General features: G+C 56.3%; 55 protein-coding genes (1 of these 55 only partly in view). 16 read left to right on the top strand and 39 right to left on the bottom strand.

Annotated features, from left to right (window positions below; genetic code table 11):
- The 9 genes from C3451_RS15000 to fkpA all read right to left on the bottom strand — a co-directional run.
- Nucleotides 1-271 (bottom strand): GTP-binding protein (locus C3451_RS15000; protein WP_000031677.1); only part of this gene is annotated, 271 nt, incomplete at its 3' end.
- Nucleotides 272-340: 69 nt separating this feature from the next.
- Nucleotides 341-2,455, bottom strand: coding sequence for an elongation factor G (gene fusA, locus C3451_RS14995; RefSeq protein ID WP_022649591.1), 2,115 nt, complete (start codon nt 2,453-2,455; stop codon nt 341-343).
- Nucleotides 2,456-2,551: 96 nt separating this feature from the next.
- Complete coding sequence (rpsG, locus tag C3451_RS14990) at nt 2,552-3,022, bottom strand: 30S ribosomal protein S7 (protein WP_003861706.1); 471 nt, start codon at nt 3,020-3,022, stop codon at nt 2,552-2,554.
- 96 nt (nt 3,023-3,118) lie between these two features.
- On the bottom strand, nt 3,119-3,493 hold the full coding sequence (rpsL, locus tag C3451_RS14985; protein WP_000246815.1) for a 30S ribosomal protein S12: 375 nt from the start codon (nt 3,491-3,493) through the stop codon (nt 3,119-3,121).
- A 124-nt stretch (nt 3,494-3,617) separates the two neighbouring features.
- Nucleotides 3,618-3,905, bottom strand: a complete 288-nt coding sequence (tusB, locus tag C3451_RS14980) for a sulfurtransferase complex subunit TusB (RefSeq protein WP_022649592.1) — start codon at nt 3,903-3,905, stop codon at nt 3,618-3,620.
- Nucleotides 3,906-3,912: 7 nt separating this feature from the next.
- Nucleotides 3,913-4,272, bottom strand: coding sequence for a sulfurtransferase complex subunit TusC (tusC, locus tag C3451_RS14975; RefSeq protein ID WP_023298759.1), 360 nt, complete (start codon nt 4,270-4,272; stop codon nt 3,913-3,915).
- Nucleotides 4,272-4,658 carry a sulfurtransferase complex subunit TusD gene (gene tusD, locus C3451_RS14970; protein WP_003861699.1) on the bottom strand — a complete coding sequence of 129 codons (387 nt, stop codon included), beginning with the start codon at nt 4,656-4,658 and terminating at the stop codon, nt 4,272-4,274. The genes tusC and tusD overlap by 1 nt, the downstream gene beginning before the upstream one ends.
- On the bottom strand, nt 4,658-5,380 hold the full coding sequence (locus C3451_RS14965; protein WP_003861697.1) for a transcriptional regulator: 723 nt from the start codon (nt 5,378-5,380) through the stop codon (nt 4,658-4,660). The genes tusD and C3451_RS14965 overlap by 1 nt, the downstream gene beginning before the upstream one ends.
- 167 nt (nt 5,381-5,547) lie before the next feature.
- Entirely contained in the window at nt 5,548-6,366 is an 819-nt protein-coding gene (fkpA, locus tag C3451_RS14960) for an FKBP-type peptidyl-prolyl cis-trans isomerase (protein WP_003861695.1), read from the bottom strand.
- Between the two features lie 238 nt (nt 6,367-6,604).
- On the opposite strand from fkpA, the gene C3451_RS14955 reads away from it, so the two are divergent.
- Entirely contained in the window at nt 6,605-6,823 is a 219-nt protein-coding gene (locus tag C3451_RS14955) for a protein SlyX (RefSeq protein ID WP_023298761.1), read from the top strand.
- A gap of 51 nt (nt 6,824-6,874) precedes the next feature.
- On the opposite strand, the gene slyD is transcribed toward C3451_RS14955, so the two are convergent.
- The 4 genes from slyD to kefG all read right to left on the bottom strand — a co-directional run bounded on the left by slyD (nt 6,875) and on the right by kefG (nt 10,130).
- A complete protein-coding gene (gene slyD / locus C3451_RS14950; RefSeq protein WP_003861691.1) occupies nt 6,875-7,465 on the bottom strand; it encodes a peptidylprolyl isomerase in 591 nt (196 codons plus the stop codon).
- Nucleotides 7,466-7,559: 94 nt separating this feature from the next.
- Nucleotides 7,560-7,760 (bottom strand): YheV family putative zinc ribbon protein, encoded by a 201-nt coding sequence (locus tag C3451_RS14945; protein ID WP_003861689.1) that lies wholly within the window; start codon nt 7,758-7,760, stop codon nt 7,560-7,562.
- Nucleotides 7,761-7,773: 13 nt separating this feature from the next.
- Nucleotides 7,774-9,579, bottom strand: a complete 1,806-nt coding sequence (kefB, locus tag C3451_RS14940; RefSeq protein WP_003861688.1) for a glutathione-regulated potassium-efflux system protein KefB — start codon at nt 9,577-9,579, stop codon at nt 7,774-7,776.
- A complete protein-coding gene (gene kefG, locus C3451_RS14935; protein ID WP_192894889.1) occupies nt 9,579-10,130 on the bottom strand; it encodes a glutathione-regulated potassium-efflux system ancillary protein KefG in 552 nt (183 codons plus the stop codon). The genes kefB and kefG overlap by 1 nt, the downstream gene beginning before the upstream one ends.
- A gap of 132 nt (nt 10,131-10,262) precedes the next feature.
- On the opposite strand from kefG, the gene C3451_RS14930 reads away from it, so the two are divergent.
- Complete coding sequence (locus tag C3451_RS14930; protein WP_023298762.1) at nt 10,263-12,167, top strand: ABC transporter ATP-binding protein; 1,905 nt, start codon at nt 10,263-10,265, stop codon at nt 12,165-12,167.
- 15 nt (nt 12,168-12,182) lie between these two features.
- Nucleotides 12,183-13,115: a LysR substrate-binding domain-containing protein gene (locus C3451_RS14925; RefSeq protein WP_022649599.1), complete on the top strand. Its 933-nt coding sequence runs from the start codon at nt 12,183-12,185 to the stop codon at nt 13,113-13,115.
- 100 nt (nt 13,116-13,215) lie between these two features.
- Here the strand turns inward: C3451_RS14925 and mdcH are convergent, their stop codons facing one another.
- The 8 genes from mdcH to mdcA form a co-directional block, all read right to left on the bottom strand.
- Nucleotides 13,216-14,112, bottom strand: a complete 897-nt coding sequence (mdcH, locus tag C3451_RS14920; RefSeq protein ID WP_045621712.1) for a malonate decarboxylase subunit epsilon — start codon at nt 14,110-14,112, stop codon at nt 13,216-13,218.
- The gene (locus C3451_RS14915) at nt 14,112-14,729 is read right to left on the bottom strand and encodes a malonate decarboxylase holo-ACP synthase (protein ID WP_045621714.1); all 618 of its coding nucleotides are present in this window, start codon (nt 14,727-14,729) and stop codon (nt 14,112-14,114) included. The genes mdcH and C3451_RS14915 overlap by 1 nt, the downstream gene beginning before the upstream one ends.
- Before the next feature lie 2 nt (nt 14,730-14,731).
- Nucleotides 14,732-15,691 carry an AEC family transporter gene (locus C3451_RS14910; RefSeq protein WP_023307100.1) on the bottom strand — a complete coding sequence of 320 codons (960 nt, stop codon included), beginning with the start codon at nt 15,689-15,691 and terminating at the stop codon, nt 14,732-14,734.
- Nucleotides 15,692-15,814: 123 nt separating this feature from the next.
- On the bottom strand, nt 15,815-16,615 hold the full coding sequence (gene mdcE / locus C3451_RS14905) for a biotin-independent malonate decarboxylase subunit gamma (protein ID WP_038417081.1): 801 nt from the start codon (nt 16,613-16,615) through the stop codon (nt 15,815-15,817).
- Nucleotides 16,615-17,448: a biotin-independent malonate decarboxylase subunit beta gene (locus C3451_RS14900; protein ID WP_003861672.1), complete on the bottom strand. Its 834-nt coding sequence runs from the start codon at nt 17,446-17,448 to the stop codon at nt 16,615-16,617. The genes mdcE and C3451_RS14900 overlap by 1 nt, the downstream gene beginning before the upstream one ends.
- Nucleotides 17,441-17,740, bottom strand: coding sequence for a malonate decarboxylase acyl carrier protein (mdcC, locus tag C3451_RS14895; protein WP_000411786.1), 300 nt, complete (start codon nt 17,738-17,740; stop codon nt 17,441-17,443). The genes C3451_RS14900 and mdcC overlap by 8 nt, the downstream gene beginning before the upstream one ends.
- Before the next feature lie 9 nt (nt 17,741-17,749).
- Nucleotides 17,750-18,607: a triphosphoribosyl-dephospho-CoA synthase gene (locus tag C3451_RS14890; RefSeq protein WP_022649605.1), complete on the bottom strand. Its 858-nt coding sequence runs from the start codon at nt 18,605-18,607 to the stop codon at nt 17,750-17,752.
- Nucleotides 18,607-20,262, bottom strand: coding sequence for a malonate decarboxylase subunit alpha (gene mdcA / locus C3451_RS14885; protein ID WP_063139319.1), 1,656 nt, complete (start codon nt 20,260-20,262; stop codon nt 18,607-18,609). The genes C3451_RS14890 and mdcA overlap by 1 nt, the downstream gene beginning before the upstream one ends.
- 228 nt (nt 20,263-20,490) lie before the next feature.
- Here mdcA and C3451_RS14880 point away from each other — a divergent pair, with 228 nt between their 5' ends.
- Genes C3451_RS14880 through C3451_RS14870 form a run of 3 tightly spaced genes read left to right on the top strand, consistent with a single transcriptional unit; the run spans nt 20,491 to nt 22,627 of the window.
- Nucleotides 20,491-21,513: a hydrolase gene (locus tag C3451_RS14880; protein ID WP_022649607.1), complete on the top strand. Its 1,023-nt coding sequence runs from the start codon at nt 20,491-20,493 to the stop codon at nt 21,511-21,513.
- Nucleotides 21,510-21,728, top strand: coding sequence for a YheU family protein (locus C3451_RS14875; protein ID WP_022649608.1), 219 nt, complete (start codon nt 21,510-21,512; stop codon nt 21,726-21,728). The genes C3451_RS14880 and C3451_RS14875 overlap by 4 nt, the downstream gene beginning before the upstream one ends.
- 29 nt (nt 21,729-21,757) lie before the next feature.
- Nucleotides 21,758-22,627: a phosphoribulokinase gene (locus C3451_RS14870; protein WP_003861663.1), complete on the top strand. Its 870-nt coding sequence runs from the start codon at nt 21,758-21,760 to the stop codon at nt 22,625-22,627.
- Nucleotides 22,628-22,712: 85 nt separating this feature from the next.
- On the opposite strand, the gene C3451_RS14865 is transcribed toward C3451_RS14870, so the two are convergent.
- Entirely contained in the window at nt 22,713-23,117 is a 405-nt protein-coding gene (locus C3451_RS14865; protein WP_022649609.1) for an OsmC family protein, read from the bottom strand.
- Nucleotides 23,118-23,427: 310 nt separating this feature from the next.
- On the opposite strand from C3451_RS14865, the gene crp reads away from it, so the two are divergent.
- Together crp and C3451_RS14855 are read left to right on the top strand one after the other, a co-directional pair.
- Complete coding sequence (gene crp / locus C3451_RS14860) at nt 23,428-24,060, top strand: cAMP-activated global transcriptional regulator CRP (protein ID WP_000242758.1); 633 nt, start codon at nt 23,428-23,430, stop codon at nt 24,058-24,060.
- Nucleotides 24,061-24,117: 57 nt separating this feature from the next.
- Nucleotides 24,118-26,205 carry a YccS/YhfK family putative transporter gene (locus tag C3451_RS14855; protein ID WP_023298768.1) on the top strand — a complete coding sequence of 696 codons (2,088 nt, stop codon included), beginning with the start codon at nt 24,118-24,120 and terminating at the stop codon, nt 26,203-26,205.
- On the opposite strand, the gene C3451_RS14850 is transcribed toward C3451_RS14855, so the two are convergent.
- From C3451_RS14850 to ppiA, 4 genes are all read right to left on the bottom strand, one after another.
- Nucleotides 26,202-27,422 carry an aspartate aminotransferase family protein gene (locus C3451_RS14850; protein WP_022649611.1) on the bottom strand — a complete coding sequence of 407 codons (1,221 nt, stop codon included), beginning with the start codon at nt 27,420-27,422 and terminating at the stop codon, nt 26,202-26,204. The two genes, C3451_RS14855 and C3451_RS14850, sit on opposite strands and share 4 nt — an antisense overlap.
- A gap of 87 nt (nt 27,423-27,509) precedes the next feature.
- On the bottom strand, nt 27,510-28,073 hold the full coding sequence (gene pabA / locus C3451_RS14845) for an aminodeoxychorismate synthase component 2 (protein WP_022649612.1): 564 nt from the start codon (nt 28,071-28,073) through the stop codon (nt 27,510-27,512).
- Between the two features lie 30 nt (nt 28,074-28,103).
- A complete protein-coding gene (locus tag C3451_RS14840; RefSeq protein ID WP_038416836.1) occupies nt 28,104-28,688 on the bottom strand; it encodes a putative adenosine monophosphate-protein transferase Fic in 585 nt (194 codons plus the stop codon).
- Between the two features lie 105 nt (nt 28,689-28,793).
- The gene (gene ppiA / locus C3451_RS14835) at nt 28,794-29,366 is read right to left on the bottom strand and encodes a peptidylprolyl isomerase A (protein ID WP_022649614.1); all 573 of its coding nucleotides are present in this window, start codon (nt 29,364-29,366) and stop codon (nt 28,794-28,796) included.
- A 278-nt stretch (nt 29,367-29,644) separates the two neighbouring features.
- Between ppiA and tsgA the strand changes: the two genes are divergently transcribed.
- The 5 genes from tsgA to C3451_RS14800 all read left to right on the top strand — a co-directional run bounded on the left by tsgA (nt 29,645) and on the right by C3451_RS14800 (nt 35,781).
- The gene (tsgA, locus tag C3451_RS14825; protein ID WP_045621719.1) at nt 29,645-30,829 is read left to right on the top strand and encodes an MFS transporter TsgA; all 1,185 of its coding nucleotides are present in this window, start codon (nt 29,645-29,647) and stop codon (nt 30,827-30,829) included.
- Between the two features lie 260 nt (nt 30,830-31,089).
- The gene (gene nirB, locus C3451_RS14815; RefSeq protein WP_022649616.1) at nt 31,090-33,633 is read left to right on the top strand and encodes a nitrite reductase large subunit NirB; all 2,544 of its coding nucleotides are present in this window, start codon (nt 31,090-31,092) and stop codon (nt 33,631-33,633) included.
- A complete protein-coding gene (nirD, locus tag C3451_RS14810; protein ID WP_022649617.1) occupies nt 33,630-33,956 on the top strand; it encodes a nitrite reductase small subunit NirD in 327 nt (108 codons plus the stop codon). The genes nirB and nirD overlap by 4 nt, the downstream gene beginning before the upstream one ends.
- Nucleotides 33,957-34,090: 134 nt before the next feature.
- Complete coding sequence (cysG, locus tag C3451_RS14805; protein WP_045621721.1) at nt 34,091-35,464, top strand: siroheme synthase CysG; 1,374 nt, start codon at nt 34,091-34,093, stop codon at nt 35,462-35,464.
- A 146-nt stretch (nt 35,465-35,610) separates the two neighbouring features.
- Nucleotides 35,611-35,781, top strand: a complete 171-nt coding sequence (locus tag C3451_RS14800; RefSeq protein ID WP_003861638.1) for a YhfL family protein — start codon at nt 35,611-35,613, stop codon at nt 35,779-35,781.
- Nucleotides 35,782-35,918: 137 nt separating this feature from the next.
- On the opposite strand, the gene trpS is transcribed toward C3451_RS14800, so the two are convergent.
- From trpS to pilM, 12 genes are all read right to left on the bottom strand, one after another.
- Nucleotides 35,919-36,923, bottom strand: coding sequence for a tryptophan--tRNA ligase (gene trpS, locus C3451_RS14795; RefSeq protein ID WP_015571430.1), 1,005 nt, complete (start codon nt 36,921-36,923; stop codon nt 35,919-35,921).
- Nucleotides 36,916-37,677 carry a phosphoglycolate phosphatase gene (gene gph / locus C3451_RS14790; RefSeq protein WP_124304339.1) on the bottom strand — a complete coding sequence of 254 codons (762 nt, stop codon included), beginning with the start codon at nt 37,675-37,677 and terminating at the stop codon, nt 36,916-36,918. Before gph ends, trpS begins: the two co-directional genes overlap by 8 nt.
- A complete protein-coding gene (gene rpe, locus C3451_RS14785; RefSeq protein ID WP_003861634.1) occupies nt 37,670-38,347 on the bottom strand; it encodes a ribulose-phosphate 3-epimerase in 678 nt (225 codons plus the stop codon). Before rpe ends, gph begins: the two co-directional genes overlap by 8 nt.
- A 39-nt stretch (nt 38,348-38,386) precedes the next feature.
- Complete coding sequence (gene dam, locus C3451_RS14780; RefSeq protein WP_022649620.1) at nt 38,387-39,199, bottom strand: adenine-specific DNA-methyltransferase; 813 nt, start codon at nt 39,197-39,199, stop codon at nt 38,387-38,389.
- 67 nt (nt 39,200-39,266) lie between these two features.
- The gene (gene damX / locus C3451_RS14775) at nt 39,267-40,565 is read right to left on the bottom strand and encodes a cell division protein DamX (RefSeq protein ID WP_022649621.1); all 1,299 of its coding nucleotides are present in this window, start codon (nt 40,563-40,565) and stop codon (nt 39,267-39,269) included.
- 92 nt (nt 40,566-40,657) lie between these two features.
- Nucleotides 40,658-41,746, bottom strand: a complete 1,089-nt coding sequence (gene aroB, locus C3451_RS14770) for a 3-dehydroquinate synthase (protein WP_022649622.1) — start codon at nt 41,744-41,746, stop codon at nt 40,658-40,660.
- A 57-nt stretch (nt 41,747-41,803) separates the two neighbouring features.
- Nucleotides 41,804-42,325, bottom strand: a complete 522-nt coding sequence (gene aroK, locus C3451_RS14765; RefSeq protein WP_003861630.1) for a shikimate kinase AroK — start codon at nt 42,323-42,325, stop codon at nt 41,804-41,806.
- 286 nt (nt 42,326-42,611) lie between these two features.
- Entirely contained in the window at nt 42,612-43,850 is a 1,239-nt protein-coding gene (gene hofQ, locus C3451_RS14755) for a DNA uptake porin HofQ (protein WP_045621722.1), read from the bottom strand.
- On the bottom strand, nt 43,762-44,166 hold the full coding sequence (locus C3451_RS14750) for a HofP DNA utilization family protein (RefSeq protein ID WP_032621951.1): 405 nt from the start codon (nt 44,164-44,166) through the stop codon (nt 43,762-43,764). Before C3451_RS14750 ends, hofQ begins: the two co-directional genes overlap by 89 nt.
- Entirely contained in the window at nt 44,156-44,608 is a 453-nt protein-coding gene (locus tag C3451_RS14745; protein WP_038416844.1) for a hypothetical protein, read from the bottom strand. Before C3451_RS14745 ends, C3451_RS14750 begins: the two co-directional genes overlap by 11 nt.
- A gap of 3 nt (nt 44,609-44,611) precedes the next feature.
- Nucleotides 44,612-45,106: a PilN domain-containing protein gene (locus C3451_RS14740; RefSeq protein ID WP_045621724.1), complete on the bottom strand. Its 495-nt coding sequence runs from the start codon at nt 45,104-45,106 to the stop codon at nt 44,612-44,614.
- Nucleotides 45,106-45,879, bottom strand: coding sequence for a pilus assembly protein PilM (pilM, locus tag C3451_RS14735; protein ID WP_045621725.1), 774 nt, complete (start codon nt 45,877-45,879; stop codon nt 45,106-45,108). Before pilM ends, C3451_RS14740 begins: the two co-directional genes overlap by 1 nt.
- A 120-nt stretch (nt 45,880-45,999) precedes the next feature.
- Between pilM and mrcA the strand changes: the two genes are divergently transcribed.
- Nucleotides 46,000-48,552 carry a peptidoglycan glycosyltransferase/peptidoglycan DD-transpeptidase MrcA gene (gene mrcA, locus C3451_RS14730; RefSeq protein ID WP_045621727.1) on the top strand — a complete coding sequence of 851 codons (2,553 nt, stop codon included), beginning with the start codon at nt 46,000-46,002 and terminating at the stop codon, nt 48,550-48,552.
- 93 nt (nt 48,553-48,645) lie between these two features.
- On the opposite strand, the gene nudE is transcribed toward mrcA, so the two are convergent.
- A complete protein-coding gene (nudE, locus tag C3451_RS14725; RefSeq protein ID WP_003861622.1) occupies nt 48,646-49,206 on the bottom strand; it encodes an ADP compounds hydrolase NudE in 561 nt (186 codons plus the stop codon).
- Between the two features lie 61 nt (nt 49,207-49,267).
- Between nudE and C3451_RS14720 the strand changes: the two genes are divergently transcribed.
- Nucleotides 49,268-49,537 carry a hypothetical protein gene (locus C3451_RS14720; RefSeq protein ID WP_124304338.1) on the top strand — a complete coding sequence of 90 codons (270 nt, stop codon included), beginning with the start codon at nt 49,268-49,270 and terminating at the stop codon, nt 49,535-49,537.
- A protein-coding gene (locus C3451_RS14715; RefSeq protein WP_045621728.1) for an intracellular growth attenuator family protein crosses the window boundary here: on the top strand, nt 49,534-50,120 show its start. 1,552 nt of this gene lie beyond the right edge of the window; the window shows 587 of its 2,139 coding nt (coding positions 1-587); its start codon is at nt 49,534-49,536; its stop codon lies beyond the right edge, outside the window. The genes C3451_RS14720 and C3451_RS14715 overlap by 4 nt, the downstream gene beginning before the upstream one ends.

Here is a 50,120-nt window from a genome sequence, read left to right as displayed (position 1 = left end):
TTTTAACATAGTCGGCGTGGCCTGGGCAGTCTACGTGTGCGTAGTGGCGAGTCGGGGTGTCATACTCAACGTGAGAGGTGTTGATGGTGATACCACGAGCTTTTTCTTCTGGTGCGTTATCGATCTGGTCGAAAGCACGAGCAGCACCGCCGTAGGTTTTAGCCAGTACGGTAGTGATTGCAGCAGTCAGGGTAGTTTTACCATGGTCAACGTGGCCGATAGTACCAACGTTGACGTGCGGTTTTGTACGTTCAAATTTTTCTTTAGACACGGCTATATTCCTTACTATAGTGCTCTCCCCTTCGGAGAGAGCACGGGACTTAGGTTTTAATCCTGTGGATTACTTACCACGGGCTTCGATAACGGCCTGAGCAACGTTGTTCGGCGCATCATCATACTTCAGGAATTCCATAGTGTATGATGCACGACCTTTGGTCAGAGAACGCAGCTGAGTTGCATATCCGAACATTTCAGACAGCGGAACTTCAGCGTGGATCTTAACGCCAGTTACTTCGGATTCCTGACCACGCAGCATACCGCGACGACGGCTCAAGTCACCGATAACGTCACCGGTGTTCTCTTCCGGAGTTTCTACTTCAACCTTCATGATTGGCTCAAGCAGAACTGGTTTTGCTTTCTTAAAGCCTTCTTTAAAGGCAATAGACGCAGCCAGTTTAAACGCCAGTTCAGAGGAGTCAACGTCGTGGTAAGAACCGAAGTGCAGACGAACACCCATGTCTACAACCGGGTAACCAGCCAGAGGACCAGCTTTCAGCTGCTCCTGGATACCTTTATCAACGGCAGGGATGTATTCGCCAGGAATTACACCACCTTTGATGTCGTTGATGAACTCGTAACCTTTAGGGTTAGAGCCCGGCTCCAGTGGGTACATGTCGATCACAACGTGACCGTACTGACCGCGACCACCAGACTGCTTAGCGTGTTTACCTTCAACATCGGTAACTTTCGCGCGAATCGCTTCGCGGTAAGCAACCTGAGGTTTACCCACGTTCGCTTCAACGTTGAATTCACGCTTCATACGGTCAACGATGATGTCCAGGTGCAGTTCACCCATACCAGCGATGATGGTCTGGTTAGATTCTTCATCAGTCCATACGCGGAATGATGGGTCTTCTTTCGCCAGACGGCCCAGAGCCAGACCCATTTTTTCCTGGTCAGCTTTGGTTTTTGGTTCAACCGCGATGGAGATTACCGGCTCAGGGAATTCCATACGCTCCAGAATGATCGGGTGATCCGGGTCACACAGGGTGTCACCAGTAGTCACGTCTTTCAGACCGATAGCAGCAGCGATGTCGCCCGCACGAACTTCTTTGATCTCTTCACGTTTGTTAGCGTGCATCTGTACGATACGGCCAAAACGTTCACGCGCCGATTTCACGGAGTTCAGGATGGTGTCACCGGAGTTAACCACACCAGAGTAAACGCGGAAGAAGGTCAGGTTACCCACGAATGGGTCGGTAGCAATTTTGAACGCCAGCGCAGAGAACGGCTCGTCATCACTTGCGTGACGCTCAGCCGGAGTATCTTTACCGTCGTCCAGGATGCCGTTGATCGCAGGAACGTCAACCGGGGATGGCAGGTAGTCAACTACCGCATCCAGCATTGCCTGAACACCTTTGTTCTTGAACGCAGAACCACAGGTTACCAGGATGATTTCGTTGTTCAGAACACGCTGACGCAGAGCAGATTTGATCTCTTGCTCAGTCAGTTCTTCACCACCCAGGTATTTCTCCATCAGCTCTTCAGAAGCTTCTGCTGCGGATTCGATCAGGTTCTGGTGCCATTCGTCAGCCAGGTCCTGCATCTCTGCCGGGATATCTTCGTATTCGAAGGTAACGCCCGCATCTGCTTCGTTCCAGTTGATGGCTTTCATTTTCACCAGGTCGATAACACCGGTGAAGCCTTCTTCAGCACCAATTGCCAACTGAAGCGGAACAGGGTTCGCGCCCAGACGGGTTTTGATCTGGCCAACAACTTTCAGGAAGTTAGCACCCATACGGTCCATTTTGTTAACGAACGCGATGCGTGGAACTTTATATTTGTTAGCCTGACGCCATACGGTTTCAGACTGTGGCTGAACACCACCAACTGCGCAATAAACCATTACCGCGCCGTCAAGAACACGCATGGAACGTTCTACTTCGATGGTGAAGTCAACGTGCCCTGGGGTGTCGATGATGTTTACGCGATGCGGTTCGTACTGCTTAGCCATACCTGACCAGAAAGCAGTAGTCGCTGCGGAGGTGATAGTAATACCACGCTCCTGCTCCTGTTCCATCCAGTCCATGGTGGCTGCGCCGTCATGAACTTCACCGATTTTATGGTTTACACCGGTGTAGAACAGAATACGTTCGGTAGTAGTGGTTTTACCGGCGTCGATGTGCGCACTGATACCGATGTTACGGTAGCGTGCGATGGGTGTTGTACGAGCCATTTGATTCCTCGTTTATATCTTTAGGCGTTCAGTTAAGTTACCCAGAGCGGGCGGCTTCTCTGAAGCGCCCGCCTGGTGACTACGACTCCGAAGGGATTACCAACGGTAGTGTGCGAACGCCTTGTTGGCTTCTGCCATACGGTGAACGTCTTCACGTTTCTTAACTGCAGTACCTTTGTTTTCTGCAGCATCAGAAAGTTCGTTCGCCAGACGCAGAGCCATGGATTTATCACCGCGTTTACGAGCAGCTTCAACGATCCAACGCATTGCCAGAGCATTACGACGAACCGGACGAACTTCAACTGGAACCTGATAAGTAGAACCACCAACGCGGCGAGACTTAACTTCTACAGTCGGGCGCACGTTGTCGAGAGCGACTTCGAAAGCTTCCAGTTCATTTTTACCAGAACGCTGAGCCAGGGTCTCCAGCGCGCTGTATACGATTGCTTCTGCAGTAGATTTTTTACCATCTACCATCAGGATATTTACAAATTTTGCCAGCAGTTCTGATCCGAATTTCGGATCTGGAAGAATTTTACGCTGACCAATGACGCGACGACGTGGCATGGGATTACTCCGTTGTTAATTCAGGATTGTCCAAAACTCTACGAGTTTAGTTTGACATTAAGATAAATCAGTTTGGCCTTACTTAACGGAGAACCATTAAGCCTTAGGACGCTTCACGCCGTACTTGGAGCGAGCCTGCTTACGGTCTTTAACACCTGAGCAGTCCAGCGCACCACGAACGGTGTGGTAACGAACACCCGGAAGGTCTTTAACACGACCGCCACGGATCAGGATCACGGAGTGCTCCTGAAGGTTGTGACCTTCACCACCGATGTAGGAAGTCACTTCGAAACCGTTAGTCAAACGCACACGGCATACTTTACGCAGTGCGGAGTTTGGTTTTTTAGGAGTGGTGGTATATACACGAGTACATACGCCACGTTTCTGCGGGCAGGCTTCCAGCGCAGGCACGTTGCTTTTTGCAACTTTGCGTGCACGTGGTTTGCGTACCAGCTGGTTAACTGTTGCCATTAAATAGCTCCTGGTTTTAGCTTTTGCTTCGTAAACACGTAATAAAACGACCTCATACAATATGAGGACACGAAATTTTAGGGCTACGTCGAAAAGGTGTCAAGAAATATACAGCGATCTCAAATCACCAGTTCATTTGACTGGCGTGCGTCACAGTAAGATTGACGAAATCAGTATAGCCAACCACGTCAATTTTGGCTGAAATTTGACCAGAAAGACCCCGCGCATCCAGATCCTCTTTAAGCGCAGAGACTGTTATGGGGGCATTAGCGAGGATTTCAACAAAACGGCTGCCATCAAGCGCCGCGAGCACGCCATCCTGAATCAGCAGCAGATCATCGCCTTCGCGCAGCATGCTCAGTAACGTGTCGATATCGCATTGCCACGGTGAACGGCTCAGGGTATGGAGCATGATAGCCTCAGAAAGTCAGAACGGTATCGTAGTGAGAAAGTTGTTCGCGCAGCGCAGAAGATGTCAGGATCGTCACGTCCAGCACGAACGGTATTTTCTCATTTAACCCACGAGCGGCCAGCGAGTCGGCGCACACATAGAAGGTTTCAATGTCATAGAGCGGCAGAACTTTAAAGGTCGCAATGTAGTCGCGCGCAAGAATAGCCTGCGGTTGTTGGCCTGCCAGAAGCTGGAATACGCCATCGCCTAAAAAGAAGACGCCAATATCTTCGGTTAAAGCCGAGGTCGCGAGCAATGCATCCAGCCCTTCCCGGCCTGAAGCGCTGCCATGCGGGGCAGAAGTAAAAACAAACGCTACGCGCTTCATCAAAATTGCACCACTCTGTCGCAGGTCAACGCCGCCTGTGCTAATGCGCCTAATCCGCTGAGCGAAAAGCCCGGTTGCAGGTTAGCCCCCGCCAGACCAAGGCGTTCGGCTTCAGTCGCATCCGTCACGCCGCGACGCAGTGCCGCCGCGACGCAGATATGCAGGTCGACGCCCTGCGTTTCGTTTAATTTTTGCCAGGCGCGCACAAGGTCAAACTCATCGCTCGCCGGGGACGTAAACTGGTTCGCGTTATAGACCCCTTCACGATAGAAGAAGACGCTTGCCAGTTCATGACCGGCATCAAGCAGCGCATGGGCAAACTGTAGCGCGCTGCTGGCCTGCTGGGTACCGTACGCCGGGCCCGTCACCATTAACGCAAAACGCATTACTTGTCTTGCCCCAGGAAGTCGCCGCTTTTGAACTGGCGAATATAGAGGTAAACCGTGTGTTTGGAGATATTCAGGCGATCGGCCACCTGGTTGATGGCATCTTTGATATCAAAAATCCCTTTCTCATAGAGGTTCAGGACGATCTGACGATTCTTGGCGTTGTTGGATACGTTGCGATCGGCATTCACCTCTTCAATGGTGAACTCCAGCGTCTGTGTCACGAGATCCTCAACAGAAGAGGCAAAGTTCACCGATGAGCCCACGTCCGGCGTTTCTGGCGGAATGAAAGTGCTCATGATTTGCGAGAATGGCACATCAAGGTTCATGTTGATGCACAGCAGACCGATCACCCGGTGTTCGCGGTTTCGAATCGCGATAGTTTCTGATTTCATCAGCACGCCGCTTTTGGCGCGGGTGAAATAGCATTTTGAGACGCTGCTGTCCGCGCCGGTCATGTCATGCAACATACGCAATGCAAGGTCGGTGATTGGCGAACCAATTTTACGGCCAGTGTGCTCACCATTCGCAATGCGGATAGCGGAACACTTAAGATCTTGCAGGGAATGCAATACGATTTCGCAGTGGGAACCAATGAGCATCGCTAACCCGTCCACTACCGCTTCGTAGGATTTCAGAATATCGAAGTCGGTCTGGTCAAATGGACGTTGATCCAGCAAATCAAGTTCACTGGTTTCGTTGGTTAAAAGCGACCTGGACATGAAAAAAACACTCCTTTTCAGGAGCCTGTCGTTAGGTTTTCAGGGCAGGCTCATTATCTACACGGACAACTAAATTAATACAGCGTGTATAACGCTTTCCAGTGTTAATTATATCTGCCCCACAATAAAAAAACCGCCGCCTGTAAAGGCGGCGGTTTTTTTCAGCATTACTTCTTAGCTGCTGCGGCTTTGTCGTCAGCCGGTGCGTCTGTTTTCGCATCCGCTTTCGGCGCCGGTTTGATGTCCAGCAGTTCTACATCAAATACCAGCGTAGAGTTAGCCGGGATACCCGGAACGCCGGTTTTGCCGTAAGCCAGATCCGGTGGGATGACCAGCTTGATTTTACCGCCTTTCTTGATGTTCTTCAGGCCTTCGGTCCAGCCCGGGATCACACCGTCCAGACGGAAGGAGAGAGGCTCACCGCGAGTATAAGAGTTATCGAACTCTTTACCGTCGATCAGCGTACCTTTGTAGTTAACTACAACGGTGTCGCTGTCTTTAGGCGCGTCGCCGGTACCTTCTTTCTCAACTTTATAGATCAGGCCAGTAGAAGACGTTTTAACGCCTTTCTCTTTAGCGAACTTATCGCGGTAGGCTTTGCCTTTCGCTTCGTTATCTTTAGCGTCTGCTTCCATCTTGGTCTGAGCGGCGCCTTTCACGCGCGCTTCAAACGCTTGCAGAGTCTGCTCGATTTCCTGGTCAGACAGTTTGCTCTTGTCTGCGAACGCATCCTGAACCCCTGCGATCAGCTGGTTTTTGTCCAGTTTGATGCCCAGTTTCTCTTGTTCTTTCAGAGAGTTTTCCATGTAACGGCCCAGAGACGCGCCAAGTGCGTAGGCGGATTTCTGGTCGTCATTCTTGAATGCCGCTTTGCTGTCTGTAGTCGCAGCAGGCTTCGCAGCAGTATCAGCAGCGAAAGACAGCGGCGCATTGAGCGCTACAGCCATAGTGGTCGCCAGCAGCGTAACTTTAAACAGTGATTTCATCCATATCTCCAGGACCTGAGGTCTCTCACCCCAGTGTTAAACGTAAATGAGTGACGTACTATAAAACGTTGTGGAAGAAATCTACAGACAGACTCCCCCGAATGTCGCTTCTTTTCAGACTATTTTTGTTTAAATAAGTTTCTTGTCAGGGAGATGGATACTGTACTTAAGGAAAAAGTCAGATAAACTTCGCCGCCGCTGGTCCATTATGGCGCATGAGAGATAAACGAGGTGAATGATGAAGGATACAACGATCGAAGCGAGACTGGCTGAGCTGGAAAGCCGCCTGGCTTTTCAGGACATCACCATCGAAGAACTGAACCAGACCGTGACGGCTCATGAGCTTGAAATGGCAAAAATGCGCGATTTGATGCGACTTCTCACTGAAAAAGTGAAGGCAACGCAGTCGTCGCACATCGCCTCTCAGGCTGAAGAGACGCCACCACCTCATTATTGAGGCGTAAAAAAAGCGGGATTATCCCGCTTTTTTATTTTCCGCAGTACGGAATCAGTGGCAGCCGCAGCCGCCGTTACCGCAACCACCTTTACCGTGGCCGTGGTCATGACCATGATCGTGGCCGTGACCACCGCAGCAGCCGTCGTGGCCGTGATCGTGGTCATGGTCGTGACCGTGCGCACCATGAACGTGGCCATGAGCCAGCTCTTCTTCGGTCGCTTCACGGATAGCAACAACTTCTACGTTGAACTTCAGGTTCTGACCAGCCAGCATGTGGTTGCCGTCAACCACAACGTGGTCGTCTTCAACTTCTGTGATTTCAACCGGAACCGGACCCTGGTCAGTTTCAGCCAGGAAGCGCATGCCAACCTGCAACTCGTCAACGCCCATGAACACGTCTTTAGGAACGCGCTGAACCAGGTTGTCATCATACTGACCGTAAGCGTCGTTCGCGCCGACAGCAACGTCGAATTTGTCGCCAACTTCATGACCTTCCAGCGCCGTTTCCAGGCCGGAAATCAGGGAACCGTGACCATGCAGGTAGTCCAGCGGCGCACTCACCGGAGACTCATCAACCAACACACCGTCTTCTGTACGTACCTGATAGGCCAGGCTGACCACCAGGTCTTTTGCTACTTTCATGATATCTCCTGAGCGTGGGAAAATTGCTGGCGCAGATTGTAGCGGAATTCTGCACCCGTGTACCCTTAAGCTTAAAAAAACTCAGAGCATATCGCTAGTCTGGATGAAAAATGCCGATCACTTGCTCTTCTTTGCGAACGTGATCGCGGGCTTCTTTGTCGGCCTCACGCATCTGGTGACCGCACTTAACACATTCAACAATATCGATATTATTCTCCCGCCACATGGCCAGCGTATCTTGCGCCTGGCAGGACGGGCATTTTGCGCCCGCGATAAAGCGTTTACGTACAGCCATCTTTCGTTACCCTTTATTCAAATTCATCCCAGCCGTCGAGCTGGCGTCGTTCCTGTTGCATCTCACGCTGGAAGATCTCCTCCAGTTCGCGACGCGCTTCCCGCACGCGGGAGATCTGCGCCGTGTCGCTGTGCACGGGCATCAGTTCACGCAGCATTCGCATATCCAGCCGGCGGAAATGCATCTGGGCGCGTTGCGCCTGGTGAGGATGCATACCCAGCGAAACCAGCGCCTTGCGCCCCAGCTCCAGCGCGCTGGAGAAGGTTTCGCGGGAGAAGTGTTTCACACCCGCCTGCAAAAGTTCGTGAGCCTCAACACGTCCGCGCGCACGCGCCAGAATATGCAGATGCGGGAAATGCTGCTGGCACAGCTCCACCAGCTTCATTGTGTCTTCCGGATCGTTACAGGTGATGACGATGGACTCCGCAGCCTCTGCGCCCGCCGAGCGCAACAGCTCAAGCTGCGTCGCATCCCCGTAGTACACCTTATAACCATATTTGCGCATCAGGTTGACGGCGCTGATATCGCGCTCCAGCACCGTAATGCGCATTTTATTTGCCATCAACAGGCGACCAATCACCTGTCCGAAGCGGCCAAAGCCCACGACGATCACCTGCGGTTTATCATCTTCCACCCACGGCGCTTCGTCTTCATCGTCTGCGGGATTCAGGCGGCGCGACAGCAGTTTGTCCACCAGCTTCATCAGCAGCGGCGTGGTCATCATCGACAGCGTGACCGTCACCAGCAGCAGCGCCATCTGGTCATCTTTGAACAGCTTCTGAGACGACGCAGTGGAAAACAGCACAAACGCAAACTCTCCGCCCTGACTTAACACGCTGGAAAACTGCATCCTTTCCGAGCTGCGCAGCCCGTAAATCCGCGCGAGGAGATACAGCACCAGCGTTTTGACCGCCACCAGCACGGCGACACTCGCAATAACCCACAGCAGATGGGTATAGAGCACGCCAAGATTAAGCGCCATACCCACCGAGATAAAGAACAGCCCTAACAGCAGCCCTTTAAACGGATCGATGGCGGTTTCCAGCTCGTGGCGGTACTCGCTTTCCGCAAGCAGCACCCCGGCGATAAACGTCCCGAGCGCCATCGACAGCCCCAGCGCATCCATAAACAGCGCTGAACCAAGCACCAGCAGCAGCGTTGCGGCGGTGAAGACCTCGCGTACGCCGGATGCGGCAATAAACCGGAACACTGGACGCAGTAAAAACCGTCCGCCGATCAGCATCCCCGCGAAGGCCAGCACCTTCATGGAGATCTTCATCCAGTCGAAATGATCGTCTCCGGAGCCTGCCAGCAGCGGCACCAGCGCCAGCGCCGGGATCACCGCTAAATCCTGGAACAGCAGCACCGAAAAGCCCAGTTGCCCCGCCTCGTTGCGGTTCATCCCTTTGTCGCGCATCAGCTGAAGCGCCATCGCCGTCGACGACATCGCAAGACCGATCCCGCCAATCACCGCGGCCTGCCAGGAAAACTGCGTCAGCATCAGCAGGCCCGCCAGAATGGCGGCGCTGAGCAACACCTGCGCCGCCCCGACGCCAAAAATAGATTGCCGCAGTTGCCACAGCTTGGACGGATTAAGCTCAAGCCCGATGATAAACATCAGGAACACCACGCCCAGCTCGGAGAAGTGGAGAATTTCATCCACATCGCTGATAAACCCAAGCCCCCAGGGACCAATGGCTATCCCCGCCAGCAAATAGCCCAGCACCGCGCCAATGCCGAGACGCGCGGCAAGGGGGACCGCGACGACGGCGGCAAACAAAAACAGCACCCCGGCGAGGAGTAAATTCGAACCGTCCATTAGCGTCCTCCCGCCGGAATCGGTGACGCCAGCCATTCGCCATAGGCCCTGGCATGGCTCGCCAGCGCTTTCGGATCCTGCCGCCGTGCCCAGTAGATAATAATCGGGCTCATCCAGTGCATACGGCACATCGCCGCCGTCAGCTCAAACGGCCGCAGAATGTCGCTCATGGGGTAACGGTTCAGCCCGTCGTGACGGTAAGCGCTTTCCGGCTCACCGGTGGTGATGACACTCCGCCAGTACTTTCCCGCCAGCTGGTTGCCCCCCCCCCCGCTGGAAAAGCCCCGGCTCAGCACGCGGTCCAGCCACTCTTTCAGCAGCGCCGGACAGCTATAGGTATAAAGCGGATGCTGGAACACAATCACGTCGTGCTGACGCAGCAGTTCCTGCTCGTAAGGAATATCAATAAAGAAATCGGGATAGTGCGCGTAGAGATCGTGCACCGTTACGTTACTGAGCTGTGTGGCCGGCTTAAGCAGCACCCGGTTTGCCACCGAGTCCTGTGATTCCGGATGGGCATACAGCAGCAGCACTTTCGCTGTCTGAGACATCACTCCCCTCCCGGTTCTGTTTTTGTGTATTGTTGTCGTTTTGGGCTACCATGGCGGCCCGGTGGGGAAATTGGCCCACACCTTACATTATCATAATGACAAATTAACATAGTCGGAACATACGGCGCTTCTATGATTGTTTTCTCCTCGTTACAAATTCGTCGCGGCGTGCGCGTCCTGCTGGATAACGCGACTGCTACCATCAACCCGGGCCAGAAAGTGGGGCTGGTCGGCAAAAACGGCTGCGGTAAATCCACCCTGCTGGCACTGCTGAAAAACGAGATAAGCGCGGATGGCGGGAACTTTACCTTCCCGGGCAACTGGCAGCTCGCCTGGGTAAACCAGGAGACCCCCGCGCTGAGCGAACCGGCGCTCGACTATGTTATCGACGGCGACCGTGAATACCGCAAGCTCGAAGCGGAGCTCAACGCCGCCAACGAACGCAACGACGGCCACGCCATCGCCACCGTCCACGGCAAGCTGGACGCCATCGACGCCTGGACCATTCGCTCCCGCGCCTCCAGCCTGCTGCACGGCCTGGGCTTCAGCAACGAACAGCTTGAACGCCCGGTGAGCGATTTCTCGGGTGGCTGGCGTATGCGCCTTAACCTGGCGCAGGCGCTGATCTGCCGCTCTGACCTCCTGCTGCTCGATGAACCGACCAACCACCTCGATCTCGATGCGGTTATTTGGCTGGAGAAGTGGCTCAAGAGCTATCAGGGCACTCTGATTCTGATCTCCCACGACCGCGACTTCCTCGACCCGGTGGTGGATAAAATCATTCATATCGAACAGCAAAGCCTGTTCGAGTACACCGGCAACTACAGCTCTTTCGAGCGCCAGCGCGCGACGCGCCTCGCCCAGCAGCAGGCGATGTATGAAAGCCAGCAACAGCGCGTGGCGCACCTGCAAAGCTTTGTGGATCGCTTCAAGGCCAAGGCGTCAAAAGCCAAGCAGGCGCAGAGCCGCGTCAAAATGCTGGAACGCATGGAGATGATCGCCCCCGCGCACGTGGATAACCCGTTCCACTTCAGCTTCCGCGAGCCGGAGAGCCTGCCGAACCCGCTGCTGAAGATGGAAAAAGTGAGCGCGGGCTATGGCGATCGCATTATTCTCGACTCTATCAAGCTCAACCTGGTGCCGGGTTCACGCATCGGTCTGCTGGGGCGTAACGGCGCCGGTAAATCGACGCTGATCAAGCTGCTGGCGGGCGAGCTTAACCCGGTCAGCGGCGAAATCGGGCTGGCGAAGGGCATCAAGCTTGGCTACTTCGCCCAGCATCAGCTGGAATTTTTACGCGCCGATGAATCGCCGATCCAGCACCTGGCGCGCCTGGCGCCGCAGGAGATGGAGCAGAAGCTGCGCGACTACCTCGGCGGCTTTGGCTTCCAGGGCGATAAGGTGACTGAAAATACAGCGCGTTTCTCCGGCGGCGAAAAAGCGCGTCTGGTGCTGGCGCTGATCGTCTGGCAGCGTCCAAACCTGCTGCTGCTCGATGAACCGACCAACCACCTCGATCTCGACATGCGTCAGGCGCTGACCGAAGCGCTGATCGAGTTCGAAGGGGCGCTGGTTGTCGTTTCGCACGATCGCCACCTGATCCGCTCCACCACCGACGATCTCTATCTGGTTCACGGCGGCAAAGTGGAACCGTTCGACGGCGACCTGGAAGATTACCAGCAGTGGCTGACGGACGTGCAGAAGCAGGAAAACCAGCCGGAAGAGTCAGCGAAAGACAATGCCAACAGCGCCCAGGCGCGTAAAGACCAGAAGCGCCGTGAAGCGGAACTGCGCACCCAGACTCAGCCGCTGCGTAAAGAGATTACCCGCCTCGAAAAAGAGATGGAAAAGCTTAACGCCACGCTTGCCGCCGTCGAAGAGAAGCTGGGCGACAGCGAACTGTACGATCAGAGCCGCAAAGCGGAGCTGACGGACTGTCTGCAAACGCAGGCGAAAACCAAATCCAGTCTCGAAGAGTGCGAAATGGCATGGCTGGACGCGCAGGAACAGCTGGAAGCGATGCTGCAAGCCGACTAACACGCCGGGAGGGTTATGGGCTTCGATACCACGAGCGAGATTACATTCCGTAAGCTCAGCATCTTCATGACGTTCATGGACAAGGGCAATATCGCACGTACCGCCGAAACGCTCGGCCTGAGCGGTGTCAGCGTGCACCGCGCGCTGCATACCCTCGAAGAGAACGTCCGCTGCCCGCTCTTTGCTCACAAAGGGCGTAACCTGATTGCCCTCCCCTCCGCGTGGACGCTGCTGGAGTATTGTCAGGAGGTGATGCAGGTGATGGAGCGCGGGCTGGAAGAGTCGCGCAAGATTGCCGGTATCGGCCAGGGACGGTTGCGCGTCGGTACGCTTTACTCGCTGACGCTGGAAACCGTACCGCGCCTGATAATGGGCATGAAGCTGCGCCGTCCGGATCTGGAGATGGATCTGACGATGGGCTCGAACGAAACCCTGCTCCATATGCTGGATGAGGGTTCGCTGGATGCGATTTTAATCTCTATCTCCGAGAGCGATATCGACCGTAACAGCCTCGAAGTGCTGCCCCTGTTCCATGACGATATTTTCCTTGCCGCACCGGCCTCTGCCACGCTGAATACCAGCGGTCCCGCCGATCTGCGTGACTATAAAGATCAGAAGTTTGTCGCCCTCGCGGAAGGGTTCGCCACTTACGCCGGGTTTCAGGAAGCGTTTCATATTGCCGGTTTCGAGCCGGAGATTGTGACGCGGGTAAACGATATTTTCTCGATGCTGAGCCTGGTACAGGCGGGGGTCGGGTTTACGCTGATGCCGGGCAGGATGAAGAAAGTGTACGAAAATTCGGTGCAGCTACTGAAGCTGGCACAGCCGTACCAGATGCAGCAGCTGATTGCGATCGTCTTTGCCCGCAACCGCGAGCAGGATCCGAGCCTGCGAGCATTGGCCGCGGAAGGGCGGATGTACGCCAGAAGTTTGCAGGACGGAGCCTGAGGCCTTGCCGGGTGGCGACGCGTTGCGTCTTACCCGGCCTACAAAATAATACAACCGAACCCGTAGGCCCGGTAAGGCGCAGCCGCCACCGGGCAAAAAGTCACCGCTGAAGTCGACCCGCCAGATGCACCGCCACGTCCACCCCGCTGCGCTCCAGCGAAATGGATTCGCCTTCCCACGCTGCCTGCCGCGTCAGGCAGGTTAATATGCCTCCCGGCGGCATCTCAATCGCCAGCCGCGCTTCACGCTCGTTAGCGGAAATCACCGCCTCCTGCCAGCGCACGGTTCGCGCCATGTTCATTGCCAGATCGTCGGCAATTTTCTCCGGCTGCCAGAGCACGCGTCCGGTACTGCCGCTCAGGTACGCGCAGCGGGGACGGGAAAGCGTGACCGATTCAAACGCCGCTGCCAGCTTCTTCGCCGGTTCCGCCAGCAGCGCGCAGTGCGATGGCACGCTCACCGCCAGCCGTTTGGCCTTGCTTGCACCCTTCGCCAGCGCGCGCTCCGCCACCTGCGCCATACCGTCATCGGTTCCGGCAATCACGATCTGCGTTTCGGCGTTCAGGTTAGCGATATAGGTTCCAGACCCCTGAATCAGGTTTTCCACCTGCGGCAGGGTCAACCCCATAATCGCCGTCAGGCCGTAGCCGTGCGGATACGCCTGCTCCATCAAATCACCGCGCAGCGCCACCAGCTTCAGCGCATCCGTAAAGTCCAGCGAGCCTGCGATAACCGCCGCAGGATAAGCGCCAATGGACAGACCGCTGACAATATCCGGCGACACGCCGCGACGTTCCAGCTCGCGCGCCCAGGCCACGCCGGCAATCAGCAGTGAAAGCTGAACCGCACGGGTGTGGGTTAACGAGGATGCGCTGTCCAGGGTATCGACTTCCGCCCCCAGCACAGCACGGGCCTGCTCCAGCTCCGTTCCCGGCAGGTTTTGCAGCATACCTTCGTGCTGTGTGCCCTGCCCCGGAAAGGTAAACAGTATTTTCATTACTCCTCCCTGTGCCATGGATCCGCTACCAGGCGCGGTCCACATTGCGTTTTTAGCAGCGTTTTGCCGTCGCGTAACCATTCTGCCAGCGCGAATCCGCCCTCGGGCGTGTCCACCTGTGTATCCGCCCGGCACAACGCACGGCTGAGCTGAGCCTGCCAGTCAGTAAACGCCTCAGGGGAAACGGTACGCGGGGCGCGGATCAGCAGATCGAGATCGCTATCGGCGTGGATCACCGGAATGCCGGTCGCCAGCGCGTAACCCGTACTGCCGGTTATCCCCCACGTCCACGGCCACGACTGCTGCGCAAGCTGAAGCGCCACCTGAACCGGCGGCTGAGTGACAAACGGCGAACGCAGCAGGTCGGCGGCAACGCTCAACTCTTCGGGCGACACCACGCGCAACACGTTCTCAGGCTTCACCCATCCGGCCGCCCGCTGGTTGCGGCGCAATCCGCGCACGCCAACGGGAATACGGCCTTCATTATCAACATCACGCCGCACCACTACCGGCAGCCCGGTATGCCAGGCCGCGTCTACCCAGGATTCGGTAATCCCTTCCAGGGCGTCGCCCGCGGTAAGCCAGATGAGGTCGTGTGGGCGTAATGTTGTGGTCATAATTACATTCCTGAAGTCAGCGAGATAAACAGCGGCAGCGACAGGATACACAGTATGGAGCTCAACAGCAGCACGGCTTCAGCATCCGGCGACTGCACGCCAAAGCGGTTACCGAACACCACGCCAAAGAAGCCCGCAGACAGCGCAATCATCAGGATGGCGGTGATCGCCACGGAGCCGTGCAGACCGAAGATTAAAACGATACCCCAGGCAATCGCTGGCTGGATCAGCAGCTTGGCGATAGTGGAAGTGATCACCATGGTGTTGATCTGAAGCTTACGCGCGGAGAGGATCACCCCGGTCAGGAACAGCGCCGCAGCGGTCGCGGACAGTCCCAGCGGTTTAATCGCCGCCAGTACCAGCTCCGGCATTTTGATGCCGATAGCGGACAGGATCACACCCAGCAGCGGGCCCATCACGATCGGTTTTTTAATGGAGCGCCACATCAGCACCGGCAGCATGGAAAGCGTTGAACCGGAGTTATTGCCTTCGGCGCGGGCTTTCTCACGCTCCAGAATAAGCAGGCAGAACGGGGTCATCAGCACCGAACCACAGGCGATGGAGACCGCCACGGAGAGTGAAGTAGAAGAACTTTCACCCAGCACGCTGCCCAGAATCGGCAGGCCGAGCGCCGCATAGTTTGGCAGAGCGACGGTCAGCGTCAGTACGGCCGCATCCTGCGGAGATTTTTTAAAGACTTTGGTGGCGAGGAAGTAGATGGCCGCATAGGTGATCCACATCGCCAGGGTGAGAACCAGGATCAGCGGCGACTGCGCCACAATGCCGGTCCACGGGGTTTGCACGGTGGCGCTGAACAGCGCGGCAGGGAGTGCAAAATCCATAACGAAGATATTCAGCAGGGAAACATTTTTGTTATCGACCATCTTTGCTTTACCGGCCCAGAATCCCAGCAGCATGATGACGAAAATCGGTGCAAGAGCATGAACAATTACGTAAGTCATAAATCACCTGTAGTAAAAAAGTTTAAGCACTGGCGCGATGTTTATTATTTTCAGGATGCAGGTTCCCGCGTGGACGCAACGGGCGCGCCCACGGGTTAATGCATCTGGCAGGTCTCTTTTTACTTACCAGCTGGCTCGCATACGTTCACGTACGAGCGCCGAGCTGCGGCGGTTGTCAGCACCCAGACGGTTTTTCAACGTGATGTCCTGACGAGCGTCGCTGATGGCCTGTTGCAGGGTAGTTTTCACCCGCGTCAGATCGCTTTCGGAAGGGGCATCCGGGTTGCTGATATCCAGCAGGTCGGAGAGCAGCCCCAGCGTGGCGTAGTTGCTGATGTCGTACGCCATTGGCGGAATGGTTGCCGCCAGTTTTTCCAGCGCCTCCACGGTACGCAGCGTAATGCGCGCCGCAGACTCTTTGCCCATGGCATGGATCAGCACGCCTTTATCGTTGAAGGCAATCAGGCGGTTGGCCTGGTAGCCGTGCGCCAGAAACGCGCCGGACATGGCCTTACCGACGATAAGACCAATCACCGGATGCCCCGCCAGCCGCGCATTGGCATAGGCGGCAGCGGCGCCGGCCAGCGCCTGGTGGATACCAAACGCCTCTTCGCGACGGCCATAGGCCTGGCTTGGGACATCGATCACCGCCACAATCGGGCGCTTCACGGCTTTATCTGCGTCAGCGGCGACGGTTTCGCTGACCACTTTTGCCAGCGTCCAGCCCTCCAGCAGCCCCACTTCCCCTTGCGCCGCGCGCGGGAAGTGGTTGTTGGCGTCCGGCACCACGGCGACAAAGCGCACCGTTTCACCGTTCAGCTCGCCGTCTGCCGCCTGCACGGACGGGCATAACCCCTCCAGACGTTTCGCGTTCGGGGCCAGAGTTTCCAGCCAGAGTTCGCCACGGCTAATTGAGTTAGTCATCATTTCACCTCCCGGGCAAAAAGCGCTTTAATCTGTTCGGCATCGGCCTGTTTGCGGGTGTCGAAATTCGTCAGACGGTTCAGGTAATCGTCGTAGTTATCGGTGCGATGTTTCGCCGGTACGCCTTTGGCGATGGCCTCGTTCATCGCGGCTTTCACCGCGTTCACGCCGTCGCCCACCAGCGCGTCCACCAGTCCGCTTTCATAGCGCACTTCGCCGCCGGTCATGCTCCAGATAAACGGACGGTCGCGGGAGTCATACTCTTCAATGCCCGCTTCCTGCTCAATAACCTGCGGGCCGTTGAGGCCAAGACGCGCTTCGCGGGTTACAATCAGGTAGCTACACAGCGCCGCGGCGATAGACATCCCGCCGAAGCAGCCCACGGTCCCGGCGACAATCCCGACAACCGGGGTATAGCGACGCAGGTCAACGATCGCGGCGTGGATATCGGCAATCGCCGCCAGGCCAAGGTTGGCTTCCTGCAAACGTACGCCGCCGGTTTCGAGGCACAGTACCGCCTGAGTCGGAATGCCGTTGCGGTTATCTTCCGCCGCCAGCTCCAGCGCCGCCGCCATTTTGGCACCGGACACTTCGCCCATGCTGCCGCCCTGGAAGGTGCCTTCAATCGCCACCACCACTGCAGGCTGGCCGTTGATGGTCCCTTTCGCGACTACCATGCCGTCATCGGCCTGAGGAACAATCCCCTGTGGCCCAAGCCACGGAGAGATAATGCCTTCAAACGGATCCAGCAGTTCGCGGTAGCTGCCGTCGTCGAGCAGCGCCTGCGCACGCTGGCGCGCTTTTAATTCGATAAAGCTGCTGTCATCACGCATGGTTCACCCCTTCAAAAACCTGTTCGATACGAATGCGTGCCACGCCCGGCGTCGCGCCGAAGTCGTGGATGGTCAGCTTACCTGCGGGCAGGCTGCTGACGGTTTGCAGGCGATTGAACAACGCCTCCCAGCGCCCACGGCTGTTGTCGACGGAGGTGGTGATATCAATGGTTAAGGTCTGGCCCGGTTCGGCGGTGAAAAGCACCTCCATATCCCCGGAACCGACTACCCCTGCCAGCGCCCTGCCGCTTACTTCGCGGCTGGCGGGCACGGTCAATGTGATTTTTTCCATAACATCCTCTTAATGCTTTGAATAGGGCGTTTCGACGCGGTCAAGAAACAGCGTGGCGGCAAGCAGGTCTGCGGCTCCGCCCGGCGAGGCGTTAAGCGTCAGCATCTGACGGTCTAACCGCGCCAGCGCCTGCTGCCCCGCAAGTGTTGCGCATCCTCCCGCGTTCAGCACCGCACGGGCGCCGTTCTGCATGGCATCCAGCCCCTCCATGCCGGCGCGCGACAGCACGCAGGTGTCGGTGAGCGAGGTCATGATCGCCATCAGCGCGTCGAGTCTGGCCTGCGTTTCGCTGCTGCCGTTGAGACGGCTGAGGTGAAGCTGCGGCAGCGCGCGCTGCATGATGTGCGGAAACGCCTGCTGAGCCTCTTCACGCGCGCCCGGTACACGGTAGCGGTGCGTGACGCGTAACCCCTTGCTGAATACTTTCGGCGCCGCGTCATCCGGCAGTTTCGCCAGCTGAGCGGCGGTGTTCGCGACGGTTTGCGCCCGGGCATCGCCGCCCAGCATCGCCACCGCGCTCACCAGCAATCCCAGCGCCCAGATCGCGCCACGGTGTGTGTTCACGCCGTCGGTAGCGGCCATCATCTGCCGTTCGCCTTCACGACCCAGGCGGCCAACGGTTTGCCTGAGGGCAATATCCGCCGGACGCTGCCAGCTCTGTTGCGCCAGCGCCTGAAACGTGGGGGTCAGGCTGTGAGCGGAGCGCTCCATCAGCGCAAGCGATAAATCGTGATGCGCGCCGTTCCCCCGGCTGTCCACCAGACCGGGCTTCGGGCTTAAACGTGCTTCGTCAATCAGACACTGCGTGGCGGTTCGCGCCAGCCATTCGGCACCGCCTTCAACCTGGATCTGGGGCAGAAGTTTCATTACCAGCTCCGGAATTTCGCAGGTGGGTTATACAGGCCGCCGGACCACTCAACGAGGTCAGCCACGCTGCCCGCAGCCAGCAGAGAGCGGGTGGCATCGGTACGACGAATGCCAATATCTTCCGGATACACAACCTTGCCGCTCTGGCGCAGTTCCGCCACGCGTTTGGCGTCAACGCCCAGACCGATATCGGTGATACCCGCCACGGCGGCGACCATGGCGCGACGCTCTTCCAGATCTTTTGCCCGGTAGAGGTAAGCAATCCCCTCTTCCGTCAGCACGTGGGTGACGTCATCGCCGTAAATCATAACCGGCGCCAGCGGCATGCCGGAGGCTTTCGCCACGTCTACGGCGTCGAGTTTCTCCACGAAGGTTGGCTTCACGCCCGCCTGGAAGGTTTCCACCATCTGCACAACCAGCTTTTTACCGCGCTGCATCGGGTCAGGCTCGGTGATCATGTTCAGCCAGGCCGGTGTGGCGTGGCGACGACCGTGCGGATCGTGGCCCATGTTTGGTGCGCCGCCGAAGCCGGAGAGACGGCCGCGGGTCACGGTTGAGGAGTTAGCGTAACCATCAACCTGTAGCGTAGAGCCGATAAACATATCGACCGCATACTGACCAGCCAGCTGACAGAAGGCGCGGTTAGAGCGCATGGAGCCGTCAGCACCGGTAAAGAACACGTCCGGACGGGCGCGGATGTACTCTTCCATCCCCAGCTCGCCGCCGAAGCAGTGGATGCTCTCCACCCAGCCGCTTTCGATGGCCGGGATCAGCGTTGGATGCGGGTTCAAAGTCCAGTGTTTACAGATTTTGCCTTTGAGTCCGAGCTGTTCGCCGTAGGTTGGCAGCAGCAGTTCGATCGCTGCGGTATTAAAGCCAATCCCGTGGTTCAGGGACTGCACCTGGTGTTCAGCGTAGATGCCTTTAATCGCCATCATCGCCATCAGGATGTGTTCCTGTTTAATCAGGCGCGGGTCGCGGGTGAAGAGCGGCTCAATAAAGAACGGCTTGTCCGCCACCACCACGTAATCGATCCACGAGCCCGGAATATCGACGCGCGGCAGGTCGCACTCGTCGTCCACCAGCTCGTTCACCTGTGCGATGACGATGCCGTCGTGGAACGCGGCGGCTTCCACCAGCGCCGGGGTATCTTCGGTACTCGCCCCGGTGTAGAGGTTACCTTTACGGTCCGCTTTAAAACCGGCAATCAGCGCCACGTTTGGCGAAAGGTCGACGTATAAACGTGAGTAGAGTTCGATGTAGGTGTGAATCGCCCCGATTTCGAGCTGACCATCCTCCAGCAGCTGCGAAATGCGCAGGCTTTGCGTACCGGAGAAGGAGAAGTCGAGCTTGCGGGCGATGCCTTTCTCAAAGATGTCCAGATGTTCGCTGCGGCCCACGCTCGGCATGATCATATGCAGATCGTGCACGATTTGCGGGTTCACTTCGGCCAGTGAACGGGAAAGGAAATCCGCCTGCTTCTGGTTGTTGCCTTCCAGAACGACTTTGTCGCCTGGTGCGATCAGTTTTTCCAGCATGGCGACAAGATCGCCGGTTGGCAGTACCTTGCCCTGCACCGGTACGGACGCCAGACGACGCGCTTTCTCGCTGCGTCGGGTGTTCCATTGCCGGGTGGGTGTTTGCCCAGATAACATTATTAACCTCCTGATTCAGCACATCATTCTGATTTGCTTAACGTTGAGTAAAGTGTGCGCTCTGGTGAGAAAGGCATCAATTAAGCGTAGGACGTAATCATTAGCCTGAGAGTAATAATCAAGGTAAAGAAATGTGATCGGGATCAGTTCATGTTTCGGAAAAACGGGCTAAACGGGGTACAATTCGGAAGGTATAGTTAATTTCTGACAAGAATCAGCATCGCCCTTATGACCCAAATCATTCCCTCAGACTTCGACATTGCAGCCGAAGAGAGCGCAGAGTTCGTGCCCATGCGCGGTGTGGCTAACCCTCACCTGCAAACCATGCTGCCGCGCCTGATCCGCCGCAAGGTGCAGTTCAACCCCCACTGGCAGCGCATTGACCTGCCGGACGGTGACTTTTTGGATCTCGCCTGGAGCGAAGATCCGGATCGGGCCAGACATAAGCCCCGTCTGGTGGTGTTTCACGGCCTGGAAGGCAGCCTGCACAGCCCTTACGCACACGGTCTCATTGAGGCGGCGAAAGCCCGCGACTGGCTTGGGGTGGTGATGCATTTTCGCGGATGCAGCGGCGAGCCTAACCGTCAGAAACGCATTTATCACTCGGGTGAAACCGAGGACGGCTCCTGGTTCCTGCGCTGGCTAAGAGACAATTTCGGCGAAGCACCAACGGCAGCGGTGGGGTATTCGCTGGGCGGGAATATGCTGGCCTGCCTGCTGGCGAAGGAGAGCGACGCGGTGCCGCTGGATGCGGCGGTGATTGTCTCTGCGCCCTTTATGCTGGAGCAGTGCAGTTATCATATGGAAAAAGGGTTTTCGCGGGTCTATCAGCGCTACCTGCTCAACCTGCTGAAAGCCAACGCCGCGCGTAAACTTAAGGCCTATCCGGATACGCTGCCTGTGACGCTGCAACAGCTCAAACGCGTGAAGCGCCTGCGCGAGTTTGATGATTTGATCACCTCTAAAATTCACGGCTTTGCCGATGCGATTGACTATTACCGTCAGTGCAGCGCCATGCCTTTACTGAATCAAATCACGAAACCCACGCTGATTATCCACGCCAAAGACGATCCGTTTATGGATCATCACTCGATCCCCGCCCCTGACTATCTGCCGGATAACGTGGAGTATCAGCTCACTGAGTTCGGCGGGCACGTCGGCTTTGTTGGCGGCACGCTGCGTCGGCCAAAAATGTGGCTTGAGACGCGTATACCCGACTGGTTAACGGCCTATCTGGACGGTAAAAAATGATTATTCCCTGGCAGGATCTCTCTCCCGACACGCTCGATAATCTGATTGAAAGCTTTGTCTTGCGCGAAGGCACCGATTATGGTGAACATGAACGTTCGCTTGAACAAAAGGTCAGCGATGTGAAGCGCCAGCTTAAAAGCGGCGACGTGGTGCTGGTATGGTCCGAACTGCATGAGACGGTGAATATCATGCCCCGCAACGCGTTTCATGGCTGATCTTACACTTTTCCAGTCAGGGAGTTGCTATGTCTGCCAGACATCCGGTTATTGCCGTTACGGGTTCGAGTGGGGCGGGAACCACTACCACCAGCCTCGCCTTCCGCAAGATTTTCGCCCAGCTTAACTTACGGGCGGCAGAGGTAGAGGGCGACAGCTTTCACCGCTACACGCGCCCGGAGATGGATATGGCCATCCGCAAGGCGCGCGATCTGGGTAAACACATCAGCTATTTTGGCCCGGAGGCCAATGACTTCGGCCTGCTGGAGCAAACCTTCCGTGAATACGGGCAGAGCGGCACCGGGCAGTCCCGCAAGTATCTCCATACCTACGATGAAGCCGTGCCCTGGAACCAGGTCCCCGGCACGTTCACGCCCTGGCAGCCGCTGCCGGAACCGACTGACGTGCTGTTTTACGAAGGATTGCACGGCGGCGTGGTGACGCCTCAGCACGACGTGGCGCGCCATGTGGATTTGCTGGTGGGGGTGGTGCCGATTGTTAACCTTGAGTGGATCCAGAAGCTGACGCGTGACATGAGCGAGCGCGGCCATTCGCGAGAGGCGGTAATGGATTCGGTGGTGCGCTCCATGGAAGATTACATCAACTTCCTGACGCCGCAGTTCTCCCGAACCCACATTAACTTCCAGCGCGTCCCCACCGTGGACACCTCCAACCCGTTCGCCGCAAAAAGCATCCCTTCCCTGGACGAGAGCTTTGTGGTGATCCACTTCCGCAACCTGGAAGGCATTGATTACCCCTGGCTGCTGGCGATGCTACAAGGTTCGTTTATTTCGCACATGAATACGTTAGTGGTACCGGGCGGAAAAATGGGGCTGGCGATGGAGCTGATCATGACGCCGCTGGTGCAGCGGCTGATGGAAGGAAAGCAAATCGCGTGAGTTGTTTTGCCCGGTGGCGCTGCGCTTACCGGGCCTACGGGCGTGCTTTTGTAGGGCGGGTAAGCGAAGCGCCACCCGCCAAAAATTAAGCCTCGATCACTTCATACGAATGGGTGATGTTTACCGCTTTCTCCAGCATTAGCGCCACAGAGCAATATTTCTCCGCAGACAGGTCAACCGCACGCGAGACCGCCGCATCCTTCAGTTCTTTGCCGGTGACGATAAAGTGCAGATTAATATGCGTGAACAGACGTGGCGCCTCTTCGCGACGTTCTGACGTCAGCTTCACTTCACAATCGGTCACGTCATGACGGCCTTTTTGCAGGATCGACACTACGTCGATCGCGCTGCATCCACCTGCCGCCATCAGCACCATTTCCATCGGGCTTGGAGCTTTATCGCCGGAGTTGCCATCCATCAAAACCTGGTGCCCGGAAGCAGACTCGCCCAGGAACGTTAACCCTTCAACCCATTTCACACGCGCTTGCATATTCACTCACTCCAACGTTGCATTTTTTATGACAGATTACGTGTACGTTACATTTCTCGCAACGGAAGGCGACCTGCGTCATGCTGAAGCGAGACACCAGGAGACACGCGGCGAAAGCTATGCTAAAACACTCTGGATGCTACAGTAATACATTGACGTTACACATGTATGCAGAGGACATCAAACTTTACTGGCTGCGAAACGTTACGACAGCCGACTTCCCAGGTATGGGTAAGAATTCGATTGCAACCCCAGAGTCCGGATGCATCTTATGACTCTGGTGACAGCTTATAACAGAGGATAACAGCGCATGGTGCTTGGCAAACCGCAAACAGACCCGACTCTCGAATGGTTCTTGTCTCATTGCCACATTCATAAGTACCCATCAAAGAGCACGCTGATTCACCAGGGTGAAAAAGCGGAAACGTTGTATTACATCGTTAAAGGCTCGGTGGCCGTGCTGATCAAAGATGAAGAAGGGAAAGAGATGATCCTTTCTTATCTGAACCAGGGCGATTTTATCGGTGAACTGGGCCTGTTTGAAGAAGGCCAGGAACGTAGCGCCTGGGTTCGTGCAAAAACAGCATGTGAAGTGGCTGAAATTTCTTACAAGAAATTCCGTCAGCTGATTCAGGTCAACCCTGACATCCTGATGCGTCTTTCTTCCCAGATGGCACGCCGTCTGCAAGTGACCTCTGAGAAGGTGGGTAACCTCGCCTTCCTGGACGTGACCGGTCGTATCGCGCAGACTCTGTTGAACCTGGCGAAACAGCCAGACGCCATGACCCACCCTGACGGTATGCAAATTAAAATTACCCGCCAGGAAATCGGTCAGATCGTCGGCTGCTCCCGTGAAACAGTGGGCCGTATCCTGAAGATGCTGGAAGATCAAAACCTGATCTCCGCCCACGGTAAAACCATCGTGGTTTACGGGACCCGTTAATTCCGGTCAGACGGCGTGCCGCCGCAGGGTGGCACGCCGTTTTTGTCTCTACTCCTTATGTGGCGCAGGCTGATCTATCACCCGGAAGTTAACTACGCACTGCGACAAACGCTGGTGTTGTGTCTTCCCGTGGCCGTGGGCCTGATCCTCGGACATCTTCAGCAAGGCCTGCTGTTTTCCCTCGTGCCCGCCTGCTGCAACATTGCCGGTCTGGACACCCCGCATAAACGCTTTTTCAAACGCCTGATTATTGGCGGCTGCCTGTTTGCCGGCTGTAGCCTTGCCGTGCAACTCTTACTGGCCCGCGACATTCCTCTGCCGCTGATCCTGACCGTGCTGGCGATGACGCTTGGCGTAACCGCTGAAATCAGCTCGCTGCACGCCCGCCTGCTTCCTGCGTCGCTGATTGCCGCCATCTTCACCTTAAGCCTTGCGGGCAATATGCCGGTGTGGGAGCCATTGCTGATCTACGCCCTCGGCACGCTGTGGTACGGGCTGTTTAACTGGTTCTGGTTCTGGTTGTGGCGGGAACAGCCGCTTCGCGAATCCCTGAGCCTGCTCTACGTGCAGCTTGCTGAATACTGTGAAGCAAAATACACCCTGCTCACGCAACATACCGACCCGGAAAAATCCCTGCCGCCGCTGCTGGCACGCCAGCAAAAAGTGGTGGATCTGATCAGCCAGTGCTATCAGCAGTTGCACATGCTTGCCGCCAACAAAAATCATGAATATAAGCGGCTGCTGCGTACCTTTCAGGTCGGGCTGGATTTGCAGGAGCATATTTCCGTCAGCCTTCATAATCCGGAAGAGGTGCAAAAGCTGGTGGAGCGCAGCCATGCGGAAGCGGTGATCCGCTGGAACGCGCAGACCGTCGCGGCGCGCCTGCGGGTGCTGGCTGAGGATATCCTCTATCACCGCTATCCGACGCGCTTTAACATGGACAAACAGCTCGGCGCGCTGGAAAAGATTGCGCGTCAGCACGCGGATAACCCGGTCGGGCAGTTTGCCGCCTGGCATTTCAGCCGCATCGCCCGGGTGTTGCGCACCCAGCGCCCGCTTTATACCCGGGACCTGATGGCCGATAAGCAAAAACGACTGCCGTTGCTGCCTGCGCTCAAAAGCTACCTGTCGCTGAAGTCTTCCGCCCTGCGCAACGCCGCAAGAATTAGCGTCATGCTCAGCATCGCCAGCCTGATGGGAATGGCCCTGCACCTGCCGAAACCCTACTGGATCTTAATGACCGTGCTGTTTGTCACCCAGAACGGCTATGGCGCCACGCGGGTGCGCATTCTGCATCGGGCGGGCGGCACGATGGCGGGGCTGATTATCGCGGGCGTAACGTTGCACTTCCACGTGCCGGAAGGGTATACGCTGGTCGGCATGCTGGCGATTACGATGGTGAGTTATCTGATCATCCGTAAAAACTACGGCTGGGCGACGGTGGGCTTTACGGTAACGGCGGTGTACACCCTGCAGTTGCTTACGCTCAACGCCGATCAGTTAATTATTGCCCGCCTGGTCGATACCCTGATTGGCTGCCTGATCGCCTTTGGCGGCATGGTCTGGCTGTGGCCGCAGTGGCAAAGTGGATTACTGAGGCAAAACGCCCACGACGCGCTGGAGGCGGATCAGCAGGCCATTCGCCTGATCCTGAGCGACGACCCGCAGCCGTCTCCGCTGGCCTACGAGCGCATGAAGGTCAACCAGGCGCATAATGCCCTGTTCAACTCCCTTAACCAGGCCATGCAGGAGCCGGGCTTCAACTCGCACTATCTGGCAGACATGAAGCTGTGGGTCACGCACAGCCAGTTTATCGTCGAACACATCAATGCCATGACCACGCTGGCGCGCGAGCACACCATGCTGACGCCGGATCTGGCGCAGCGCTATTTGCAGTCGTGTGAAATTGCCCTCCAGCGCTGTCAGCAGCGTCTGGAGTACGACGCGCCGGGCGAGTCAGGGGATTCGAACATTCTGGAAGCCCCGGAGACGCTGACCCACGGGCCGATGAGCACCCTGGAGCAGCATTTACAGCGCGTTCTCGGGCATCTCAACACCATGCACACCATTTCGTCGGTGGCATGGCGTCAGCGTCCGCATCACGGGATTTGGTTAACGCGCCGGTTAAAACGAACCGCGTATTAGCCTCTGACGATCTTCGCGACCGCCGCGGCAAAACGGGTTAACCCGTCTTCGATGTCTTTGTCTTCCACCACCAGCGACGGCGCGAAGCGCATCACGTCCGGCCCGGCGTTGAGCACCATGACGCCTTCGTGCGCGGCGGCGTGCAGGAAATCGCGCGCGCGGCCTTTGTACTGAGGTTTCAGCTCGGCGCCGATCAGCAGTCCCATCCCGCGGATTTCACTGAAGACATCAAACTGTTCGTCAATCTGCTGAAGATGTTTCACAAAAAGGGCGCGTTTCGCATTCACGCCATTCAGGACGTCCGGCGTATTAATGATGTCGAACGCCGCTCCCGCCACGGCGCACGCCAGCGGATTACCGCCGTAAGTGGAGCCGTGTGAGCCCACATGAAATGCGGAAGCGATATCCTGGGTGGTGAGCACCGCGCTGACCGGGAAACCGCCGCCGAGCGCTTTCGCGCTGGTCAGAATATCCGGCGTTACGCCGTAGTGCATATAAGCGAACAGGTCTCCGGTACGCCCCATCCCACACTGCACTTCATCAAACACCAGCAGCGCCTGGTGCTCGTCGCACAGCTCACGCAGACCTTGCAGAAATTCCGGGGTGGCCGCCGTGACGCCGCCTTCCCCCTGAATGGGTTCGACCACCACGGCACAGGTGTGATCGTCTATCACCGCTTTAACGGCGTGCAGATCGTTAAACGGCACATGGATGATATCCGCAGGTTTCGGACCAAAGCCGTCGGAATACTTCGGCTGGCCGCCAACGGAAACGGTAAAGAACGAGCGACCGTGGAAGGCGTTATGGAAGGCGATGATTTTGGTTTTGTACGGACTATGACGCGTGGTTGCGTAGTAGCGCGCAAGCTTAAAGGCGGTTTCGTTGGCTTCGGTGCCAGAGTTCATAAACAGCACGCGTTCGGCGAAGGTGGCATCGATGATCTTACGCCCCAGACGCAGCGCCGGTTCGTTAGTGAACACGTTGCTGGTGTGCCACAGCGTTTCGCCCTGCGTTTTCAGCGCGTCCACCAGCGCAGGATGGCAATGGCCCAGCGCCGTCACCGCAATACCGCCTGCGAAATCAACATACTCGTTGCCCTGCTGATCCCAGACGCGGCTGCCTCTCCCTTTCACCGGGATAAACTCAGCCGGTGCATAAATCGGCAGGATCACTTCATCGAATGTCGCGCGGGTAATTGCTGGTTGTTCAGTTGCCATGTCATGACCATCCATTTTTATGTCACAGTGATTGTGAAAATATAATCACAAAATATGCATAAAAAATCACAACAAGGCAACAGATATTCAGCGATTAAGGAAATTGGCCAGCAGTGCGTGCCCCTGTTCGCTGAGAATGCTTTCCGGGTGGAACTGCACCCCTTCCAGATCGTACTCGCGGTGGCGAATGCCCATGATTTCCCGTGTCTCACTCCAGGCGGTCACTTCAAAGTCTGCGGGCAGGGTCGGCGGATCAATCACCAGAGAATGGTAGCGCGTCACGGTTAACGGATTGTTTAGCCCCAGGAATACGCCGGTACCGGTGTGCGTGATCGGTGAGGTTTTGCCGTGCATGACTTTCGCGGCACGGACAATGCTGGCGCCAAAGACCTGCGCAATGGCCTGGTGACCCAGGCAGACGCCCAGAATCGGCAGCTTGCCCGCATAGTGGCGGATTACCTCCAGCGAGATACCGGACTCCGACGGCGTACACGGCCCGGGCGAAATCACGATTTTCTGGGGCGCCAGCGCGTCAATGTCAGCCAGCGCGATCTCATCGTTACGGCGGACAACCACCTCTGCCCCCAGCTCACAAAAATACTGGTAAAGGTTCCAGGTAAAGGAATCGTAGTTATCAATCAGCAGAATCATGGCGGCTCCTGAAAAAATGGCCGCCCTATTTTACTCAGATCCCCGCGCTTCGCTCACAACTTTGGCAAAGATAGCATTCAGGGCGGTCAGATCACCCATCGCCCCGCTCTGGTTGGCAGATGCCCAGTCGTCCGGGTCGATCCCCTGCCAGTTCAGCACGTAGCCCGCATGGATCGCCAGCTGTTCAAAGAAGATCCGCTGAGCCACGCCATTACCGCTCATAAACGGATGTAGCATGTTGATTTCACAGTAGTAATGACTGATTCTGTCTGTAAACTCTTCTTTCTGAAGGCCCACCAGATATTTATCGCTTTCCAGCGAAGCCATCAGCTCATTACCCACCTTCTCGATGTACTCGAAATGGCAAAATGGAATGTCGCCCTTGGAGATATCGGCGGTGCGCAGCTCGCCAGCGCCTTTCATTTCGTTGCGGAATAAATGGCGGTGAATAAGGCACAGATGGGGTAAACCCGGTGCAGAAGGCCCCAGTGCCAGCATCTCGATATCGGGTTCAGCGGGACCCTTGCCTTTTTCAAGGAGGCAACTGGCCTGAAGATTGACGCTACGCTGTTGCTCCCAGAGTCGGGATTTTTGCTTGTCGGTGAGTTTTTTCACTACGCCTCCCTGAATAGTCCGTTTGCCACAAGTATAAGCAGCAAAACGCGCTTTCGCAGGGAGGGCGGAAAGACACGGGCAGGATGTGCCCGTGTGAGGGAACGATTACGGCAGCACTTTCGCGGAGAGAATCACCACTGGCTTAGACGGCACATTCTGGTATGGACCGACATCGTGAGTCTGAACCTGAGAGATCTTGTCCGCCACGTCCATGCCTTTCACCACTTTACCGAACACCGCGTAGCCAAAGTCGCGCTGGCCGTGGTCCAGGAAGGCGTTATCCGCCACGTTGAGGAAGAACTGGCTGGTGGCGCTGTCTTTATCCGCCGTACGCGCCATAGAAATGGTGCCGCGCTTGTTCAGCAGGCCGTTATCCGCTTCATTTTTGATTGGCGGGTTAGGCTTTTTCTGCTGCATCTGCTCGTTGAAACCGCCGCCCTGAATCATAAAGCCCGGGATCACGCGGTGGAACGTGGTGTTGTTATAAAAACCACTGTTCACGTAGTCGAGGAAGTTTTTCACAGAAACAGGGGCTTTCTGGCTATCCAGCTCCAGCTCAATATTCCCCGCAGAGGTAGTCAGCAGGACGTGAGGGTCTCCTTTAGCTGCCAGCGCAGCAGGGGAAACGGCAGAAAGAGCAAACACAGCTGCGACAGCCGCCAGTGTTGATTTGAGCATGAGAATTCCTTAACAAAGCGCAGTATAAAAAGCGAATGGCTTGATTCTAAAGAGCAGTATGACCCCAGACCAGTCTTTTACCTAATTTTACGAAATTGAAACAATTATTACCGCGCAAACGATTGTTCACCCCGCGATTTAATGTGATCTCCATCACGTTAAAGCCTGCAATTGTGCTCAATATTTTCTGAAAAGATTTAATTAGATCACTTTCGCGACTAAAATCTGCCCGCTCAAACGCAGTCATTGCGTTTTTCTTTACTTTTAACAGGCCAGACATGACTAACAGCAATCGCATCAAGCTCACATGGATCAGCTTCTTCTCCTACGCCCTGACCGGCGCGTTGGTGATCGTCACCGGGATGGTGATGGGAAATATCGCAGACTATTTCCAGTTGCCCGTTTCCAGCATGAGCAATACCTTCACTTTCCTGAACGCGGGGATCCTGATCTCTATTTTCCTTAATGCCTGGCTGATGGAAATCGTGCCGCTGAAAACCCAGCTGCGCTTCGGCTTCGTGCTAATGGTTGCCGCCGTGGCGGGCCTGGTGCTGAGCCACAGCATCGCCCTCTTCTCTGCCGCCATGTTCGTACTGGGCCTGGTGAGCGGGATCACCATGTCGATCGGTACGTTCCTGATCACCCATATGTATGAAGGCCGCCAGCGCGGCGCGCGTCTGCTGTTCACCGACTCCTTCTTCAGCATGGCCGGGATGATTTTCCCGATGGTTGCCGCGTATCTTCTGGCGCGCAGCATTGAGTGGTACTGGGTGTACGCCTGCATTGGTCTGGTCTATGTCGCGATCTTTATTCTCACCTTCGGCTGCGAGTTCCCGGTGCTGGGCAAAAAAGCGCAGACCACGTCTGAGCCAGTTGCGAAAGAAAAATGGGGTATCGGCGTGCTGTTCCTTTCCATCGCCGCGCTGTGTTACATCCTGGGCCAGCTGGGCTTTATCTCCTGGGTTCCTGAGTATGCGAAAGGTCTGGGCATGAGTCTGAACGACGCGGGTAAACTGGTGAGCGATTTCTGGATGTCTTACATGTTCGGCATGTGGGCGTTTAGCTTTATCCTGCGCTTCTTCGACCTGCAACGGATCCTGACCGTTCTGGCGGGTCTGGCAACCGTGCTGATGTATCTGTTCATCAACGGTTCCCCGGAGCATATGCCGTGGTTCATCCTGACCCTGGGCTTCTTCTCCAGCGCGATTTATACCTCGATCATCACCCTTGGCTCTCTTCAGACCAAAGTGGCCTCGCCAAAGCTGGTGAACTTCGTGCTGACCTGCGGCACCATCGGCACCATGCTGACCTTCGTGGTCACGGGCCCAATTGTGGCGCACAGCGGCCCGCTGGCGGCGCTGCATACCGCTAACGGTCTGTACGCCGTGGTGTTCATCATGTGCTTCGTGCTGGGCTTTGTGACCCGTCACCGCCAGCACAATACAGCAACGGCTACCCACTAATCGCCGTAACCCCTTTGCGTACTGCAAAGGGGTTTTCCCCTCCTCACCCGCCCTGCCCGCCGATGGGTAAAAAACCCCACCAAAATTGTGCGAAAAACAAGCAAGCACAAAAATCAAACAATATCCGTAACTTATAAAAATCCTGACAAATCATAGATATACCCCCTAAGGGGTAGGTGAAGGCGTATTTGATTTGCATCAATAAGTGCCCCTGCTGAATCGTTAAGGTAGGCAGTAATAGAAAAGAAATCGAGGCAAAAATGAGCAAAGTCAGACTCGCTATCATCGGTAACGGCATGGTCGGCCACCGCTTTATTGAGGATCTTCTCGATAAAGCCGATGCTAACCAGTTCGATATTACCGTGTTCTGTGAAGAACCCCGCAAGGCGTACGACCGTGTGCACTTGTCTTCCTACTTCTCTCACCATACCGCCGAAGAACTCTCTCTGGTGCGTGAAGGTTTCTACGAGAAGCATGGCGTAAAAGTGCTGGTGGGCGAACGCGCTATCACCATCAACCGTCAGGAGAAAGTGATCCACTCCAGCGCCGGACGCACGGTTTTTTACGATAAGCTGATCATGGCGACAGGCTCGTATCCGTGGATCCCGCCGATTAAAGGTTCGGAAACCCAGGATTGCTTCGTTTACCGTACCATTGAAGACCTCAACGCCATTGAATCCTGCGCACGTCGAAGCAAACGTGGCGCGGTTGTCGGCGGTGGTCTGCTGGGTCTGGAAGCGGCAGGCGCACTGAAAAACCTCGGCGTTGAAACCCACGTCATCGAATTTGCCCCGATGCTGATGGCGGAACAGCTGGACCATATGGGTGGCGACCAGTTACGCCGTAAAATCGAAAGCATGGGCGTGAAGGTTCACACCAGCAAGAACACCAAAGAGATCGTGCAGGAAGGCACTGAAGCGCGTAAAACCATGCGCTTTGCCGACGGCAGCGAGCTGGAAGTGGATTTCATCGTCTTCTCCACCGGCATTCGCCCGCGCGACAAGCTGGCTACTCAGTGCGGTCTGGCCGTTGCGCAGCGCGGCGGGATCATGATCAACGATACCTGCCAGACCTCCGATCCGGACATCTACGCCATCGGCGAATGCGCCAGCTGGAATAACCGCGTATACGGTCTGGTTGCACCTGGGTACAAAATGGCGCAGGTCGCCGTTGACCATATCCTCGGCAGCGAAAATGCCTTCACCGGCGCAGACATGAGCGCGAAGCTGAAGCTGCTGGGCGTGGACGTGGGCGGTATTGGCGATGCGCATGGTCGCACCCCGAATTCCCGCAGCTATGTTTATCTGGACGAAAGCAAAGAAGTCTACAAACGTCTTATCGTCAGCCAGGATAACAAAACCCTGCTCGGGGCGGTGCTGGTGGGCGACACCAGCGACTTCGGCAACCTGCTCCAGCTGGTGCTGAACGCCATTGAGCTGCCGGAAAACCCGGACGCGCTGATCCTCCCGGCGCACGCCTCCAGCGGTAAGCCGTCCATTGGCGTGGATAAACTGCCGGACAGCGCGCAAATCTGCTCCTGCTTCGACGTGACCAAAGGCATGCTGATCTCCGCCATTAACAAAGGCTGCCACACCGTTGCGGCGCTGAAGGCGGAAACCAAAGCCGGGACCGGCTGCGGCGGCTGTATCCCGCTGGTCACCCAGGTGCTGAACGCCGAGCTGGCAAAACAGGGCATTGAAGTGAACAACAACCTGTGCGAGCACTTCGCTTACTCTCGCCAGGAGCTGTACCACCTGATCCGCGTGGAAGGCATTAAGTCCTTCGACGAACTGCTGGAGAAACACGGCCAGGGCTACGGCTGTGAAGTATGTAAGCCTACCGTCGGTTCCCTGCTGGCGTCCTGCTGGAACGAATATGTGCTCAAACCAGAACACACTCCGCTTCAGGACACCAACGATAACTTCCTGGCCAATATTCAGAAAGACGGGACTTACTCGGTGATCCCACGTTCTGCCGGGGGGGAAATTACCCCTGAAGGGCTGGTCGCCGTGGGCCGTATCGCCCGTGAGTTTAACCTGTACACTAAAATCACCGGTTCCCAGCGTATCGGCCTGTTCGGTGCGCAGAAAGATGATCTGCCGGAAATCTGGCGTCAGTTGATTGAGGCGGGCTTCGAAACCGGTCACGCGTACGCCAAGGCGCTGCGCATGGCGAAAACCTGCGTGGGTAGCACCTGGTGCCGCTACGGCGTGGGCGACAGCGTGGGCTTCGGCGTCGAGCTGGAAAACCGCTACAAAGGCATCCGTACGCCGCACAAAATGAAGTTCGGCGTCTCAGGGTGTACCCGTGAATGTGCGGAAGCACAGGGTAAAGACGTGGGTATTATCGCCACCGAGAAAGGCTGGAACCTGTACGTGTGCGGTAACGGCGGGATGAAACCTCGCCACGCCGATCTGCTGGCTGCCGATCTCGATCGCGATACGCTGATCAAATACCTCGACCGCTTCATGATGTTCTACATTCGTACCGCCGATAAGCTGACCCGTACCGCGTCCTGGCTGGATAATCTCGAAGGCGGCATCGACTATCTGAAGTCAGTCATTATCGACGACAAGCTGGGCCTGAATGAACAGCTGGAATCCGAGATGACTCGCCTGCGCGAGGCGGTTATCTGCGAGTGGACCGAAACCGTGAACACGCCAGCGGCGCAGACGCGCTTCAAACACTTTATCAACAGCACCCAGCGCGACCCGAACGTGCAGGTGGTGCCGGAGCGTGAACAGCATCGTCCAGCTACCCCGTATGAACGTATTCCGGTGATGCTGGTGGAGGAAAACGCATGAGCCAGTGGGTAAACATCTGCAACATTAACGACATTCTGCCAGCAACCGGCGTCTGTGCCCTGCTGGGCAACGAGCAGGTAGCGATTTTCCGCCCTCGCCACGATGAACAGGTTTTTGCCATCAGCAATATCGACCCGTTCTTCGAGGCCAGCGTGCTCTCCCGCGGTCTGATTGCGGAGCACCAGGGCGAACTGTGGGTTGCCAGCCCGCTGAAAAAGCAGCGCTTCCGCTTAACCGACGGGCGCTGCATGGAAGATGAAAGCTTCTCGGTCAAACACTACGACGTCCGCGTGAAGGACGGCGAGGTGCAGCTGAAAGCGTAACCCCTCGCCTTTTCAATAGGAAAGGCTTATGACCCCTTATGGGTAACGGCAGGAAAAACCGTATGTTCTGTACGATTCCTGCTGTTATCCTGACGTCAATTCTTCCCCCGCCATGAATGCTGTGAGGTAACGTCGTGGATCACCTGCCGATTTTTTGTCAATTACGCAACCGCGACTGCCTGCTCGTGGGCGGCGGCGATGTGGCTGAACGCAAGGCGCGCCTGCTGTTAGAGGCGGGCGCCAGACTGACCGTTAACGCCCTCACCTTCGCCCCACAGTTTGACGTCTGGGCGCAGGAAGGGATGCTCACGCAGGTGCAGGGCGAATTTGATGAATCCCTGCTGGATACTTGCTGGCTGACCATCGCCGCAACGGATAACGATGACGTTAACCAGCGCGTCAGCGACGCCTGCGAAGCGCGCCGCATCTTCTGTAACGTGGTGGATGCGCCGAAAGAGGCGAGCTTTATCATGCCATCCATTATCGACCGCTCGCCGCTGATGATTGCGGTGTCGTCCGGTGGCCGCTCGCCCGTTCTTGCCCGTCTGCTGCGGGAAAAACTGGAAGCCGTGCTGCCTCAACACCTTGGTCAGATTGCCCATTACGCCGGGCAGCTGCGTTCCCGCGTGAAGCAAACCTTCGCAACCGTGGGCGAACGCCGTCGCTTCTGGGAGAAGTTCTTTGTCAACGACAGGCTGGCGCAGTCGCTGGCCAATCAGGACACCAAAGCGGTTGAAGAGACGACCGAGCAACTCCTCTCTGAACCGCTGGATCATCGCGGTGAAGTGGTACTGGTGGGCGCAGGTCCCGGCGATGCGGGCTTGCTGACGCTGAAGGGTCTCCAGCAGATCCAGCAGGCGGACATCGTGGTGTATGACCGTCTGGTCTCTGATGACATCATGAATCTGGTGCGCCGCGATGCTGACCGCGTGTTCGTCGGCAAACGGGCAGGTTATCACTGCGTACCGCAGGAGGAGATCAACCAGATCCTGCTGCGGGAAGCGCAAAAAGGTAAGCGCGTGGTGCGTTTGAAAGGGGGCGATCCGTTTATCTTTGGTCGCGGCGGCGAGGAGCTGGAAACTCTCTGCAACGCGGGCATTCCGTTCTCCGTGGTGCCGGGCATTACGGCGGCATCCGGCTGTTCTGCCTATTCCGGCATTCCGTTAACCCATCGCGACTATGCCCAGAGCGTGCGCCTGGTGACAGGCCACCTGAAAACCGGCAGCGAGCTGGACTGGCATAATCTGGCCGCTGAAAAGCAGACGTTGGTCTTCTATATGGGGCTAAATCAGGCAGCCACGATTCAGGCGAAACTGCTGGAGCACGGCATGGATGCAGATATGCCGGTCGCACTGGTAGAAAACGGTACCGCCATTACGCAGCGCGTGGTCGATGGCGTACTGACGCAACTGGGCGAGCTGGCGCAGCAGGTTGAAAGCCCGGCGCTGATCGTGGTGGGCCGCGTGGTAGCACTGCGTGAAAAACTGAACTGGTTCTCCAGCCACTAACGCACAATCTCTCTCCCGGGAGTAGTCTTGAAGCGGACTACTCCCTTCTTACCTCAGTCGATAACATACCGCCCGCGTAATGGAACTTTTCCATTTATTCCCTCGTGTTACATCCAATTTTTTGATTTTATTGACAAGGAATGCGTATGTTCAAACTGGCAAAAGCTGCCGTTCTGGTCGGCCTGTTAACAACTCTGACGGCCTGCACCGGTCACGTTCAAAATACTAAAAATAATTGCAGCTACGATTACCTGCTGCATCCGGCAATCTCCATTTCGAAGATCATCGGCGGTTGCGGCCCGGCGGCACAGCAGTAAGCGTTTTTCAGGCGTAAAAAAACCGGGGATTTCCCGGTTTTTTTGTTTCGTCAGTTTTGTCGGGTGGCGGCTCCGCCTTACCCGACCTACACGGTCCCGTAGGCCGGGTAAGCGTAAGCGCCACCCGGCAAAGCGGCTTAAGGTTTCGCCACAAACCCAATCGCGTCGTACACCGCTTTCAGGGTTTCGGAGGCGCGCGCGCTGGCTTTTTCCGCGCCCTCTTTCATCACTTTTTGCAGGAAAGCTTCGTCGTTACGGTAACGGTGATAGCGCTCCTGCAACTCGGTCAGCATGCCGGAAACGGCGTCTGCCACTTCGCCTTTCAGGTGGCCGTACATTTTGCCTTCAAAGTGTTTTTCCAGCTCAGGGATGCTCTGTCCGGTCACACCGGAGAGAATGTCCAGCAGGTTGGATACGCCCGCTTTGTTCTGCACGTCGTAGCGCACCACTGGCGGCTCGTCGGAGTCGGTCACCGCACGCTTGAGCTTTTTCACCACCGATTTCGGATCTTCCAGCAGGCCGATAACGTTGTTGCGGTTATCGTCAGACTTGGACATCTTTTTGGTCGGCTCCAGCAGCGACATCACGCGCGCGCCGGATTTCGGAATAAACGGCTCAGGCACTTTGAACACGTCGCCGTAAAGCGCATTGAAGCGCTGGGCGATATCGCGGCTCAGCTCCAGGTGCTGCTTCTGGTCTTCACCCACTGGTACCTGGTTGGTCTGGTACAGCAGAATATCTGCCGCCATCAGCACCGGATAATCAAACAGACCGGCGTTGATGTTTTCAGAGTAGCGCGCAGATTTATCCTTGAACTGGGTCATGCGGCTCAGCTCGCCGAAATAGGTGTAGCAGTTCAGCGCCCAGCCCAGCTGCGCGTGCTCTGGCACGTGAGACTGAACGAAAATGGTGCTCTTCTCTGGATCGATACCGCACGCCAGGTACAGCGCCAGCGTATCGAGCGTCGCCTTGCGCAGCTTCTCGGGATCCTGACGCGCGGTGATAGCATGCAAATCCACGATGCAGTAAATGCAGTGGTAGTCATCCTGCATGCTCACCCACTGACGTAACGCACCCATGTAGTTACCAATGGTCAGTTCACCTGAAGGCTGTGCGCCACTAAAAACGATGGGCTTAGTCATTATTCAATTCCTGATGTCCACTGTGCGAGAGCCCGAGTGCGGGCAACAAATCTTTGAAGTGGTCGAACACAACGTCCGGCTCACTCAGCGTAATGGCTTCACCGTAGTTGTAGCCGTAGGTCAACCCAACAGACGGGCAACCTGCCGCTCTGGCAGCCAGAATATCATTGCGGGAATCCCCGACAAAGAGCAGCTCCGCAGGCGCTAAGGATAATTTTCCTGCCACCAGCAATAGCGGTTCCGGATGCGGCTTTTTATTCTGCACGTCATCGCCGCCCACAATTACGGAGAAGTATTTCGCGATATCCAGCGCTTCCAGCAGAGGCGCAACGAACGGTGTTGGCTTGTTGGTCACCAGCCCCAGCGGGATGCCTTTCGCATGTAGCGCGCTCAGCGTTTCAGCGACATCCGGGAACAGGAAGCTGCCCTCTTCGACGGTCTCTTCGTAGAAACGGTCGAACAGTTTGCGCAGAATACGCTGCTGCTCATCCTGGGGAATATCCGCGTGGTCAACACTCGGTTTCCCTTGCGCAGAACGCTGAGAGGCACGTTCCTGACGAGCCCAGGTCAGCGCGCGCTCCATCAGCACGTCTGCACCGTTACCAATCCACGTCACGACGCGCTCTTCGCCCGCAACGGGGAGTTCAAGGGCATACAGCGCCTGATCGACGGCGCGGGTTAATCCTGGCGCGCTGTCGACCAGCGTGCCGTCGAGGTCAAATGCTACACCCCGAATAGCCTGCAATTTATCCATGACTTACCTTCGCCAGTTCACGGCGCATTTCATCAATGACTTTTTTGTAATCCGGTTGATCGAAGATGGCGGAGCCTGCGACGAACATATCCGCCCCTGCCGCCGCAATCTCACCGATGTTATTGACCTTCACGCCGCCGTCCACTTCCAGACGAATATCATAGCCAGACTCATCAATGCGGCGGCGCACTTCACGCAGCTTGTCGAGCGTCTGAGGAATAAACGACTGGCCGCCAAAGCCCGGGTTGACGGACATCAGCAGAATTACGTCCAGCTTGTCCATCACGTAGTCGAGATAGCTCAGCGGGGTCGCCGGGTTAAAGACCAGCCCCGCCTTACAGCCGTTCTCTTTGATCAGCTGTAGCGTGCGGTCAACGTGTTCGGAGGCTTCCGGGTGGAAAGTGATGATGCTGGCACCCGCCGCGGCGAAATCAGGCACGATGCGATCAACCGGTTTCACCATCAGATGCACGTCAATGGGCGCGGTGATCCCGTAGTTACGCAGCGCTTTAAGCACCATCGGACCGATGGTCAGGTTGGGAACGTAGTGGTTATCCATAACGTCGAAATGGACGACATCCGCGCCAGCCGCAAGAGCTTTGGCAGTGTCTTCACCCAGGCGGGCAAAATCGGCCGACAGAATTGAGGGGGCAATCAAAAACTGTTTCATCCGCATCTCCTTGAAATGTGTTTACCGGCGGGCAAAGGCTCAGGGTCGATAAAGCGCCAGAAGTTCGTCCACCTTTTTACGTGTGCCGCCATTGCTACTAATGCTACGCCGCACTTTTACCTGAAAATGCTTCGCGGCTTTGTACCATTCGCGCGTATCAGGCGTGTCGTGATTCGAAATTAACACCGGAATTCTTTTGCTGACCAGCTTTTCCGCCATCTCAGCCAGACGCGCCTGCTCGGCCGGGCTGAAGCTGTTGGTGTGGTAGGCGGTGAAATTTGCCGTGGCAGACAGCGGCGCGTAAGGCGGGTCGCAGTAGACCACCGAGTTTACGCCCGCCAGCTCCATGCACTCTTCATAGGAGAGACAGTAGAACTCGGCATTCTGCGCTTTTTCAGCAAAGTGATACAGCTCGTCCTGCGGGAAATAGGGACGCTTATAGCGGCCAAACGGCACGTTAAACTCGCCACGCAGATTATACCGGCACAGACCGTTGTAGCCATGGCGGTTGAGATAAAGAAACAACAGCGCGCGACGGAACGGGTCCTGGCTCTGATTAAACTCAGCGCGGAACTGATAGTAAATGTCCGGGTTGTTGTTCTCTGGCGTAAACAGCTTCCGCGCCTCTTCCACATACTCATCGGTACGCAGTTTGACGATGTTATAGAGGCTGATAAGGTCGCTGTTGATATCCGCCAGGATATAACGAGAAAAATCGGTATTCAGGAATACCGATCCAGCACCCACGAAGGGCTCGATAAGACACTCGCCTTTCGGCAGGTGCTTTTTAATATCGTCGAGCAGGGGGTATTTCCCCCCTGCCCATTTAAGAAAAGCGCGATTTTTTTTCATGCTGACTAACTGATTACACCTTCTCCGGCTGTGGAGAAAGCTCCGACAGCATCCTGCGCTTTAAACATTACTTCAGATCGGCCTGCACCTGATGAATTGGCTTCGCCCACGGGTTTTTCGCCTGCACATCGGCAGGCAGCGTGGAGACGGCTCGTTTTGCTTCATCTTTTGAGGCATAAACTCCGCTTACCAGAACGTACCAAGGCTGTCCGTTACGGGTCGTCTGATAAACCACATAGTTTTTCAGATTCGATTTCTTCGCCCAGGCGTTGAGGTTGTCGTAGTTAGACGAACTGCTCAGCTGCAACGTGTAGTTGCTGGATGATGCGGATTTCAGAGAACCCACGTTACCCGTCGTTTTACCTGCCGCGGTGCTGGATGCGCTAGCGGTTGGCGTAGCAGCCGGTGCCGCAGTTGCAGCAGGCGCGGTTGTGGTCGCCGTTGCTTTAGGTGCAGCGGTTGCCGCAGGCGTTGGCGCTTTAACCGGTTGGCTCACCGCAGGTTTTGTCTGCGCTGGCGCTTTCGTTTCTGGCGCTTTTGCCACGGTCTGCGGTTTCGTCTCACGCTTCGGCTCAATCACAGCCTGCTTACGCTCCTGACGCGGCGCAGTCTGGGTATGGCGCGGTTTGGTTTCCGTTGCCGCCGTTTGCTGCTGGGCATTGCTGCCATGAACTGGCGCAACGGTGGCAGGTTCAGTAGGCAGCGTGGAGTTCACCACGGCAGCGTTAACCTGCTCCTGATTCTGCGGCTGCGTCAGCGCGTTATTCAGATCGCCCTGAACTTCAACACGCTGCTGGCCCTCCGGCGTAACAGGCGCCTGGCCCTGAGTTGGGGTCGCAGAGACGGGCGGCAGAGAGATATCCTGACCGGCGCTGGTGTTACCTGCGGTCTGCTCTGCGGAAGTGGTGCCCGGCGCTGGCTGAGCGCCATTCGCCTGGTTGCTCGCATCGTTACCAGACAGGTCGATGCTCTTCTCGGCAGACGCTGTCTGCTCGGTAGAATGGGTAGAAGGTGCTTTTAGCGCGGAACCAATGCCGACAATCAGCAATACCAGAACCAGAACGCCAAGGCCCATCATGATGTACTGACGGGAGGCCGGTTTTGCCGCTACCGCTTTTTTACGTTTGCGCGGACGACGTTCAACAGGCTGTTCATCCATTAACTCTTCTTCGGATTCATACTCCTCGTCTTCACGCTCATTTCGCGCATTACGGCTACGCGAAGGGCGACGATCGTCTGCATCCAGATCGACATCGTCAAAGTTGATCTGCGGCTCGTTATCACGTTCTGAAGATTGACGAGAACGACCAGTACGACGATCGCTGGGATCGGGTTTCAGCTCGTCTTCTGGTTTGAATTCATCCATTTAACACCCCACTCAAAGGCTTCTGCCAACGACTCTGCATTTACCTGAAGCTAAAACGACCACCTGTTACAGCAGCCTGACCTTTCTAGTTGTTACGCCTGCTGACAATCAGCAATAGCGCCAAGTACGACTTCGTGCGGCACTCCGCCGCGCACTTCACTTTTCCCTATTGCAAGCGGGAGTACCAGACGCATCTCACCTGCCAATACTTTTTTATCGCGCATCATGTGGGGAAGGTACGCTTGCGCAGACATTTCCTGCGGACCACTCACCGGCAAGCCAGCACGTTTAAGCAACGTGATGATACGTGCTGTCTCTTCCGGCCTGAACTGCCCCAGACGTTCAGAGGCACGGGCCGCCATGACCATTCCGGCAGCGACAGCTTCACCGTGAAGCCAGTTACCGTAGCCCATTTCGGCTTCGATCGCATGACCAAACGTATGCCCCAGATTCAGTAAAGCACGTAAGCCGGTTTCACGCTCATCTGCGGCAACGACTTCTGCTTTCAGCTCACAGCAACGGCGAATACAGTAGGCCATTGCCTGCCCATCGAGGCGCAGCAGCGCATCCATATTCTCTTCCAGCCAGGTGAAGAACTCACCGTCAAGAATGATGCCGTATTTGATCACTTCTGCAAGGCCGGACGCCAGTTCGCGCGCTGGCAAGGTTTGCAGACAGTCGAGATCCACCACCACCGATGCAGGCTGGTAGAACGCGCCAATCATGTTTTTGCCGAGCGGATGGTTAACCGCCGTTTTACCGCCCACAGAAGAATCGACCTGTGAGAGCAACGTGGTTGGAATTTGAATAAAGCGCACACCGCGCTGGTAGCTGGCGGCTGCAAAACCGGTCAGATCGCCCACAACGCCGCCGCCCAGGGCAAGCAGTGTTGTATCACGACCGTGCGGTTTTTGCAGAAGTGCGGTAAAGACGGTATCCAGTACCGTCAGGCTTTTGTACTGCTCGCCATCGGGCAGAATCACACTGTCGACCTTCACGCCCGCCTGCTCAAGCAGGTGGCGTACACGGTCGAGATAAAGCGGAGCCAGCGTCTCGTTGGTGACCAGCATCGCCTGATCACCCGCTTTCAGTGGTAAGAAGGAAGCTGGATCGTTAAACAAACCAGCCGCGATGGTGATAGGGTAACTACGTTCCCCGAGAGTAACTGTAATCCTCTCCATGACGCGACATCCACCTTAAATGCTTTTACCCGCAGGCGAGTGTATATAAAGCCAGAATCAGTTGCTTTCCAGCATATGAATAATCTGGTTTGCAACCACTTTAGCGCTTTGATCGTCAGTACGAATGGTCACATCAGCAATCTCTTCGTACAGAGGATTGCGTTCATCGGCCAAAGCTTCCAGAACTTCACGTGGCGGTGTTTCAACCTGCAACAACGGGCGCTTTTTATCACGCTGCGTGCGTGCCAGCTGTTTTTCGATGGTCGTCTCAAGATAGACCACTACGCCACGGGCGGAGAGACGGTTGCGGGTTTCGCGAGATTTTACAGAGCCGCCGCCTGTTGCCAGCACAATGCCCTGTTTTTCCGTGAGTTCGTTGATCACTTTTTCTTCTCGGTCACGGAAACCTTCTTCGCCTTCTACGTCGAAGACCCAGCCCACATCCGCTCCGGTTCGTTTCTCAATCTCTTGATCAGAATCGTAAAATTCCATATTGAGTTGTTGAGCTAACTGACGCCCAATAGTGCTTTTGCCGGCACCCATAGGCCCAACCAGAAAGATATTGCGTTTCTCTGCCATTTTTTCGGTACTACTAAGACTATTCGTTAATGGTAATCCCCGCTGCGCAGACACCCGGCGTAGCAGGACATGAACTGAAACCTCATTTGCAATAGAGCGAGAGTCAGACGAAAAATTATCTCAATACTCCGGCTTGTTTGGCAACTGATTAAATCACCGTTCCCGGCGCATAAGGAAATAAGACGTAAGTCCAACTCAAATCGGTACTCCTTGTATGCTAATTCATGCCCCACGTCAAACATCTGCAACAAACTGAATGCAAAATCATTGCGGGGATCGTTACCCATTAATGAATACTGACCAGACGTGGCGTGATAAACACCACTAACTCGCGCCGTTCGTTATCTTTTCCGTCATGGCGGAACAGCTGACCCAGCCACGGTATGTTGCCCAGCACGGGCACGCTGTCGCGTCCGGTTTTATTCTTTTGCGAAAAGATCCCGCCCAGCGCGAGCGTTTCCCCACTTTTTACCTCTACCTGCGTTTCGATCTCCTGCTTATCAATCGCCAGCGTTTCGCCGTCCGCCTGTTGCAGCACCTGGCCAGGCATATTTTCACTGATATGCAGCTTCAGACGAACGCGGCCGCCCGGGAGCACCACCGGCGTGACCTCCATGCCTAATACCGCCTCTTTAAACTCAACGGAGGTCGCTCCGCTTTCGCCGCTGGAAACCTGATACGGGATTTCGCTGCCCTGCTTGATGCTGGCCGGCTGCATGTGCGACGCCAGTAGCCGCGGGCTGGCGATGATATCCACCTGCTGCTTTTGCTCAAGCGCCGACAACTCAAGATCCAGCATCCTGCCGTTGATGCGCCCGATATTAAACCCAACGTGTGTGGTTGCACTGGCCACCGACAGGTCAGCGCCCAACGTCGTGACCTGACCCACCTTACCGGCCTCCGTTGCGTCAGCGAGGTTCCATTTCACCCCCAATTCACGCAGGCTTTTTTCACTAATGGTCACAATCTGCGCCGCCAGTTCTACCTGCTCGACGGGCAGATCCATCTGCGCTGCCCAGCGCTGGAGCATGTCCACCACCGACTTGTTATCCCTGACCAGGAGACGGTTGGTGCGCTTGTCGACGGAGAGACTGCCTTTCGGACTTAAGAGCTTTTCCGCCGCTTTTTGCAATTCGGTCGCATCCGCATAAGCAAACGGAATGCTGTGAGAGAGCAGCGGAGCGTCGAGCAGACGCTGGGCCCGCTCCTGCGCTTTACGCGTCTGTTGCTCCCGCTGCCAGGCCGCCGTATGCACATAAAAAATGCCGCCCTCTTCCCGCAATACCAGCCCGGCACTGTTCACTACCGTCTGAAGCGCCTGCCTCCAGGGCACCCGCGTTAGATTCAGCGAAAGCGAACCGCTGACATCCGGCGACACCACCAGATTGCGATCCTCCTGCGCTACCATCGCCTGTAATACCTGCACCACCGGGACATCATCCACCAGCAGGGTGACCGGTTTTGGCGTCGCGGCCCACAGGGGCTGGCTGAGTGCCGCCAGTAACAGCCCTATCCATATCTTCACTTTTTTTCGTTCCTTCTCGCTGCCATGTCCATCGTTTCGGCTCGCACATCTCGCCGACATCAACGGTCAGTTGTTGTGTATCTATCGCACTCACCCGCCAGCCTGGCGGTAACCTCATCTGCGTTTTTACCCGGTGCCAGCGGTTCTGCCCGTCCTGCATAAGGCCGATATCCCTGCTGCCGCTGACTACTCCCTGATACCGCCACTGGCTGAGTTGCCCTGCTGCGCAACGCTCTTCCGGCACGGAGAAGGGATCCCGCATCCCGGTCAGGAAAAGCGGAGAAAGCAGGATCAGCAAACGGGTTTTACTGCGCATGACCGATCTCCAGTTGCAGGCTAAGGCGTAGCTGTTTTCCCTGTGGGGTGATGGAAAACGCGCTCACCCGCACGTTCTCAAGCGCCAGCCGGGAAAAGAGCGCCGGAACTGCGCCCCATAAGGCATCCAGCGCCAGCTCTCCCCCACTGTGCTGCGGTTTCCAGTACACCAGCCTTGCGTCCTCACGCTGAAATGCCAGCGGAGAAAAGGGCTGCACCGGCTTCACTTGCGTAACCACAGGTCGCCGCCCGGCCTTTGGCCACAGCGAGGCGTTGATTCGCTTCGCACTGCTGGCCTGCGCCTGAATATCGGCGTAGCACAGAGCAGCGGGTCTGAGCAGCGCTCCCCAAATCGCAAACGCAACGATCCCCGACGCGATCAACCAGCAAAGGACGCGCCGGGAAGGACGTGCATCTGTCCAGCGTTGATACCAGATGCCCACTGGCTACCTCCGGCTATGCAGTTGAAAAGAGAACATCCATCGCCCCTGGCTATCCTGTTGCAATTCGCCTGCCGGTCCGGGGTTAAACCCCGTCACCCTTTTCAGCGCATCGGTCATGGCGGAGAGCGTCGGGAGTGAGGGGGTATAGCCCGTCAGGATCAGCGAGGGTGGCTGATAACGCAGCGCCGTTAGCCACGCCTGCCGGGGCATTGCACTGGCAAGGGATTCAAGCGCGGGTTGCCATGCCACCGTCTCAGGCGGCTGCGAAGGGGGTTCCAGCCCCGCAGACTGCGGCTGACGGGCTTTCAATACCTTCTGCACCGCACGCGTTCCCGCCAGATCGCTCTGCAACGCCTGTGACGCGAGAGTCTGCGTCGCCCGAAGGCTGACGCCTCCCGCCAGCATCACCAACAATGAGGCGGTAAACAGCAGCCCCCAAAAACGCAGGCGCTGATTACGTTGCTGCCGACGCCAGGGTAAAAGATTGGGCATGCTCATTACGGCGCCTCGCTCATGGCCAGCGCCAGGGCGACGGTGTAATCAGCACCACATTCTGGCAACGGCGGCTGACACAGCGTCACCGCTTCCCAGGGATCCCGTGCAGCATCAAACACGGCGATATCAGAAGGAGAAAGTGCAAGCAACGCCGCCAGCTCATTCACCGTCGCCGCTTCTGTGGTGTAGCGCCGCCCCCACTGGTGACGCATCGCCCACAGCCACTGGTGTTTATCCCTCCAGGCTACGCACCGGACGGGGGCAACAGCAGAGAGAAGATTAGCCAGTGCGCCGGCATCCGGGACGATTGCGGCCAGGCGCAAACGCAGCGCTTTCGCCAGCGACAACAGGGTATCGACCTCTCTGTTTTGCGCGGCGGTAACCTGAAAAGTGTTGCTGAACGTATCCTGCGCGTAGTCAAAGCAGAGCGTATCGGGAGGCATCTCCAGCTCACGCGCTAATGCGGCGCCTACCCAGGTGAGCTGTTCGCTGTCACGCAAGTTAACGGATGGACGGGGCAACGCGCGTTGCAGAACGCGCGTTGCCGGAAATGAGAGAAATACCCGATGCGAGTGCGGCAATGTTTTCCGCCAGCCACGTAATGCATTAACCAGTTGTTCTGGCTTAAGTATTTTGCCTTCACCCATAACCCCGTCCGACAGCGGCACCGCCCACCAGCGCCGTAAACGCCAGCCGGCCCGCTCTCTGGTCAGCGCCACGGCAATCACCTTATCCTGTTGAATATGAACGCCTGTTTGCCACGTTTTAAAAGCCATGCTTCACGATCTCCTTATCGCCCGTCGGAGTGACGGCTATATCAATGAATCAGGCTTGCCTTTATACTACCGCGCGATTGTTTAGAAACTGCCCAGGCTAAACCAAATGGGAAATCTCCGGTGAAGTTCGTAAAGTATTTATTGATCCTTGCAGTCTGTTGCATTCTGCTGGGAGCAGGCTCGATTATTGGTTTGTACAAATATGTCGAGCCGCAACTCCCTGATGTCGCCACACTTCGTGATGTGCGGCTTCAGATCCCTATGCAGGTCTATAGCGCCGATGGTGAACTGATGGCGCAATACGGCGAGAAACGTCGTATCCCACTGACCTTAAATCAAATTCCACCCGTGATGGTGAAGGCTTTTATCGCCACCGAGGACAGCCGTTTTTACGAGCACCACGGTGTCGATCCGGTCGGTATTTTCCGTGCGGCAAGCGTGGCGCTGTTCTCCGGTCATGCCTCTCAGGGGGCAAGTACCATTACCCAGCAGCTGGCGCGTAACTTCTTCCTCAGCCCGGAAAAGACGCTGATACGTAAGATCAAAGAAGTGTTCCTCGCGATCCGCATTGAGCAACTGCTGAGCAAAGACGAGATCCTTGAGCTTTACCTCAACAAGATCTATCTGGGCTACCGCGCCTATGGTGTAGGGGCTGCGGCTCAGGTCTATTTCGGTAAGTCGATCGATCAGCTCACGCTGAGCGAAATGGCGACCATTGCCGGCCTGCCAAAAGCGCCATCAACGTTTAACCCGCTCTACTCACTGGACCGCGCCACCGCGCGCCGTAACGTTGTGCTATCGCGTATGTTGAGCGAAGGCTACATCAGCCAGGATGAGTACGATCGGGCACGCAGCGATGTGATTGATGCCAATTACCATGCACCGGAAATTGCTTTCTCATCGCCGTATCTGACGGAAATGGTTCGCCAGGAGATGGTGCGCCGCTACGGCGACAAAGCATATGAAGACGGCTATCGCGTTTATACCACCGTGACCCGCAAGGTGCAGCAGGCTGCCCAGCAGGCGGTGCGTAATAACGTGATGGATTACGATATGCGTCACGGCTATCGCGGCCCGTCCAACGTGCTGTGGAGAGTGGGCGAAGGCGCATGGGACAGCAAAAAAATTACTGATGCCCTGAAAGCGCTGCCGACCTATGGCCCGCTGCGTCCGGCGGTGGTCACCCAGGCCGATCCGCAGGAAGCGGTGGCGATGATGGCCGATGGTACATCCGTTTCGCTGCGTATGGAGGGTATCCGCTGGGCGCGTCCGTACCGTTCTGACACCCTTCAGGGGCCTACTCCACGTAAAGTGACGGATGTGGTACAAACCGGACAACAAATCTGGGTGCGTCAGGTAGGCGATGCCTGGTGGCTGGCACAGGTGCCGGACGTCAACTCTGCCCTGGTCTCCATCAATCCGCAGAACGGTGCCGTGATGGCGCTGGTTGGCGGGTTCGATTTCAACCAGAGCAAATTTAACCGCGCAACCCAGGCGCTGCGTCAGGTCGGTTCGAACATCAAACCGTTCCTGTATACCGCGGCGATGGACAAGGGGCTAACGCTCGCCAGCATTCTCAACGACGTGCCAATTTCCCGATGGGATGCCGGTGCGGGCTCTGACTGGCAGCCGAAGAACTCTCCGGCGCAATACGCTGGCCCTATCCGTCTGCGTCAGGGCCTTGGCCAGTCGAAGAACGTGGTCATGGTTCGCGCGATGCGTGCGATGGGCGTTGATTATGCGGCAGAGTATCTGCAACGCTTCGGCTTCCCGGCGCAAAACATCGTTCATACCGAATCTTTGGCGCTCGGCTCCGCGTCCTTCACACCGCTCCAGGTCGCGCGTGGCTACTCGGTTATGGCAAACGGCGGCTTCCTGGTCGATCCGTATTTCATCAGCAAAATCGAGAACGATCAGGGCGGCGTACTGTTTGAAGCGAAGCCGAAAATTGCCTGCCCTGAATGCGATATTCCGGTGATTTACGGCGACACGCCAAAATCCAATGTCCTTGAAAACAAGGACATGGAAGATGTTGCCATCTCTCAGGAACGTCAGAATCTGGCGGTGCCGCAGCCTCAGCTGGAACAGGCCAATCAGGCGCTGGTCGCCCAGAGTGGCGCGCAGGAGTATGCTCCGCACGTGATCAGCACGCCGCTGTCGTTCCTGATTAAGAGCGCGCTGAACACCAACATCTTTGGCGAACCGGGCTGGCAAGGCACCGGCTGGCGAGCGGGCCGCGATTTGCAGCGCCGCGATATCGGCGGCAAAACAGGCACAACCAACAGCTCAAAAGATGCCTGGTTCTCAGGTTATGGCCCGGGCGTTGTCACCTCGGTCTGGATTGGTTTTGACGATCACCGCCGCACTCTTGGACGCACAACCGCTTCTGGCGCAATTAAAGATCAGATTTCCGGTTACGAGGGTGGGGCTAAGAGTGCGCAACCGGCCTGGGATGCTTACATGAAGGCCGCTCTCGAGGGCGTGCCGGAGCAGCCGCTAACGCCTCCGCCGGGCATTGTCACGATCAATATTGACCGCAGCACCGGACAGCTCGCGAATGGCGGCAACAGCCGTGCCGAGTATTTCATCGAGGGTACGCAGCCAACCACGCAGGCGGTGCATGAGGTGGGTACCGAAATCATTGATAACGGCGAAACGCACGAACTGTTCTGACGCCAACAAAAAAGCCGGGCGGTGACGACGCCTGACCCGGCCTACAGCGTAATGCAAAACGGCAACCTTCGGTTGCCGTTTTTAATGGTGGCGCTACAAACGCCCCTGCCCCTTCAGCCACTCCCGCACCAGGAACAGTGCGCTCACGTTGCGTGCCTCGTTAAAGTCAGGATCTTCCAGCAAATCCATCAGATGAGCCAGCGGCCAGCGAACCTGCGGCAGCGGTTCCGGCTCGTCTCCTTCCAGCGATTCAGGATAGAGATCTTCCGCGACAACAATGTTCATTTTGCTGGAGAAATAGGACGGCGCCATGCTCAGCTTTTTCAGGAACGTCAGCTCTTTCGCGCCAAAGCCGACCTCTTCTTTCAGCTCCCGGTTTGCCGCTTCAAACACCGTTTCGCCCGGATCGATCAGTCCTTTGGAGAAGCCCAGCTCGTAGGATTCTGTGCCCACGGCGTATTCACGAATGAGGATCAGGTGCTCGTCGACGATAGGCACTATCATCACCGCTTCACGCGAGGAGGGGCGCATACGCTCATAAACACGACGCACACCGTTGCTGAACTCCAGATCCACACTTTCAACATTAAACAGACGCGATTTTGCGACGGTTTCAACATTCAGAATGGTGGGCTTTTGTAAGGGTTTGGTCATCTTGACGGGTCTTTGCTGGGTGAACTGGCTTTATTGTGCGATACGCCGCACGGTTTCGGCAATGTCAATTGCTATTTATTTACATTTATGCAACGTAACTGTAGGCAATTCTCATTTCAAAACAAATGTCAAGAGGTTGAAAAGTTTCCAGGAATTTGCTGATATCGCGCCGGAACAGGCTTTGTTATCATTACCGGTCACTGGGATGCGCGTCAACATGCTCAAGTTAGACTCCATACTTGCCGATAGCCGACCACAGAATCTCATTCATTGTACAAAAGGTGCGACTGACAACACCTGTAAGAAGATAAGTAAGATGGGGAAAGCATGAGCACCATTTTGATTTTTCTCGCTGCTGTGCTGGCCTGCGCGTCGATTGCGGTGTGGGTATTCAGGCGCCGCGTACATCGCCGTTATCGGCTGCCCTTTTTGAACGCGTTTGCCGGGGCAAACACGCGCAAGCTTTCGCCAGAGGAACGCAGCACCGTTGAGCAGTATCTCGACACGCTGAACCGATCCCGGCTTTCGCCTGGCCCTACCGGCGCCAGCACCGCCCCCGTATCGCTCAACCTGAACGCCCAAAGCGACACCGTTCTGTGCGTAACGCGCTCTATTACCCGCTACGGCATCACAACCGACGATCCCAACAAATGGCGTTACTATCTCGACTCTGTTGAAGTGCACCTGCCTCCCTTCTGGGAGCAGTATATCAACGACGAAAACAGCGTCGAGCTCATCCATACCGATACGCTGCCGCTGGTTATCTCCCTTAATGGTCATACTCTGAGCGAATATGTTCAGGAAGCGCCACGCTTTGCGCTGGAACGCGCAAGCGGAACGCAGGCCTCTATTCGTGGTGAAGAGACAGAGCAGATTGAACTGCTCAACATCCGCCAGGAAACGCATGAAGAGTA

Source organism: Enterobacter sp. 301B (genome assembly GCF_003850715.1).
GTDB lineage: Bacteria > Pseudomonadota > Gammaproteobacteria > Enterobacterales > Enterobacteriaceae > Enterobacter > Enterobacter intestinihominis.
The sequence above is the reverse complement of the archived record's forward strand: the minus strand, read 5'-3'. Positions and strand labels throughout refer to the sequence as shown.

What these genes read in the sequence shown, in the direction of transcription:
- fusA (WP_022649591.1), bottom strand. Translation starts at nt 2,455, where the DNA reads ATGGCTCGTACAACACCCATCGCACGCTACCGTAACATCGGTATCAGT.
- rpsG (WP_003861706.1), bottom strand. Translation starts at nt 3,022, where the DNA reads ATGCCACGTCGTCGCGTCATTGGTCAGCGTAAAATTCTTCCAGATCCG.
- rpsL (WP_000246815.1), bottom strand. Translation starts at nt 3,493, where the DNA reads ATGGCAACAGTTAACCAGCTGGTACGCAAACCACGTGCACGCAAAGTT.
- tusB (WP_022649592.1), bottom strand. Translation starts at nt 3,905, where the DNA reads ATGCTCCATACCCTGAGCCGTTCACCGTGGCAATGCGATATCGACACG.
- tusC (WP_023298759.1), bottom strand. Translation starts at nt 4,272, where the DNA reads ATGAAGCGCGTAGCGTTTGTTTTTACTTCTGCCCCGCATGGCAGCGCT.
- tusD (WP_003861699.1), bottom strand. Translation starts at nt 4,658, where the DNA reads ATGCGTTTTGCGTTAATGGTGACGGGCCCGGCGTACGGTACCCAGCAG.
- C3451_RS14965 (WP_003861697.1), bottom strand. Translation starts at nt 5,380, where the DNA reads ATGTCCAGGTCGCTTTTAACCAACGAAACCAGTGAACTTGATTTGCTG.
- fkpA (WP_003861695.1), bottom strand. Translation starts at nt 6,366, where the DNA reads ATGAAATCACTGTTTAAAGTTACGCTGCTGGCGACCACTATGGCTGTA.
- C3451_RS14955 (WP_023298761.1), top strand. Translation starts at nt 6,605, where the DNA reads ATGAAGGATACAACGATCGAAGCGAGACTGGCTGAGCTGGAAAGCCGC.
- slyD (WP_003861691.1), bottom strand. Translation starts at nt 7,465, where the DNA reads ATGAAAGTAGCAAAAGACCTGGTGGTCAGCCTGGCCTATCAGGTACGT.
- C3451_RS14945 (WP_003861689.1), bottom strand. Translation starts at nt 7,760, where the DNA reads ATGGCTGTACGTAAACGCTTTATCGCGGGCGCAAAATGCCCGTCCTGC.
- kefB (WP_003861688.1), bottom strand. Translation starts at nt 9,579, where the DNA reads ATGGACGGTTCGAATTTACTCCTCGCCGGGGTGCTGTTTTTGTTTGCC.
- kefG (WP_192894889.1), bottom strand. Translation starts at nt 10,130, where the DNA reads ATGTCTCAGACAGCGAAAGTGCTGCTGCTGTATGCCCATCCGGAATCA.
- C3451_RS14930 (WP_023298762.1), top strand. Translation starts at nt 10,263, where the DNA reads ATGATTGTTTTCTCCTCGTTACAAATTCGTCGCGGCGTGCGCGTCCTG.
- C3451_RS14925 (WP_022649599.1), top strand. Translation starts at nt 12,183, where the DNA reads ATGGGCTTCGATACCACGAGCGAGATTACATTCCGTAAGCTCAGCATC.
- mdcH (WP_045621712.1), bottom strand. Translation starts at nt 14,112, where the DNA reads ATGAAAATACTGTTTACCTTTCCGGGGCAGGGCACACAGCACGAAGGT.
- C3451_RS14915 (WP_045621714.1), bottom strand. Translation starts at nt 14,729, where the DNA reads ATGACCACAACATTACGCCCACACGACCTCATCTGGCTTACCGCGGGC.
- C3451_RS14910 (WP_023307100.1), bottom strand. Translation starts at nt 15,691, where the DNA reads ATGACTTACGTAATTGTTCATGCTCTTGCACCGATTTTCGTCATCATG.
- mdcE (WP_038417081.1), bottom strand. Translation starts at nt 16,615, where the DNA reads ATGACTAACTCAATTAGCCGTGGCGAACTCTGGCTGGAAACTCTGGCC.
- C3451_RS14900 (WP_003861672.1), bottom strand. Translation starts at nt 17,448, where the DNA reads ATGCGTGATGACAGCAGCTTTATCGAATTAAAAGCGCGCCAGCGTGCG.
- mdcC (WP_000411786.1), bottom strand. Translation starts at nt 17,740, where the DNA reads ATGGAAAAAATCACATTGACCGTGCCCGCCAGCCGCGAAGTAAGCGGC.
- C3451_RS14890 (WP_022649605.1), bottom strand. Translation starts at nt 18,607, where the DNA reads ATGAAACTTCTGCCCCAGATCCAGGTTGAAGGCGGTGCCGAATGGCTG.
- mdcA (WP_063139319.1), bottom strand. Translation starts at nt 20,262, where the DNA reads ATGTTATCTGGGCAAACACCCACCCGGCAATGGAACACCCGACGCAGC.
- C3451_RS14880 (WP_022649607.1), top strand. Translation starts at nt 20,491, where the DNA reads ATGACCCAAATCATTCCCTCAGACTTCGACATTGCAGCCGAAGAGAGC.
- C3451_RS14875 (WP_022649608.1), top strand. Translation starts at nt 21,510, where the DNA reads ATGATTATTCCCTGGCAGGATCTCTCTCCCGACACGCTCGATAATCTG.
- C3451_RS14870 (WP_003861663.1), top strand. Translation starts at nt 21,758, where the DNA reads ATGTCTGCCAGACATCCGGTTATTGCCGTTACGGGTTCGAGTGGGGCG.
- C3451_RS14865 (WP_022649609.1), bottom strand. Translation starts at nt 23,117, where the DNA reads ATGCAAGCGCGTGTGAAATGGGTTGAAGGGTTAACGTTCCTGGGCGAG.
- crp (WP_000242758.1), top strand. Translation starts at nt 23,428, where the DNA reads ATGGTGCTTGGCAAACCGCAAACAGACCCGACTCTCGAATGGTTCTTG.
- C3451_RS14855 (WP_023298768.1), top strand. Translation starts at nt 24,118, where the DNA reads ATGTGGCGCAGGCTGATCTATCACCCGGAAGTTAACTACGCACTGCGA.
- C3451_RS14850 (WP_022649611.1), bottom strand. Translation starts at nt 27,422, where the DNA reads ATGGCAACTGAACAACCAGCAATTACCCGCGCGACATTCGATGAAGTG.
- pabA (WP_022649612.1), bottom strand. Translation starts at nt 28,073, where the DNA reads ATGATTCTGCTGATTGATAACTACGATTCCTTTACCTGGAACCTTTAC.
- ppiA (WP_022649614.1), bottom strand. Translation starts at nt 29,366, where the DNA reads ATGCTCAAATCAACACTGGCGGCTGTCGCAGCTGTGTTTGCTCTTTCT.
- tsgA (WP_045621719.1), top strand. Translation starts at nt 29,645, where the DNA reads ATGACTAACAGCAATCGCATCAAGCTCACATGGATCAGCTTCTTCTCC.
- nirB (WP_022649616.1), top strand. Translation starts at nt 31,090, where the DNA reads ATGAGCAAAGTCAGACTCGCTATCATCGGTAACGGCATGGTCGGCCAC.
- nirD (WP_022649617.1), top strand. Translation starts at nt 33,630, where the DNA reads ATGAGCCAGTGGGTAAACATCTGCAACATTAACGACATTCTGCCAGCA.
- C3451_RS14800 (WP_003861638.1), top strand. Translation starts at nt 35,611, where the DNA reads ATGTTCAAACTGGCAAAAGCTGCCGTTCTGGTCGGCCTGTTAACAACT.
- trpS (WP_015571430.1), bottom strand. Translation starts at nt 36,923, where the DNA reads ATGACTAAGCCCATCGTTTTTAGTGGCGCACAGCCTTCAGGTGAACTG.
- gph (WP_124304339.1), bottom strand. Translation starts at nt 37,677, where the DNA reads ATGGATAAATTGCAGGCTATTCGGGGTGTAGCATTTGACCTCGACGGC.
- rpe (WP_003861634.1), bottom strand. Translation starts at nt 38,347, where the DNA reads ATGAAACAGTTTTTGATTGCCCCCTCAATTCTGTCGGCCGATTTTGCC.
- dam (WP_022649620.1), bottom strand. Translation starts at nt 39,199, where the DNA reads ATGAAAAAAAATCGCGCTTTTCTTAAATGGGCAGGGGGGAAATACCCC.
- damX (WP_022649621.1), bottom strand. Translation starts at nt 40,565, where the DNA reads ATGGATGAATTCAAACCAGAAGACGAGCTGAAACCCGATCCCAGCGAT.
- aroB (WP_022649622.1), bottom strand. Translation starts at nt 41,746, where the DNA reads ATGGAGAGGATTACAGTTACTCTCGGGGAACGTAGTTACCCTATCACC.
- aroK (WP_003861630.1), bottom strand. Translation starts at nt 42,325, where the DNA reads ATGGCAGAGAAACGCAATATCTTTCTGGTTGGGCCTATGGGTGCCGGC.
- C3451_RS14750 (WP_032621951.1), bottom strand. Translation starts at nt 44,166, where the DNA reads ATGCGCAGTAAAACCCGTTTGCTGATCCTGCTTTCTCCGCTTTTCCTG.
- C3451_RS14740 (WP_045621724.1), bottom strand. Translation starts at nt 45,106, where the DNA reads ATGAGCATGCCCAATCTTTTACCCTGGCGTCGGCAGCAACGTAATCAG.
- pilM (WP_045621725.1), bottom strand. Translation starts at nt 45,879, where the DNA reads ATGGCTTTTAAAACGTGGCAAACAGGCGTTCATATTCAACAGGATAAG.
- nudE (WP_003861622.1), bottom strand. Translation starts at nt 49,206, where the DNA reads ATGACCAAACCCTTACAAAAGCCCACCATTCTGAATGTTGAAACCGTC.
- C3451_RS14720 (WP_124304338.1), top strand. Translation starts at nt 49,268, where the DNA reads ATGTCAATTGCTATTTATTTACATTTATGCAACGTAACTGTAGGCAAT.